Raw genomic sequence first — 57671 nt, 5'->3', positions numbered from 1 at the left:
GTGCTTCAAATAGAGGATGCTCTACACAGATTTAAAGCGTCTTCTACTTGCACACTGCAAAGCGTGATTTGAGAACGTGGCGACCTTTCCGTTAATCATGAAACGCATAATCGTAGCCAAGGCCATGGATTGGACCCGGTCTTGTCAATTTTTTTCAATGAAGGACTTTGAGCATGAAAAACACATTAGTTACGCTTCCTCTAAGCCTGATCTTTGGGCTGTTCGCCTCGTCGGTCTTTGCTACCACTGGCACCATCAACTTTCAGGGCAAGATCACCGCAGTCAGTTGCGGTATTGAAGTTGTTGATCCGGAAACCGGCGCGCCGGGCGCCGGGCGCGTGAACATGGGCAGCGTCGAAGCGAGCCGTTTTACTGCGGCGGGTCAGGAATATGGCGGTAAAGGTTTTATTCTTCGAGTCATTCCAGGTGCCGGTGGTTGCACTATTGCCCCTGACTCAACGGCCAGGGTCACCTTTACCGGTGCAGCTGATCCGAGCGGTGTTTACTACGCATTCAAGCCCACCACCGACGCAGCCAAAGGCGTGGTTGCCGTCATCAAAGACAAGAGCGGAACCAACCTGGGCAACGGCTCAGAGTCCGCGGAATACAACTTGGCCGAAAAGGATCCAACCGACATGCGCTTCGATGTCTACTACCGGTCTACCGCTGAAGCTGTGAGCCCCGGCCCCGCTGAAGCCGATGTGGCATTCGTTGTCGCTATCAACTGATACATAGCCTGTCCTGACCGGTACGCCATTCGCGTCCGGTCAGTCACACTCTTGATGTATCCGGTGCGTTTCGCGCTTCGGTCATAGGTATTTGTAGATGTTTGGCATATTCCGTTTCAGCGCCCTCGGGCCTACCCTTTTTACCTGCATGGCTACCCTGGTCATGGCCAGTTATATGCCTGCCAGCCAGGCAGCCTTGACCATCAATGGTACCCGTGTGGTATTTGAAAGCGACAAACGCAGCGTTTCATTGATTGTTACTAATCCAGGCACCTCTGTTTATGCGGTACAGACCTGGATCAATACCGCCACCGACGACACGACAACCGCAGTGCCGTTCATCTCATCGCCACCGCTGTTTCGACTCGATGGAGGGAAAGAACAACAGGTGCAGATCAACGGCTTGCCCAATGAACTTCCCAAAGACCGCGAGTCATTGTTCTATTTTAATGTGCAAGAAATTCCACACGTCGAGGCAGGTAATAACGGTAACTTTCTGAACATTGCCCTGCGCTCACGACTTAAGCTGTTCTATCGTCCCAGCGAACTAAAGGACAGTCCTGCAGCGCGTATGAAGGATCTTAAGTGGTCAATCAATACCGTGAGCGGCAACTCACTCCTGCGCGTAGATAACCCGACCCCTTTCCATGTTTCTTTTATTCGTATCGGCCTTTCCGGCGCTGGCCAACAAGAGCATCTGAGCAGCCCGGCAATGGTCGAGCCTATGTCAAGCCAGACCTACCCGTTAAGCGCCATCAAAGCGAGCAACGACCTGCGCGTAACGTTTTCAGCGATCAACGATTACGGTGCAACAACCCCTCCCTTAAGCGCATCGGTTGATTCGAAATTTTAACCCCACGAGATACATTTGCCTGGAACTTTTCCATGACGCTTTCATTCAGTGGATGGCGCCCTCCCTGTCGCCTGCGCCTGGCTCAGTGGTTCATCATCGGTAGCAGCGGTATGGTTTTGGGGAAGTCTGAAGCCATATTGGCAACCGAAATCCTTGAGTTTCAGTCCGGCTTCATGCGTCAGAACTCAGCCCACAGCGCGGACGCCGGCGCACTTTCGTTGAAAGCCCTGGCGAATGAACACAGCCTGGCGCCTGGCCGGTATCGGGTTGAAGTATCAGTCAACCAGGCCTTCCTGGAAGAGCGTGAGATCGAGTTCATGTCAAGCCCTGACGGCGCTCAGTTAGTACCTTGCCTTTCACAGGCGTTGCTGGAGCAAGCAGGCCTGCGCATTGACCGCCTGGAGGAACTCAACGGTTTGCAGATGGGCTGCATTGATCTCATCAGATTGGTACCTGGCTCCCACGTGGAGTTCGACGGCGGCCAGATGAAATTGGCATTGTCCATTCCGCACATTGCCATGCGCCGCGATAGCATCGGCTATGTCGACCCCATACGTTGGGATGCCGGCATTAACGCCGCGTTTTTCAACTATCAAGTCTCGGCCCAGCAAGGCTCGAGTCGCCGCCGTGGATCGACCCATTCCGATGACCTGCAACTTAATAGCGGGATTAATCTTGGCGGCTGGCGCTTGCGCAGCAATCAGTCCCTTCGTCAAACCTCGGACGGCAACCGCGAGTGGGTCCGCGCTTACACCTACGCGCAACGCGACGTGCCGGGGACCCATGCAAACCTGACCCTTGGCGAAACCTTCACCCCAGGCGACGTGTTTAGAAGTCTGCCAATCAAGGGCATGGTTGTCGCGACGGATCTGGGCATGCTGCCGGACTCACTCCAAGGGTACGCACCGGTTATTCGTGGTGTCGCTCAAAGCCGTGCCAAGGTTGAAGTGTTGCAAAACGGTTACCCGATTTACTCCACGTACGTCAGCGCCGGCCCGTATGAAATCGACGACCTCAGCACGGCCGGGGGCAGCGGCGAGCTGGAAGTCGTCCTGACCGAAGACGACGGTCAGGTCCGGCGCTTTACGCAACCTTACGCCTCACTCGGTAACTTGCTACGCGAAGGCGTCTGGCGCTACAGCGCTTCGCTCGGTCGATATAACCCGGCAAGCAACCTGCAAGATCCATTGCTTTGGCAGGGAACGCTGGCCATGGGCGGCATGTGGGATTCGACGTTTTACGGCGGTGTACTGGCCAGTGATTTTTACCGGGCGAGCAACCTGGGAATCGCCAAAGATCTGGGGCGCATTGGCGCCCTTGGGTTCGATGTAACACGTTCCAGCGCCGACATCGATAACCTGACGGCCCGGCGCGTGGACGGCATGAGCTACGCCATCAAATACGGCAAATCATTCCAGACCAATACCAGTTTGCGCTTCGCCGGTTATCGCTACTCGACAGAGGGCTATCGCGACTTCGACGAAGCCGTGCGTGAACGGCGCCGCGAGTCCACCTTCCGGGGCGGCCGCCGCAGTCGGCTGGAGGCAGCGGTGATGCAAAACCTGGGCGATGCAAGTTCAATCAATTTGACCTGGTCACAGGAAGACTTCTGGAGTTCCGATTACCAGCAACGGCAGTTTCAATTCAACGTCAATACCCAATACAAGGGCATAACCTACAGCCTGTTCGCCTCTCAGCCCCTGAGCGAAGGTGGATTGGGCGACGATCGACAGATGGGACTCAGCTTGTCTTTCCCTCTGGATTTCGGCCATTCGAACCGCGCAACACTGGACTTCAGGGAAAACGGCGGTCGCTATAATCAGGCGGCCCGTCTGACCGGCAGCACGGATCAAAACCGCCTGAACTACAGTGCTTCGTTGTCTAGCGACGAAAACCGCCAGCAATCCACATCACTGTCGCTCGGCTACCAAGCGTCGGTGGCCAGCGTCGGTGTTGGTATCACTCAAGGCAGCGACTCGCGCAATCTGTCGCTTAACGCCAGCGGGGCAGTGCTGCTGCATGCTGACGGCGTCGAATTGGGATCCTACATGGGTGACACCTCAGCGCTGGTGCACGTCCCGGGGATTGCCGGGGTCGGGGTGATGAATGCCACAGGGGCGCGTACCAATGAAAAGGGATACGCCCTGGTTCCGTCCTTACGTCCGTACCGTGTCAACTCGGTGGTGCTACAAACCGACCAACTGGGGCCCGAGATAGAAATCGATAACGGCTCTGCGCAGGTCGTTCCTCGACGCGGCGCGGTGGTCAAGGCGACGTTTGCTGCTCGTTCCGTGAATCGATTGGTTATCACCGGGCATAGCCCCGACGGCCGCCCTCTGCCTTTTGGCGCGCAAGTCAGCGATGCCACAGGCGCCGTATTAAGTATTGTCGGTCAGGCTGGACAGATGCTGTTGTCCACACACGCCGAACCGCAGACGTTGACCGTGCGTTGGGGCGAACTGGCCGAACATCAGTGCCAACTGCGGGTAATTCCGGCATCCATGGACCTGAAGCAGGGTTATCGGTTGCAAACCTTGATGTGCCTCAGAGCTTAACGGCGGCCCCCCTTTTCAAGGGCACCGGAGCAAGGCTCGTGCCCTGATTGCCCAGGACACCACAATGAAATCAATTTTACTTTTTACCTCAGCTCTGGCGCTCTTGGCCGGCTTGCAGGGCACAACTGCGTTTGCCGCGAGCTTTTGCGAAATCAGACCGGGGGCCAATCCGGCACCCTATACGTTTAATCTCAATATCGGCTCGGTTTACGTGCCGCGACATGCATCCATCGGAAGTGTCATTGGCCAATTGGATCGTCCGTTCGTTACTACGACAGCCGATGGCCGTTACGTGCAGTGTGAAAACCAAGTGGGCAGCGTCCTGGCATTTAGTACTGTTCAGGTGGCGCCGATCTTTCCAAACCCGCTGCCTCCTGTTGGCGGTGAAGATGTCACCGGCAAAGTATTCCAGACCGGTATTGCGGGGGTGGGGGTAAGAATTAAACTCGGCCATCCGTTTGATGGGGTTGCTCCTGACTCTTTCGTACCGGTCGCCCAAGGGCCTACCGTACCGTTCAGTGCGATATTAAGGGAGCCAACGCAGGACCCTCTGCGCATCATCACGCTGCTGGGAAATGCCACATTGATCAAGACCGGCCCCATCGCTTCCGGCCCCCAGACGGTGGACACCCAAGTGTTCAGCACGCGATTTTCACAGATCGATCCAGCGTTTTACTTCAACGTCAAGGCAACCGTGATCCAGGCGCAATGCGACATCTCGGTGGTCAGTGATAATCCGGTGGACCTCGGCGAACGGCGCTCCTCGGATTTCACCGGTCCCGGTTACGGCACAATCCCCACCCCTTTTTCAATTGCCCTGGGCAACTGTGAGAGCGATCCTAACGACGTTACCGTTGCCTGGGCAACCATTCGTCTTGACGGTGTGAATGGCTCGGTGCCTATCCCCGACGTTGAAGGCGGGTTCACCCTGACTACGGATTCTGACGCCAGGGGTGTGGCCATTCAGATTTTGCGCGGCGACGGTATCACGCCCGTAGCGCTGGGCCGTGACGTCCCCTTGATGCCGATTTCACCCGGCAATACGGTGCTGAGATTGAGCGCACGCTACTACCAGACCGGTGATGCCCAAACTATCGTTGCGGGAGAAGCCAAGGGCTCCTTGAGCTTCACCATCAGCTTTATGTAAATGCGCGATGTCTTGAGGCCACCAACGTCGCCTCCTGACCCGCTAGCCTTTGTATCCTGCCCGATACATTCACGACAATCCCACGACACCTGGACAGAACAGCCTTCCGCCCCGTCTGTATGCGCAGTAGCATGCGTGCAGCGTTGTTCTTAACCTTCAGGCGACAATCGCACCATGCAACTAGAGCCCACCCCTACTCCTGACAACGCCCCGGCCGAAGAACGTCGCTGGAACACCCGTGCACTGATCGTCGATGACGATGTGCCGATACGTGAGCTTTTGTGCGATTACCTGGCGCGTTTCAATATTCAGAGTCGTGGGGTCACCGATGGGGTTGCCATGCGCCAGGCGCTGCAAGAAGAGGCGTTCGACGTCGTAGTGCTGGACCTGATGCTGCCCGGTGAAGACGGTTTGTCGTTGTGCCGTTGGTTGCGTGGCACCTCTGACATCCCGATCCTGATGCTGACTGCACGTTGCGAACCCACCGACCGGATCATCGGCCTGGAGCTGGGCGCCGATGATTATATGGCCAAGCCGTTCGAGCCCCGTGAACTGGTAGCGCGCATTCAAACCGTGCTGCGCCGGGTGCGTGATGATCGCAGCAGCGAGCCACGGGCCATTGTGCGGTTCGATGCCTGGCGACTGAACAACGTGATGCGCCAACTGACTGCGCCCGACGGCCTGGTGGTGCCGCTGTCCAATGCCGAGTTCCGCTTGTTGTGTGTTTTTCTTGAGCGCCCGCGACGCGTACTTAACCGCGAGCAACTGCTCGACGCTGCCCGTGGCCGCACTACCGATGCCTTCGACCGCAGCATTGATCTGCTGGTATCGCGCCTGCGGCAGAAGCTGGGTGATGATCCCAAAGCGCCGCAGCTGATTAAAACCGTGCGCGGCGAAGGTTATCTCTTCGACGCCAGGGACATCGGTTGATTCGTTCGGCTGACAGCCTGTTTGCCAGGCTTTTCGGCGGTGCATTGCTGGCTATTCTGTTAGCGCATTTGTTGGCCTTTATGTGGTTCATGCACTACGGCCCGCCGCCTGCGCCACCGCCGCCGCCGTTTTCCACGGAGCACGAAGCCCCTGGTCCGCGCTTTGAACGTTTCCGACCGCCTTCGCAGCATCCGCCCGGAAGGCCGCCATTTTTTGGCGGACCAATCGTGCCCTTGGTGTTCCAGCTGATCACGTTGGTGGTCGCCGCGTGGTACGGCGCCAAGGCCCTGAGCCGGCCTATCCGGCGCATGAGCGAGGCCGCTGAACGTTTAAGCGAAAACCTCGACAGCCCGCCCTTGGAAATTAGCGGGCCTTATGAAGCGCGAAAGGCGGCCCAAACCTTCAACCTGATGCAGCAGCGCATCCGTGAACAGGTACAACAACGTGGGCGAATGCTCGCGGCCATGTCCCACGACCTGCGCACGCCACTCTCGCGTTTGAAACTGCGGGTCGAGCAGATCGAAGAGCCAAAGCTGCACGGGCAAATGTCCCAGGACCTGGACGACATGATCGGCATGCTTGATGCCACACTGACCTATCTGAACGAGCAACGCACCCGCGAGGCACCACAGCTTTTCGATCTGCAAGCACTGGTTGATTCCCTCACCGAGAACGCTCAGGACCAAGGTGATGACGTGCAATGCCACGGCCATTGCGCGCCGCTCAAGGCACAGCCAATGGCCTTGCGGTCGTGCTTGAACAACCTGATCGATAATGCCCTGCGCTATGCCGGCCACGCTCACATCGATATTCAGGACAGTGCGCAGGCGGTCCAGATCCGAGTGGTCGACCGTGGTCCCGGTATAGCCCCCGAGCAACGAGAGGCGGTGTTCGAGCCGTTTTATCGCCTGGAAAGCTCGCGCAACCGCAACTCCGGCGGGGTCGGCATGGGCATGACCATTGCCCGCGAAGCCGCACGGCGAATGGGCGGCGACCTGCAATTGCAACAAACCCTTGGCGGCGGCCTGACCGTAGTGCTTGATTTACCGCGGGGGTAAATTCCCACACCGATTGCAATCTTTCTGTGGGACCCCTGTACGCGCTTGGCAGGCAAGTCTGGCTTGCAACAACGTCGGTAAAACCCAGTAAGACCGTTGGACATTTCGTCATCTGATCCGCTTTTTATTCAAATACCTGAGTCTGTTATGCAAACAGTTGCACGCCCATAGTTCATCGGCCTGATCGAGGCTAATGAGTACCCACCATGAGCGAACGCATCCCCGTCCAGATCATTGAACCGCTTGAACCCTCACGCGCTAACGCCAAGCCCAAATCCAGCGATAACCTGATTCATTCCCGCAGTTTCACGGGGCTGTTTCGCACGTTGCGGTTGAGCGGCACTGGGGTTTTGTTTTTGCTGTTTTTTGGCACGGTATGGCTGAACTGGAGCGGACGCCAGGCGGTGCTTTGGGATCTGGCTGATAGCAAATTCCATATCTTTGGTGCAACGTTCTGGCCGCAAGATTTCATCCTGCTGTCTGCACTGCTGATCATCTGTGCCTTTGGCTTGTTTGCGATCACGGTGTTTGCCGGGCGCGTCTGGTGTGGTTATACCTGCCCGCAAAGCACCTGGACCTGGATATTCATGTGGTGCGAGAAGGTCACTGAAGGCGAACGCAATCAGCGAATAAAGCTGCAAGCCGCGCCATGGGGAATCAACAAGCTGCTGCGGCGCTCGATTAAACATACGTTATGGTTGGCTATCAGCCTGTTGACCGGCCTGACGTTTATTGGCTACTTCACCCCGATTCGGCCGCTGGCCATGGAATTGCTGACCTTACACCTCAGCGGCGTCAGTTTGTTCTGGGTACTGTTTTTCACCGCCGCCACCTATATCAATGCCGGCTGGTTACGTGAAGCCGTGTGCATGCACATGTGCCCTTACGCGCGCTTTCAAAGCGTGATGTTCGACAAAGACACGCTCACCGTTTCCTATAACGCCGCACGCGGCGAGCATCGCGGCCCGCGTAAACGTGAAGTCGAGCCTGCTTCCGTGGGACTGGGTGATTGCATCGATTGCCAAGTGTGCGTGCAGGTGTGTCCCACCGGCATCGACATCCGCGACGGTCTGCAAATGGAGTGCATTGGCTGCGCAGCCTGCATCGATGCCTGTGATTCGATCATGGACAAAATGGGCTATGCACGCGGGCTGGTCGGTTACACCTCCGAGCGCACCCTGGAAGGCGGAAAAACGCGATTAATGCGACCGCGCCTGATAGGTTACTGCGCCGTGTTGACGTTGATGATCGGCGCACTGGTCATGGCCTTGGTCCAACGACCCATGGTCTCGCTGGACGTCAGCAAAGACCGGGGTCTGTTCCGTGAAAATAGCCAGGGCCAGATCGAAAATATCTACAGCCTGAAAATCATAAACAAGACTCAGCAGTCACAGCAGTATCATCTGAAGATGGTCGCCGACGGCTTTGAATTCCACGGCAAGACCACCATCAGCCTCGCCCCCGGTGAGATTATCGACATTCCAGTGTCGGTGGCGATGCTCGCGGAGCGTCCGACCAGCAGCTCGCAACGTATCGATTTCCAAGTGGTAGACGATCATGACTCCAGCGTTCATAGCCAGGCAACCAGCCGCTTTGTAGCGCCGCTGAACCGATGATCAGGTCAAAGCGCTTCACGTACGATTCTTCACAGGTTGTTAGCCAGCGAGTACCGATGAAACGTTATGAAAAGTTTGCCGAGGATATCGCTGAACTGATCCGCTCCGGGGTGCTCGGCCCCGGCGAACGGGTGCCGTCGGTGCGCTACGCGAGCCAGACGTACGGCGTCAGTCCGTCAACGGTTTTCCAGGCGTATTACCTGTTGGAGCGTCGCGGGCTGATTCGGGCGCGACCGCGCTCCGGGTATTTCGTCACCCACAACGCGCCCTGGCAGTTTTCGGAACCCGTGGTCAGCAGCCATGTCAGCGACTCCACCGAAGTCGATGTCGATGTCAGCGAGCTGGTGTTTTCGGTGCTGGACTCTATCAAAGACCCGCAAACCGTACCCTTCGGCTCCGCTTTCCCGAGCCCGATGTTGTTTCCCCTGCCGCGCCTGGCGCGTTCGCTATCCAGCGCTGCCCGCAACATGGACCCGCGATGGGTGGTGACCGACATGTCGCCCGGTAATCCGCAGTTGCGGCGACAAATTGCCCTGAGGTACATGGTCGGCGGTTTGATGTTACCCATGGAGGAATTGATCATCACCAACGGCGCACTGGAAGCGCTGAACCTGTGTCTGCAAGCGGTCACTCAACCGGGCGACCTGGTGGCCATTGAAGCACCGGCGTTTTATGCCTGCTTGCAGACTCTGGAACGACTCAAACTCAAGGCGGTTGAAATACCGGTGCATCCACGGGACGGCATTGACCTGGGCGTACTTGCGCAGACCCTCGAACGTCATCCGATTAAAGCGTGTTGGTGCATGACCAGTTTTCAAAACCCTATGGGCGCCACCCTGCCTGAAGCCAAAAAACGTGACTTGGTCGCGTTGTTGCGGAAACACCAGGTACCGCTGATTGAAGACGACGTCTATGCCGAGCTGTATTACGGCGCCCACGCACCGAAACCGGCCAAAGCGTTCGACACCGAGGGGCTGGTGATGCATTGCGGGTCGTTCGCCAAGAGCCTTGCGCCGGGTTATCGAATCGGCTGGGTGGCGGCTGGGCGCTATGCGCAGAAAGTCGAGCGGTTGAAATTAATGACGTCGCTCTGTGCATCAATGCCGGCCCAAGCGGCGATTGCCGACTACCTGCAACACGGCGGCTACGACCGGCATTTGCGTAAGCTGCGGTACGCGCTTGAGGAACAACAAGCCGCAATGCTTAGCGCTATCGTCCGCTATTTCCCGGCACAAACCCGCGTCAGCCAGCCTGCGGGTGGTTACTTTCTTTGGCTGGAATTACCCGAACACATGAATTCGCTGAAGCTGTTTCAAATGGCGCTGGCCCAAGGCATCAGCATCGCGCCCGGGCCGATATTTTCGCCGACCCAGCGCTTTCGTAACTGCATCCGCCTTAACTACGGCAGCCCATGGAATGTAGTTGCGGAAAAAGCCATGGAAACCCTTGGGCGGATCATCCGTTCGTTTTGACTGCGCCAGACGCGACTATTTTCCGCCAGCCAAATCGATAAACGTTCCGGTGGCATAGCTGGCTTTTTCCGACAGCAGCCAGATAATCGCCTCGGCCACCTCTTCGGCGACGCCGCCACGGCCCATGGGGATGCCGGGCTCAAGCTTGCTGACCCGATGCGGATCGCCGCTCAGGGCGTGAAAATCGGTATGGATATAACCGGGACGCACTGCGTTGACTCGAATGCCCTCGCCCGCCAGTTCACGTGCAAGGCCGATGGTGAAAGAGTCGACCGCACCTTTGGACGCGGCATAATCAACGTATTCCCCAGCCGAGCCCAGACGCGAGGCGGCTGAGGACACATTAACGATACCGCCGCCCTTGCCACCGTAGCGCGGGGACATCCGCAGCAACGCATGCTTGGCACATAGAATCGCCCCGACCACGTTGGTTTTCATCATCCGCAGCAAACGAAACTCGGACATTTCCTCGACCCGGGAAGCTTGGGCTACGGTCCCCGCATTGTTAACCAGCGCAGTCACCGGGCCAAACTCGGCGTCGATTCTCGAATACATTCCAATAATCTGGTCTTCATCACTGGCGTCCGCCTGCACGAGCATTACCTGCGCGCCCAATTCGCGGACCTGCGCACATGTCCGCTCGGCCGCTTCATGGTCGGACAGGTAATTGATGCAGACTCGATAGCCCTCACGGGCGGCCAGCAAGGCAGTGGCGGCACCTATGCCGCGTGAGCCGCCGGTGATGAGAATGACTTTGTCCATGTGTGTATACCTGATGGGCGTACCTGAAGGTTGTCAGCCTGACCTAGCCGTTTTACCAAGCGCGACCGTGAAAATCAAACCTTGGATGCGTCCGTTTGTGCCCGCGCCTTCCCTTCGGCCGCACTGATGTCCGCCATGAATTTCTCAGCGGGCAACGGATGCCCCAGTAGAAAGCCTTGTAACGAATCGCAACCGAGCTCGGTCAGAAAGCTCTGCTGCTTGTCAGTCTCGACCCCTTCGGCAACGATGCGCAAACCCAATGCCTGGCCCAGGGCAACGATGGCCGAGACAATGGCAGCGTCGTCGCTGTCGTGCTCCAGATCGCGAACAAACCCCCGGTCGATTTTGATTTCATTGGCCGGTAAACGCTTGAGGTACATCAGGCTCGAATAACCCGTGCCGAAATCGTCGATAGACAAATCAACGCCCATGTCAGCCAACTGTCGCAGCACGGTCATGCTCGCGTCGGCGTCATTCATGGCAGTGGTTTCAGTGATTTCCAGGGTCAAGCTGTTGGCCGGTAGTTGGTGCATCGCCAGCGCCGAGGCAACGCTGCCGACCAACCCGTCATGGCCAAACTGCAACGCAGAAAGGTTGACCGCCATTCGCCAATGGCTATAGCCCAACTCGAACCAGACCCGCATCTGCCGACAGGCTTCATTGAGTACCCAGTCGCCAATGGGAATGATCAAGCCGGTCTTTTCTGCCAGGCCAATAAACCTGTCCGGCAACAGCAGCCCATGCTGTGGATGATGCCAGCGTAACAGTGCTTCAGCGCCGATTGGCTGCCCCGTTATGGCGTCAAATTTGGGCTGGTAGTACAGGCAAAACTGTTGTTCCTTGAGTCCGTTCCGCAAATCCTGCTGTAACTGCAGCAGATTGCGTGCATTGGTGTTCATCGACGCGTCGAAAAAACTGTAGCCGTTTTTCCCGGCGGCCTTGGCGTGATACATCGCAACGTCAGCATTCATCAACAATTCATGCTGGGTTTCGCCGTTTCCGGGGTAGAGCGCGATACCAATGCTCGCAGAGATTTGCACACTGTTCTGCGCAACGATAAAAGGCTGACTGAGCAAGGTGACCTGGCGAGCAGCAAACCCCGGAGCGTCATCGCGCTCAGCTAATTCAACCAACAGCACGAACTCATCGCCGCCGATTCGGGCCAAGGTATTGAGGCCGTTCATGTCTTCACGAAGGCGCAGCGCAACTTCGCGCAGCAATTGATCACCCATGTGGTGACCAAACGCATCGTTGACCGGTTTAAAACCGTCCAGATCCAAGAACATCAACGCGAAACAACCGTGGTGTTCTTGAGCGTTGCGCATGGCCTGTTCTATTCGGTCGGCCAACAACATGCGATTAGGCAGGCCAGTGAGCGTATCGTGCAGCGCCAGTTGCGTCAGTTCGCGGTTGGCCACGCTCAATGAGTTGGACAGCTCGGCGGTACGTGACTCCAGCCGAGCGTCGAGGATCGAGGTCAGTAACGCGATGCTCAACACTGCCAGACTCGTGACCAGCACCAGCTTGTCCAGCCCGTCGACCGCCAGTCCGGTGCCGACCGCGCCACAGAAACTGCCATCCGCGAACACTGCGGCGGACATGCCGGTGTAATGCATGCCCGCGATCGCCATGCCCATGAACACTGCTGCTCCAGCGCGAAACAGCCGCACATACGGAGTTTGCTGACGCAGGCGAAAGGCGACCCACAACGCGGCAGCCGAAGCGCTGAACGCGATCAGCAGTGACAAAGCAAGGCGTATGGGGTCGTATTCGATGGCGGGCTGCATACGCAGCGCGGCCATTCCGCAGTAATGCATACCGCTGATGCCCGCACCCATGATCAGCGCACCAAAGCCCAGCTGCAGCATCGGCAGTTGCGGCTGACTTACCAGCCATAAGGCGAAGCCGGACGCCAGAATTGCGATCAGCAGTGACAACAAGGTGATCGGCAAGTCGAAACCCAATTCGATGGGCAGATGGAATGCGAGCATGCCAATGAAGTGCATTGACCAGATGCCAATGCCCATGGCCAACGCACCACCCCCTATCCACAGATAGGCCCCTTGACCTTTAGCGGTGGCGATCCGACCCGCGAGGTCAAGCGCTGTATAAGACGCCAGCATCGCCACAAGTATGGAAATCAGGACCAGCGAGGGGGTGTAACTACCTATCGGCATGTGACTTCTCGTGAACCGGGCAGTCGACAAATTCCTGCCCGCGGGAAGTTAGCGATTGTACTGAACCTGTACAGAATGTCGCCGGCTGTTTAACGGAATCCGGTGCCATATCTCAAAAAAAGCGGGCCAACGCTATTCGTAAAGGGGTATCCCGGCCCCTTCAATCCGCTATTGAATAGCCAAGCCGTTGTCTGTACTCCAACCCCCGCCTAACGCCGCGATTAATTGCACGCTGGCAATCAGTCGACTTTGCAGCAACGTGAGAACGCTTCTTTCGTTGCTCAGCGCAGTGGTTTGTACCGTCACCACGTCAAGGTAAGCAATCAGCCCGGCTTTGTACTGGTTGTTGGTCAAGCGCAATGATTCCCGGGCGGCGTCCAGCGCTTCGGCACGCACCGCCGCCTCGTCCTGGTACACCTTGAGTTGGACCAGATAGTTTTCGACTTCCTGGAAGCCGTTCAACACCGTTTGACGGTATTGGGCCACCGTTTGGTCGTACACCGCTTCGGTGCGATCAACTTCTGCCGAGCGTTGGCCACCGTCGAACAATGTGGTCGCCAACTGCGGGCCCACCGACCAGAAGCGGTTTGGCAGACTGATCCAATTGGTGAACGTGGAACTGCTGTAGCCGCCATTCATGCTCAGGGTCAAGTCCGGGTAGTACGCCGCTTTTGCAACACCGATATTGGCATTGGCAGCCATCACCGAGCGCTCTGCTGCGGCAATGTCGGGCCGTCGCTCAAGCAATTGCGATGGCACTTCCAGTGGAATTTCCGGCAAAGCCGGGACCGTGGTGGTGGCGGCCAGACTGAAGTCGGCCGGGGCTTGGCCCATCAGCACCGCCATCGCGTTCTCGAACTGTGCTCGCTGCCAGATCAGGTCGATCAAATCCGCCTGGGTGGTTTTCAGTTGGGTCTGAGCCTGGGCCACCGCATCTTTTCCTGAAATACCGTGGCGGTACTGATTTTGTGTGGTGGTCAACGAACGCTGATAGGCCTCTACCGTTGCTTCAAGCAAGCGCTTCTGCTCATCGATGACCCGCAGTTGCAAGTAGTTCTGCACCAGTTCCGATTGCAAGCTCAAGCGCATGGACGCCAGGTCGGCAAGGCTTGCCTGGGCGCTGCCAGTGTCGGCTTCCAGCCCACGACGCAACTTACCCCAGATATCGGCTTCCCAACTGACGCCCAACTGCGCGTTGTAGGTGTCGCGGATGCCACTGCTGGAACTGCTCAAGCTGGAACTGCTGCTGCCGGTGCCTTGGCTGGAGCGGTTTTTACTGGTGGTCAGATCAATCGTTGGAAAAAAGCTGCCTCTTGCGCTACGGACCAAGGCTTGGGCTTGTCGATACTGCGCATCGTATTGGGCGACTGTCTGGTTAGACGTGTTGAGCTTTTCCACCAACCCGTTGAGCTGCGAATCGCCATAAAGCTCCCACCAGGCCCCCCGTGCCAACGCATCGTTTGGCGCCGCCTGACGCCATCCTTCAGCCTGCTTGAATTGTGCGGGGGTGGTCACCGTCGGCTTTTTGTAGTCCGGACCGACCGCGCAAGCGCTCAATAACAATGCGAACAAACCTGTGCCCAGCCACCGTGCAGGCTGCTGAAAAACAGTATGAATAGGCAGGCGGTGAGTCATAACGGAGTTTCCATTGCGGCATCGGTACGCACGCCACGCCATTTATTGACACGATGGCGTAGACGGTCGAGATACAGGTAAACCACCGGGGTGGTGTAGAGGGTCAAAATCTGGCTGAAAATCAAGCCGCCGATAATGGTCAAGCCCAAAGGATGACGCATTTCTGCGCCTTCAGCGTTGCTCAGCAGCAACGGTACGGCGCCCAAAATCGCTGCCAGCGTGGTCATCAGGATCGGGCGCAGCCGTTGCAGGCAAGCGCTGCGAATCGAATCCATGGGCGTCATGCCGAGCTCGCGCTCCAGTTGCAGCGCCAGGTCGATCATCAAAATGGCGTTTTTCTTCACCACCCCTATCAGCAGGAACAAGCCCAGCAGCGAGATCAGACTGAATTGGCCTCCCACCACATAAATGCTGAGCAAGGCGCCCACGCCGGCAGAAGGTAACGTTGAGAGAATCGTCAGCGGGTGAACATAGCTTTCGTAGAGAATACCCAGCACCAGATACACCACTACCAGGGCACCCAGGATCATGAACGGTTGAGTTTTTTGTGATGCCGCAAACGCATCGGCGGTACCGGCCATTTTTGCGATCACTTCAGAGGGCAAACCCACCTTGGCCACGGCACGTTCAACCGCTGCCGAGGCCTGTTCCAGGGTTGCGCCTTCCGCCAGATCGAAAGAAATGTCTTCAGAAGCAAATTGCCCATCATGGGTTACCCGATCATCCGCCAGGGTGCGTTCGTAGTGAGCAATGCTCGACAACGGAATCCGCGCACCCGCAGCGGTCACTACCTGCACCTGGTCGAGGGTGATTGGGTCTTGAGCATATTTTGGGTTGACCTCCATCACCACTTCATACTGATTGAGCGGGTCATAGATCGTCGATACCTGACGCTGACTATAGGCATTGTTCAGCACTGCCGTAACCGTGCTCATGTCGACGCCCAAGCGCTTGGCAGTATCGCGATCAACCACCACCGTGACTTGTTGAGCGCCGCGCCCTTCCCGACCGTCTATGGCCGTCAATTCCGGCACTGACTTTAGCGCGTCGAGGACTTTCGGATACCACAGACGCAGACTGGCCAGATCGCCGCTCTGCAAAATGTACTGGTATTGCGAGGTGGTCTGCTCACGGCCACCGCCAAATTGCAGGTCTTGGTCGGCCTGAAGGAATAACCTGCCCCCAGGAACCAGCGGCATGTTCTTGCGCAGACGCTCAATGACTTTATCAGCGGCCAGTTTGCGCTCGGCGATCGGCTTGAGCCGCACGATAATCGTGGCGTTACTGGTGCCACCGTTACCGCCAACAAAGCCCGCGACACTGTCCACCGCCGGGTCAGCCAATACAGCGCGCCGGAAGGTTTCCATTTTCGGCTGCATGACCCCGAAAGACAGGCCATCGTCGCCCCGGATGAAACCGATCAATTGCCCGGTGTCTTGCTGGGGCATGAAGGTTTTCGGCACCACCACATACAACGCGATGTTCACGCCGATGGTGACCAGCAAGCTCAGCATCGTCAGGCGCGGGTGGCGCAACACCCAGCCAAGGGAGCGGTCGTAGCCAGCCACCATGCGGTCATTGGCCTTGCGACTCCAGCGCTGCAAGGCGTTTTCATGGGCCGGGTCGTGGGGCTTGAGCCAGCGCGCACAGAGCATGGGCGTCAACGTCAGGGAAACCACCAGTGAAACAACGATGGAGGCTGCCAAGGTGATGGAAAATTCGCGAAACAGGCTGGCAATGATCCCGCCCATGAACAGGATCGACAGAAAAACCGCCACCAGCGACACGTTCATCGACAGCAAGGTAAAACCGACTTCTTTGGCGCCGAGGTAGGCTGCCTCCATCGGCGGCACGCCTTTGTCGATGTGCCGGGAGATATTTTCCAGCACCACAATGGCGTCGTCCACCACCAGCCCGGTGGCCAGGATCAACGCCATCAACGACAGGTTGTTCAAGGAGAAACCGTTCAGGTACATGATGGCAAACGTGCCCACCAGCGACACCGGGACCGCCAACGTAGGAATCAATGAAGCGCGGAAATTTCCGAGGAACAGGAATACCACCAGAATCACCAGCACCACGGCGATCAGCAGCGTGGTTTCGGCCTCATGCAGCGTCGCCTTGATCACCGGCGAGCGGTCCATGGCAAGGTCAAGCTTGACGCTGGCCGGAAGTACTGCTTGCAATGCCGGGAGCTGCGCCTTGATTTGCGCCACGGTCTCGATGATGTTGGCGCCCGCCTGACGGTTGATGACCAGCAGTACGGCCTGCTTGTCATTGAAGAAGCCGCTGTTGTAACGGTCTTCCACTGCGTCAGTGACTTTCGCCACATGGCTCAGGCGCAATGCCGCGCCATTCTGATAACGAATGATCAGTGGCGCATAATCCTTGGCTTTTTCTAACTGATCATTGGCCTGAATCTGCCAATGATGATCGGCGTCTTCCAGCGATCCTTTGGGTTTGCGCACGTTGGCGGCGACGATGGCGGTCCGCACGTCATCCAGCGACACGCCGTACTGGCTCAGCAACTGCGGCTCCAGCTCGACCCGTACCGCGGGCAGCGAACTGCCACCAATCTGCACCTCTCCCACGCCGTTCACTTGCGACAGGCTTTGGGAAAGGATCGTCGAGGCCAGATCGTAAAGCTGGCCCTTTTCCAACACGTCTGACGTCAGCGACAGCACCATGATGGGTGCCTGGGAAGGGTTGACCTTTTTATAGGTCGGCATACTACGCATGCCACTGGGCAACAGGTTGCGCGCGGCGTTAATCGCGGCCTGCACTTCCCGCGCTGCGCCGTTAATGTCGCGGTTCAGGTCGAACTGCAAAATCACCCGGGTCGAACCCAGGCTTGATCGACTGCTCATGGTGTTGATGCCAGCAATGGTGCCCAGCGAGCGTTCCAGCGGTGTGGCCACGGTCGCCGCCATGACTTCAGGACTGGCGCCTGGCAGGCTGGCCGACACCACGATCACCGGAAAGTCCATGTTTGGCAGCGGCGAGACTGGCAGCAGATTGAAAGCGACACCGCCCAGCAGCATGATTGCCAGACTCAACAGCATGGTCGCCACCGGTCGACGGATGAATGGCCCGGACAGGTTCATACCTGGGCCTGTTCCACATCGGTTGCGCTATCTGGTTTACGGCTCCAACGCCGGCCTAACCGGTCGAAGTACAAGTAGATGACCGGCGTGGTGAACAATGTCAGCACCTGACTCAGCATCAACCCGCCGACCATCACCAGACCCAACGGTTGACGCAGTTCCGCGCCGGAACCGGTTGCCAACATTAACGGCACCGCACCGAACAACGCGGCCAGGGTGGTCATCAGAATGGGCCGGAAACGCAACAGCGCCGCCTCGTAGATCGCAGTTTCAGGGTCTATGCCGCGGTTGCGTTCGGCGTCCAGGGCGAAGTCGATCATCATGATCGCGTTTTTCTTGACGATACCGATCAACAGGATGATACCGATGATGGCGATCATCCCCAGATCGTTACCGCTGATGAGCAACGCCAGCAGCGCACCCACCGCCGCTGACGGTAACGTCGAAAGAATGGTAATGGGGTGGATGTAGCTTTCGTACAGCACGCCCAGCACGATGTACATCGTCACCACTGCGGCCAGGATCAACAGCAAAGTGCTCGACAGCGAGGCCTCGAACGCCTGCGCTGCGCCCTGGAACTCAGTTTGCACGCCAATCGGCATGCCGATGTCCATCTGTACCTGATGAATCACTTCCACCGCTTTGCCCAACGCAACGCCCGGCGCCAGGTTGAATGACATCATGACGGCCGGAAACTGGTCGATATGCGCAATGGCCAATTGGCCCTGGCGCTGTTCCAGGCGTGCCAGGCTCGACAGCTTGACTTGAGTGCCTGCGGTGGTTTTGACGTGAATCTGCTCCAGCGCCTGGGGGCCAATGTCATTACTCGACGCCGCCTGCAACACCACACGGTACTGGCTGGCTTGAGTATAGATAGTGGAAATCTGCCGTTGACCAAAGGCGTCGTACAGCGCATCGGTAATGTTTGCCACCGTAACACCGACACGACTGGCGGCATCGCGATCGATCACGAGATAGACCTGCAAACCTTTGTCTTGCAGATCACTGGCGACATCGGTCAGCTCTGGACGTTGGCCCAGGGCGTCTACCAACTTGCCACTCCACAGCGACAACAGTGCAGCATCGGGGGAGGACATACTGAATTGGTACTGCGTGCGACTGACCCGGTCCTCGACCGTCAAGTCCTGCACCGGTTGCAGGAACAGTCGGATGTCCGACAGTGTTGCAAGCTGCGGCTGCAGGCGCTGGATGATTTGCATCGCGGTCACACTGCGTTGGTTGCGCGGCTTCAAATTGATCAGCATGCGACCGCTGTTAAGCGTGGCGTTGTCGCCATCAACGCCGATGTAGGACGAAAGGCTTTCTACCGAAGGATCTTGCAGAATAATTTTTGCCAATGACTGCTGACGCTCGCTCATCGCTGCAAACGACACCGATTGTGGAGCCTCGGAGATACCTTGAATGACCCCGGTGTCCTGCACGGGAAAGAAACCCTTGGGCACGATCATGTACAGATACACGGTCAGGGCCAAGGTGGCGATGGCCACCAACAGGGTCAACGGTTGGTGTTTCAATACCCAGCGCAACTTGCGCCCGTAGGCGGCAATCAGCCAATCGATCCAGGCGCCGCTGGTGCGATAAAAACGGCTCTGCTCCTCAGGTTTCGGCTCACGCTTGAGCAGTCGCGCGCACATCATCGGCGTCAGCGTCAGCGAAACAAACAGCGAAATAAGAATCGCCACAGCCAAGGTAATGGCGAACTCACGGAACAGCCGGCCCACCACATCGGCCATGAACAGCAACGGAATCAGCACCGCAATCAGCGAGATGGTCAGCGAAACCAGGGTAAAACCAATTTGTCGCGCACCTTTGAGGGCGGCTTGAAACGGCGTGTCGCCCTCTTCGATGTGCCGGGAAATGTTCTCCAGCATAACGATGGCGTCATCGACCACAAATCCGGTGGCGATGGTCATGGCCATCAGTGTCAGGTTGTTGACCGAGAAGCCGGCGAGGTACATCACGCCGAAGGTACCGACCAGTGACAGCGGCACGGCAATCGACGGAATAATCGTGGCGCTGACCCTTCGCAGGAACAGAAACGTTACCAACACCACCAGAATGATGGAAATCAGCAGTTCATGCTGCACGTCACTGACCGAAGCACGAATGGTTTGCGTGCGGTCGGTCAGTACGGCGACGTCCAGCCCGGCGGGTAAATTATCGGTGATGCTCGGCAGCAACGCCTTGATCCGGTCAACCACCTGGATCACGTTTGCGCCAGGCTGACGCTGGATATTAAGCAGCACCGCCTGATTTTCGTTGGCCCAGGCCGCCAGACGATCGTTCTCCGCGCCGTCGACGATCTCGGCCACGTCTTTGAGACGCAAAGGAGCGCCGTTTGCGTAGGCAACAATCAGGTCGGCGTATTCCTGCGCGGACTGCAACTGATCATTGGTATCCAGGGTTGACACGCGGGTCGGCCCGTCGAAACTGCCGGTGGGCTGGTTGACGTTGGACGCTGCGATCAAGGTGCGCACGTCGGCCAGGTTCAACCCGTTGGCCGCCAGCGCCTCGGGGTTGACCTTGATCCGCACCGCCTGGCGTTGGCCACCGGCAATGCTGACCAGGCCTACACCGCTGATCTGCGATATTTTCTGCGCCATGCGCGTGTCCACCAGATCGTGGAGTTTGGGCAGCAACATGGTTTTGGAAGTGATCGCCAAGGTCAATACCGGGGTATCGGCCGGATTGACCTTGTTGTAAACGGGTGGCGCAGGCAGATCCGTCGGCAGCAGGTTGGTCGCGCCATTGATTGCCGCTTGTACTTCCTGTTCGGCAACGTCCATGTTCAGGTCGAGGCTGAAGCGCAGGGTAATGACTGACGCGCCGCCGGAGCTGGTCGAGGCCATTTGCGTCAGCCCAGGCATCTGCCCAAACTGCCGCTCCAGCGGTGCAGTGACCGCACTGGTCATGACTTCAGGGCTGGCGCCGGGGTACAGCGTCAATACCCGAATAGTCGGGTAATCCACTTGCGGCAGGGCCGAAACCGGTAACAAGGTATATGCAATCAAGCCGGCCAGAACGATCGCAAGCATACTCAGCGTGGTCGCTACCGGGCGCAGGATGAACAGCCGGGAGATGTTCATACGCCGCCTTTTTCCGCCTTTCCAGCCTTGGCGGATTCGGTGGAATCCTTGGTTGGCTTACCGTGTAAATCCTGTGACGGCGTTACTGGCACCTCTTTGCTGTCGTTCACCACTTCTACTTCGCTACCCTCTTTCAGGCGGTCGGTGCCTTCCAGCACCACGCGTTCGCCTTCAGCCAACCCGCTGGTGATCACGGTAGAGGACTCGTCACTCGCCCCGGCTACCAATTGACGAATCTTGACCTTTTTGTCGCCGTCCATTACGTAGACGAACGTGCCATTGGTGCCAAACTGGACCGCAGCTGAAGGCACCAATACCGCATGCTTAAGGGTATCGGCACGCAAACGTACGTTAACGAACTGGTTCGGAAACAGCACTTCGTCCTGATTTTCAAAGCGTGCCTTGAATTTTAGCGTGCCGGTGGTGACGTCAATCTGGTTGTCCAGACTGGCTAGCACACCCGTGGCCTGGAGCTTGATGTCGCCACGGTCCCAGGCTTCTACCGGCAGCTTATCGCCGCTGTGATAACGAGCAATAACCGCCGACAGGTCTTTTTCCGGCAAGGTAAAGACCACGGTAATCGGCTTGGTCTGGGTGATGACCAACAGCGCGGTGGTGTCGTTGGCGGCGACGAGGTTGCCGACATCCAGTTGTTTCAACCCTACCCGGCCGGTAATTGGTGCGCGGATCTTGGTGAATTCGAGATTGAGCTTGGCATCGCTAACGGACGCCTGATTGGTCTTGATGGTGCCCACGTATTGGTTGACCAGCGAAGCCGCTGTGTCGAGGGTCTGCTTGGCGATGCTGTCTTCTGCATACAAGCCGCGATAACGTTCGAGGTCGACCTGAGCATTTTTCAACAATGCCTGATTGGTCAGCAGCGTGCCCTGCGCCTGATCCAAAATGACCTGATAGCTGCGTGGATCAATTTCCGCGAGCAAGTCGCCGGCCTTGACCATCTGCCCTTCCTGGAAGTTGAGCTTGACCAACTCTCCCGCCACTCGGCTGCGCACGTTGATGGTGTTCATCGCCGTCACGGTGCCCAAGGCTTTATACAGAATCGGGAAATCACCTACGGTGGCAGCGCCCACACGTACAGGGATCGGCCCGGTGGCGCCGCCAAACCCCGGCCTTGGCGCAGTGCCCTTGGCTGCTGAGCCGCCACCTTTATGGCGACCGGCTGTGGCGGTGCCTGAATCGGCGGTGCCGGTGCGCAATCCACCAGCAGGCCAGAATTTCCAACACAGGCCAATAATGACCAACAGCACTAACAGGCTAATCAGCCAGCGACGGGAACTACGGGGGCCAGACGATTGCATGAATAATCAACCATTGTGCGCGGGGGCTTCATTGAGAGGCTGAACAATAAGCACTGTGAGTAGAGAAGCAAAGGGCCTTTACCGGCTATTTACTTAGCGCTTACTTTCGATAAGGCCCTGAAGCACAAATAAAAACGGCCCGGACAAGTCCAGACCGTTAGTGTTTTACACGATGTTACTTTAGAACAGCCAAGGCGGCATCGTAGTCGGGTTCTTGACCGATTTCCGGCACCAGCTCGCTGTGCAGGACTACGTCGTTTTCGTCGAGGACAACCACTGCACGGGCAGTAAGGCCAGCCAAAGGGCCTTCAACGATGGCAACGCCGTAATTTTCAATGAAGTCACGGCCACGCATGGTCGACAGATTCTGAACGTTTTCAAGACCTTCAGCGCCGCAAAAACGGGCTTGGGCGAAAGGCAAATCAGCAGAAATACACAGCACGACCGCGTTGGTCAGGTCGTTGGCCTGGGCATTGAATTTGCGCACGGACGTGGCACAGGTCGGGGTGTCGATGCTTGGGAAAATATTCAGCACTTTGCGCTTGCCGGCAAAGGTAGCCAAGGTCACGTCAGCCAGATTACCGGCCACCAGAGAAAACGCAGGGGCTGCGCTTCCAACGGCTGGCAATATGCCTTTAACTTGAATAGGGTTGCCTCTATGCGTCACTTGAGCCATGAACTGAGTCCTTTTTTGAAGGGTTTTGGAAGAGCCGGAAGTTAAACACGAAAGTGCTTACTGACCTATGGGCCTCATCATTTTTTGTCTGACAAATTATGCCTGGCACAAAGTTCCACCAGCCAGTCAATAAACACGCGTACCCGCCGTGACATTTGTCGATGGGGTGGGTACAGCGCCATCAGCGTCATGGCGGGCGGTTTGAACTCAGGTAGCACTTCTAACAATTTACCGCTGCGCAGTTGCTCGACAATCTGATAATACGGGGTTTGCATCAAGCCGTACCCCGCCTCGCAAGCGGCGAGATAACCGTCCGCGCTGTTGATTGACAGCGCCCTCGGCAGGCTCACCTCATGGACCTCCGCCCCCCGCTGAAATTCCAGTCCGTAACGCTTGCCGGAGCTGGCAGAAAAGTATTCGATCACTTGATGACCTTGTAGTTCATCCAGGGTTTTCGGCATGCCTCTGCGCTGTAAATACGCTCGGCTGCCACAGGTGACTTGGGGGATCTGCGCCAGCAACCGGGCCACCAGGGAGTCATCCAGCGAAGGGCCGATCCGCACCACGCAATCCACACCTTCGCGAATGAGTTTGATCGGGCGATCGCTCATGCCGACTTCCAGCTCAAGTTGCGGATAACGCGCACTGAATTCCGGCAGGGCCGGGATGAGGATAAAACGTCCAAACCCCACGGGAATATCAATCCGTAGCGTGCCTTTGGGCTCGACCCGGTTGGCGGAAAACACCGCCTCAGTGTCTTCAAGGTCGGCCAACAAACTGACACAACGCAGGTAATAAGCACGTCCGTCCAGTGTAGGACTGACCTGACGCGTTGTGCGCTGCAGCAATTGCACGCCCAGATGCGCTTCCAGTTGCTTAACCAGAATCGTGGCTGAAGCCCGAGGCAGGTGCAGGCTGTCGGCTGCTTTGGCAAACCCTCCCAGCTCGACAATACGAGTGAATACGCGCATCGCGTTAAATCGGTCCATGGATGCCTGCTAGTGAGTCAACAGTGACTATTTAGATTTTCTAAACAGTAAAAGCGTTTTTAGCCTGTTTATCCCTGTTCTGTCGAGCGTGACAATGGGCGCCTCTTTTCAATCAGACGGAGCTCTTCATGCAAACTCGTCAACTCGGAACAAACGGCCCCCACGTTTCCGCCCTCGGCCTTGGCTGCATGGGCATGACCGACTTCTATACCACCGGCACAGACACAAAAGAAGCTGTGGCTACCCTGCACCGCGCGCTGGAACTGGGAGTCAATTTGCTGGACACCGCTGACATGTACGGTCCGTTCACCAACGAAGAGCTGATCGGCAAAGCGATTCGCGGTAAACGTGATCAAGTCTTTCTCGCCAGTAAGTTTGGTTTTGTTCGCGACCTGAACGACCCCACCGCTCGCGGCGTGAACGGCAGCCCTGAATACATCCGCAGTGCCATCGATGCGACCCTTAGACGCCTAAACGTCGAAAGCCTGGATTTGTATTACCAACACCGGATCGACCCACAAATCTCCGTGGAAGAGTCCGTTGGTGCCATGGCTGAGTTGGTCAAAGCGGGCAAGGTACGCTTCCTCGGTTTGAGCGAGGCCTCTGCCAGCACGTTGGAGCGGGCGCATAAGGTTCATCCGATCAGCGCGTTGCAGACCGAGTACTCGCTGTGGAGCCGCGACCCCGAAGAAAATGGCAGCCTTGAAGCGTGCCGCCGTCTGGGCATCGCGTTTGTACCCTACAGCCCCCTGGGCCGTGGTTTTCTGACGGGCACGCTAAAAAGCCCTGACGATTTTGCCGCTGATGATTATCGTCGCTCCAGCCCGCGCTTTCAGGGGGAAAACTTCACGAAAAATCTGCTGTTGGTGAAGAAGGTTCAGCAACTGGCAGCGGATAAAGGCGTGACTGCGGGCCAACTCGCCTTGGCATGGGTGTTGGCGCAAGGTAACGACATCGTGCCTATTCCGGGCACAAAACAGCGCAAGTATCTGGAAGAAAACGTCGCGTCTCTGGAGATCAAACTGAGTCAAAGTGAGTTGCAAGCGCTTAAAGATTTGTTTCCGGTCGAGGCGATTGCTGGCAAGCGGTATACCGACGCTTCGTTGAAGTTGGTGAATCAGTAATTCCTGAAGTTTACAGGCCCTTTGTAGGAGCCAACGTGTTGGCGAGGCAGTCAAAGCGGTTCATCTAAACGGCTGCGGTGCTGCTGATGTCGCCAACACGTTGGCTCTTATCAAACAACGCATAACTTGTTGACTTAAAAATAATCTGTAGGTTTTGTGTTTGCTGCGCGACAGCGCGGCGTCGGCGACGTGGCGGAACCTCCTATAGAATTCAGGCCTCAAAAATCCCGCTTGTAGAAAATATCCAGCGAGCTGGCGACGCCGCTCGCCGCTTCCAGGTACACCTTTTTGCTTAAGGTATAACGCAGCGCGATGGAATTGGCCGGGTCGAATACGCCGATGCCGTAACGCAGACTCAGTTTTTCGGTGATTTTGCCACTGGCGACCACGCTGGTGGTCGAGCCGCTGCCTGCGGTGTCGAGTTCGAAATCCTTGATACCGAGGTTTTTCGCCAACGTGCCAGTCGCCGACGAACTTCCGGCCAACCCCAACGCCAGCGCGGCTTGCGCCATGACGTTACTGTCTTCGCCGGTGGTGGTCAGCGGACGACCCAACACCAAATAGGAAAGCGCCTCTTCCTGACTCATGGCCGGCTCGGAGAACACCACCGTGGTGGGCTGTTCGGCGCTGCCGGTGAGACGAATACCGGCAGTCACATCATCGACCTGGCGAACCGCTTCGATGTCCAGATACGGCTGATCGATAGGCCCGGCAAATAACAGCCGCGCTTTACGAATCGTCAACCGCTGGCCGTACGCCCGATAACGGCCGTCGTTGAGATTCAACTCGCCGCGCGTGTCGAGGTTATCGCCGATGTGTACGTGCCCTGCCAGATTAGCCGTGAGCCCGAAACCGGTAAAACTGAGGGTGTCTTTTCCGACTTCCACATCGATGTCCATGGCCATCGCCAGTGACGGCGGTTTGTTTGTGTTCGGATCGTTGGCTTGCTGGCCGATGATGACCGTGTCTCCCGACAACTTGACCGTCGACGGTGGCAATTCACGGACGGTGATTGCCCCCTTGGGAACCAGCACTTTGCCAGAGATTGCCAGCTTGTCGCCCTTCATTGATATCTTCAGGTCGGGTGCCACATCAAGTTCGGCATACGGCTCCACCGTCACCGGCAGGTGAGTGCCTTTGAGATTGACGTCCACGGCCAGCGCGTCAGCCCAGGCCACTTGGCCATTGAGCGTACCGCGTCCGGTCTCGCCGCTGCTCCAATTGCCGTCCAGTCTTACGCCTTCCCCAGCAATAAGCGCCTGGAGTTTAAGGTCATGCACGTTCAGCGGCAGTTCCGGCCCGGACGCTTCACCGTCACTAAGGGTGATATTGCCATTGACCTGCGGCGCCAAGAGCCCGCCAGACAGGTGTCCAGCGCCATTGAGGCGGCCTGTCAGTTTTTCGACCATAGGTATGAACGGTCTGGCGATGGAGATATCCAGCCCACTGAGATTAAAATCTCCCGCCAGCGGTTTGTTTTTCGCCAACGGATCGAGTTGCGCCGTCACCCACAAAGTACCCAGTTTGCCGCCCCGAAAGTCGAGCCTTGAGTCAATGCGCTTGGGCGTTAAGGTGCTGGTGAGCTTGAGGCTTTCATAAGGAAAATCCAGCCATTGATTTTTCTCCAGAAGACGCAACGTACCGCCGCTGGCGTCTACCAGAATTTGTCCATTGGGGCCTGATGCAGGCAGATCGAGTTGCACGTCGGCATTCAACGAACCTTTCCAGGCAAAGTCCTTGGGTAACCATTGCGCCAAGCTTTCAATGGGAAACTGCTTAAGGTGGTAACGCAGACGCGGCTCTGGCATTAGCCGTTGATCTTCGCCGCATAAACTCGACTGCCCGGAGATCCAGCAATGTGCCCCGAAATTGATTTTCCCGTCCGCCAGACGCTCCAGTTTGGCTGGTTGTTGCAAGCGCCAATCCTGACCGCCTGTCTGCACATCGCCACTGACCAAACGACCCCGCCAGTTACCTTTGTCCAGGCCGCCATCCGCTCCCAGCGCCAATTTCAGTAAAGGGCCTTGCAGGTCCAATTTCATTTGCTGGCGCTTGATGTCACCCAGACCGGTGACCAATAACGTACCCAACTGCGTGTCGCCCAACTGTATTCCCGCAACCTTGAGATCCAGATTTGCACGTTGGGCATTATCGAGTTTGGCGGCCAGGGTCAGGGTTTTCAGCTGGTTTTTGGCCATGGCCAACTGGCCCCCCTGCAATGCCAATTGACCTTGGGGCGCTTGCACGCTGCCCGCAACGTCCAGCCGACCTTTGAGCTGACCTTGCAATTGGGGCCAGAGTTGGCCCAGGCGCGGCAGATTGATGTCCAGTTGGCCCAGCAGCTTTTGTTGCAAGCTGCCGCTGCCTTGAATGCGGTTATCGCCGAGGCGAATATCCAGCGTGCTGACGGTCCACTTGTCGCCTGCGCCGTCCGCTTTAGCTGCAAGCGTCGCCGGCTGGCCGCGCAACCGGCCTTTCACGTCAAGATCGGCGTTAAGGGTCAATTTCTGATTCTTGAATTCGCCCTTGCTGCGCAACGGTCCGGCAAGGTTGCCCGGCAACTCAGCCAACCAATACGCAGGGTTGACCGAGTTCAAGTCCAGCGCGGTATCCCAACCGATGCCATCGGCGAATTGCAGATTCAAATGCCCGCTGGCCTTCCCCTGCCCTGCGGCCAATTCAAGCTGCGGCAAGAACACTTGCTTGAGATCACCACTAAATGGGCTGCTCAAGGTGAATGCACCCGCAGGACCGCCGAGCGCTGCATTGAAGTTTCCCAGGTATTTGCCGTCGCTGTAGGAGACTTCACCTTGGAATGTACGCAATGACACTTGCGGCTCATCGATAACCGGGTACAGGCGATGCCACGGAAAATCGCGCCAATCAATTTTCGCGTCGGCACTAAAACCTTGGCGCCAGTCCAGCTTGCCGCTGAGTTTCAGCGATTGTTCGGCACTGGCTGTCAGGTTAAGGGCGGTAACATCTGCACCTTGAGCATCGACACGGCCCTGCAATGCCAGTGCAACCGGCCCTTTTTCCCCAGGCAGGCTAGCATTGCCAGTGACCTGATAACCGCTTTGCAGATCACCTTGGGCCACCATTACAAGCTGATTAAGTTGCAGCGTGTCGGGTAAGTCAGCAGAAGCCTTGAAACTGTCAGCGGTGATCCTTACCTGTGCGGGCAGGTTTTCCACCAAGGGTTGCAGTTGCCCGGTCAGTTGGCCTTGAAGGTAGCCCGTACTGTCAGCCTTGAGCTGTAGGGTTTTCAACAGTTCGCCTTGAATGTCCAGGGCCAGCGCCCACGGCACGTTACCCGGCCCGGGCAGTTGCAGTTGGCCTTGAGCGGTAACCGGCCAATCGCCGTTCGGCTGTAGCAAACCCGACAAATCCAGAACTAAATCACCGCTCTGCAGATGCGCGGCGTTGATCTGCAAGCCATCGGCGGTCCATTCAGTTGCCAATCGCAGGTCTTTTAATTGTTCGCTGCCGTTGAGTATCACGCTGTCGATGCGCACATCCGCTAAGCGAATCGCCAGTGGCAGCTTCAGATTCGGCAACGTCAGAGGCTCACTGCTCGTATCAGTGGGCTGAGGCGCAATCTGCACGCTGACGCGCCGGGCGTGAAGTTGATCGATACACAGGGTCATCTTCATCAGGCACGACGGCGACCACACAAACAGCGGAGCATCGATTTCAACCTGCTTATCACCCTGAACCCAACGCAGTTGATCCGCCTGCCACTCCCCGGCCAACCGCCCGCTGAAGTTATCGACCTGTAAGCCTGGCACTAACCCCAGCGCCCAGCGACTGCCTGCCTGAGTACTGAGTACGGTGTACAACCCAAGCGCCAACATTGCCAGCAGCGCCACAATGGCTATCAGGCTGATGCCGGTAATTTTGCTTGCCCGCCTCACAGCTCAGGCCCCATGGAAAAGTGCAGACGAATCCCGCCGTCATCATCCAGCGCGTGGGCGACATCAAGACGTATCGGCCCTACCGGCGACACCCAGCGAATGCCAATCCCCACGCCGGTTTTCAAACTGGGCAGTTGTAAAGAATTAAACGCGTTGCCCTGATCGACAAAGGTTGCGATTCGCCACTTCTCAGCGATGGAGTACTGGTATTCAACGCTACCCGCCACCATGTACCGACCGCCTACCCGATCGCCGTCGGAGTTGGTTGGCGAGAGGGTTTGATAGTCGTAACCGCGCACGCTTTGATCGCCGCCAGCAAAAAAGCGTAGCGAAGGCGGAATGGATTTATAGCCATTGGTGGCGCTGCCGCCCACTTGAATGCGGCCTAACAGACGATGATTCTGGAACACAGTGGTCAAACCTTTCAGCAGAACGTTGCCATGCAGCAAATTGGTGTCCGAGCCCAAACCTTCCTTGGCCACTTCAGCATCGAACTGTAAGCGATAGCCATTTTGCGGGTCGATTCGATTGTCGCTGCGTAGAAATGAGTAACTGACCCCTGGCATCAACAGCGTACTGAGCCCGGCGTCATCACCGAGACGATAGTCTTCGCGCTGCCACTTCAATGACAGCACCCGCTCCCAGCCGCTGGGCAATTTGCTGTGCCATTCAGGCCCGATGGTCAGCAGCTTGCTCACACTGTCGCTATCAGCGATTTCTTCGTATTGATACCCGCCAGCGAAACGTAGTTTGTCAGTCAAGGGCGGGTCCAGCGGAATGTCGTACCACAGACCAATGTTTTGCTTGGGCGCTGACAGCTCCATGTCGGCGCCATAACTGTCGCCCTGGGCGTTCACCCAATGCCGAGTCCAGTTGGCTTTGCCGCGTACCCCCACATCGGTGGAAAAACCAATCCCCAGGCCCACCGTGCGGGGTTTGCGTGTCTCCAGTTGCACCGATACCGGAATCACCTGGGCAACCGCAGCCGTGGGCGCAGCATCGACGCGTACGCCTTCGAAATAACCGCTTGATTGCAGATTTTGATTCAGCTCGGCGATCAGCTCGGAGTCATAAGGCGTGCCCGCTTTAAAGGGCACCATGCGTTGCATCAGGTCGTCATCGAACGGCGCGTCGCCGGTGAAACTGACCTTGCCAAACACGTAGCGCGGACCGCTGTCGTAGACCAATTCTATGTCGGCAACCCCTGCCTTTGGATCAATGGCCAAGCGCTGCCGGGTAAAATGTCCATCGAAGAATCCGTAGCGCGAGGCCTGATTCTGGATCAGACGCTTAGCGTCTTCGTAATGACCGTGATTCAGTACGGCGCCGGTCTTCAGGGCCTCGCTGGCGGGTACGCGGAACTCCTTGAGCGTCGATGCCGGCCCCTCTACTTTTACCGTGACATTGCGCAAATGCACGGGTTCGCCGGGCTCGATGTCCATAACCAGACGCAGGTCTTTACCCTTTTCATGCTGCACATCGCTGTTAATACGTGCCTGGTAATAGCCCAACGCTTGCGCGGCTTTCAGCGCCTGTTCTTCGGCACCTACGCTAAAACGACGCAGCGTTTGTTCATCGCGCTCGCCGAGACTACCCACATATCCTTCGACGTTGGCTTTGAGTTCTGCATTGGCGGGCCTGATCCTGACATCCAGTTGAGTGTCGGCGAATGCCGAAAAACTGCTGAGCTGGACGGTAAACAACAGGATAAAACCGCGGGTAGATTTTTTGTGAAACTTCATAGACGCGGATGCTAACACGAGCTGCAGATGCCACTAGAACGCGCCAACACTCCCTTAGTTTCAACCTGTTACGCCTGGGCGTTGAGCAAAACCTGTGGATTAGGGTGGAAAAACACATGCTCTCGGATCGGTCCTACAGCGACCTCTCCAATTTCTTCATAACCTTGTCGCTTATAGAACTCCAGATAGCGTGGATTTCCGGTATCGAGAACGATCCCTTCCGACTTTTCGTCCACTGCGCACCATTGATGCAGCGCCTCAAGCAACTGTTCGCCGAAGTGTTGGCCCTGGAATTGCGGGTGAATGCCCAACAGCGGTAACAGGTGAACAGCGTCCGAGGGCAAGCACGCCAGAACGGCTTGGTGGTACGCCAGGTAACGCTGGGTACAGCGAAATCCAGTACTGAGAACCATGCGTAAGCGCCAGGCCCAGCTTTCAGTGATACCCAAACGCCGTTGCGGCGGCGCAATCAATGCAATACCGATCATCCGATCGTCGATAAACAACCCCAATGCCGGCAATTCCTGAAAAAAGTGTTGTTTGATCAACTCTCGCACAGTCGCCCTCACCCGATGTTCATAGCCTGGCCGCTCTGATTCGAACAAATAGCCATAACTCGGCTCATGGCGATACGCGTGATAAAGCAGCGAACGCGCTTCGCGGGAATAACCGCTGTCCAGCAAGCGGACTTCGGCCACAGCAGTGGATGTGTCAGGCATTCGGAAGACCCCGTAAATACAGCGCTGCTCGACCGATAGCGGTCCAGGTGCGAAAGCTTCGAGTGAGCAACAAGGCGCACAGTTCCGTGTACGCTTATCGGACCCTAGCAGTCGATTGTTCAAACCGCCACGCTGGCCGAGAGTCGACAGGTCAGCTAGCATCGCCTTTTGTTCTGCCAGGATTGCCGCCCATGAAAATCGTTTCATTCAATATCAACGGCCTGCGCGCCAGACCTCATCAGTTGGCGGCGCTGATTGAAAAGCATCAGCCAGACGTCATCGGTCTGCAAGAAACTAAAGTATCGGACGAGCAATTCCCCTACGCCGAGATCGAGGCCTTGGGCTATCACGTGCATTTCCATGGCCAGAAAGGCCATTACGGTGTTGCGCTGCTGTCTCGCCAGGCGCCGTTGACCCTGCACAAGGGCTTTCATACCGATGATGAAGAGTCCCAAAAACGCTTCATCTGGGGTACGTTTGCAGATCGCAACGGCGATCCCGTGACCATCATGAACGGCTATTTTCCACAAGGCGAAAGCCGCGATCACCCCACCAAATTCCCGGCCAAAGCGCGCTTCTACAACGATTTGCAATCGTTATTGGAAAGCCAATTCCAGAACCATCAGCCGGTTGTGGTCATGGGCGATATCAATATTTCACCGGAAGACAGCGACATTGGCATTGGCGCGGACAATGCCAAGCGCTGGCTGAAAACCGGAAAATGCAGCTTCCTGCCCGAAGAGCGGGAATGGTTGGCGCGCCTTAAAAGCTGGGGACTGGTCGACAGCTTCCGTCACCTGAACCCGGATGTGATCGACCGTTTCAGTTGGTTCGATTACCGCAGCCGTGGTTTTGAAGACGAGCCAAAACGCGGGCTGCGTATTGATTTGATCATGACCTCTCACGGACTGCAGCCGCGGATCAAGGATGTGGGTGTGGATTACGACTTGCGCGCCATGGAAAAGCCGTCAGATCACGCACCCATTTGGCTGGAACTGAATTAAGCCGTAGAGCTTTTCAAGGCTGTGAGTCGCCTTGTCATATTTCAGCAACCATCCTGACTTAATCTCCCGGCACTTTCCGTCTATATAAGGTGCCGCGCATGCTGTGCGCTCTGTTCACCAATCAAACGCGTAATCATTTCTCAGGCCTGGTGTTTGGCCTGCTATGCACCGCCCTGCCCGGCCTGGCTTTGGCGGGTACCTCTTTAACATTGCCTGACGATGGCGTACCGGCTTTGCGCATTCATGGCTCGAACACCATCGGGGAAACCCTGGGCCCCGCACTGGTTGAAGGTTTTTTGCAGAGTATGGGGATCAGGGACGTACGCATTGAACCCGGCGCTCATGAGAACGAGCAAAGGGTCATTGGGCAAACGGCTGACGGCCACCGAGTACTGATTGAAGTAGCGGCCCACGGTTCCGGTACCGGCTTCAGCGCCTTGAAAGCCGGAACCGCTGATCTGGCTGCCTCTTCTCGACGCATCAAAGACAGCGAGCTGACAGACCTTGCTGCCTTTGGAGACCTGAAAAGCCCCAGCGCCGAGCAAATTATTGCGATTGATGGCGTAGCGGTCATCTTGCACCCCGGCAACCCCCTGCATCAGTTGAACATCGAGCAGCTGGCGCGTATTTTTTCCGGTGAAATTCGCAACTGGGCACAGCTGGGAGGCACGGGCGGCGCGATCCATCTGTACGCCCGCGATGACCAATCCGGCACCTTCGATACGTTCAACGAACTGGTGCTGGTCAGGAACGGCAAAACACTGGCCAATAGCGCCAAACGCTTCGAGTCCAGCGAGCAATTGTCTGATGCGGTCAGTCAGGACTGGGGAGGCATCGGTTTCATCGGGCTGCCTTATGTCCGCAAAGCCCAAGCTGTGGCAGTTGTCGACGGCAGTTCGAAACCGATGTTGCCCACCGTCAGCCTGATAGCAACCGAAGATTACCCACTGTCGCGACGCTTGTACTTTTACCTGCCGCCCCTGAGCCGTCAACCTTGGGCGGAGGCACTGGTGCGCTTTGCGCAAAGTGCCAAAGGACAGGCAATCGTCGCCGACAGTGGGTTCATTTCCCAGACCGTGCAGGCAGTCAAGGTGCAGACTTCCGCCGAAATGCCGGCCGATTACCTGGCCATCGTCAAACAAGCGCAACGTTTGTCGGTCAATTTTCGCTTCGCCCAAGGCAGCGCCGTTCTGGACAACAAGGCGCAGCGCGATTTGAGGCGAGTGCTGGCGTACCTGAAAAGCCACGACAAGCTAAACAGAGACGTCACGTTGGTGGGTTTCGGTGATGCCAAGAGCGACCCCGCCCGGGCCGCATTGCTGTCAAAGCTGCGGGCCATGGCTGTGCGTCGTGAGCTGGTTAAAAGCGGGGTCAGCTTCCGCGATATTCGCGGTTTCGGCGATGAAATGCCCGTAGCGACAAACGACGTAGACGAAGGCCGGATCAAAAACCGGCGGGTAGAGGTTTGGGTGTATTGATAACGGCGCCCCTGGTGCCAACTGGTTGGCGAAGGTACTAGCGACATGGCGTGTCTGAAATTCCGCGCCGCCTGCTTCGCCAACCTATTGGCTCCAACAGATTTTTGTAGCACCCGAGTCTGACTTACCCCCGTCTTTCGCTGCGCAACATTTCTGTTGGCACGTATTTACCGATCTCGAATTTGCCAATCGCCGCACGGTGTACTTCGTCCGGGCCGTCGGCCAGGCGCAGGGTGCGCTGCATGGCATACATGTAGGCCAACGGGAAATCATTGGAAACCCCGGCGCCGCCGTGCATTTGGATCGCCCGGTCGATGACCCGTAACGCTACGTTGGGTGCGACCACTTTGATTTGGGCAATTTCGCTTTTCGCGACTTTATTGCCCGCAGTGTCCATCATGAACGCGGCCTTAAGGGTCAGCAGGCGTGCCATGTCGATCTCCATCCGCGAGTCGGCAATGATATCGATGTTGCCACCCAGTCGCGCCAGCGGTTTGCCGAACGCGGTTCGGCTGATGGCGCGTCTGCACATCAATTCCAGTGCACGCTCTGCCATGCCGATGGAACGCATGCAATGGTGAATACGGCCAGGCCCGAGGCGACCTTGGGCGATCTCGAAACCACGGCCTTCACCCAACAGCACGTTTTCGTAGGGCACTCGAACGTTTTCAAACAGCACTTCGGCATGGCCGTGGGGCGCATCGTCATAACCGAACACCGGCAATGAACGGACGATGGTCACGCCCGGCGTGTCGGTGGGAACCAGAATCATCGAATGTTGCTGATGACGCGGACCGTCCGGGTTGCTCAGGCCCATGAACACCATGATCTTGCAGCGCGGGTCGCAGGCGCCAGAGGTCCACCATTTACGGCCGTTGATCACCCATTCATCGCCCACCCGCTCAGCGCGTGCAGCCATATTGGTCGCATCGGAAGACGCTACGTCGGGCTCGGTCATGGCGAAGGCCGAACGTATTTCACCGCGCAACAGCGGCTCAAGCCATTGCACCTTTTGTGCGTCATTGGCGTAGCGCACCAGCACTTCCATGTTGCCGGTGTCCGGCGCGGAGCAATTGAATGGCTCCGGTCCCAATAACGAGCGGCCCATGATCTCGGCCAGCGGCGCGTATTCCAGGTTAGTCAGGCCAGCACCCAGTTCCGACTCAGGCAAGAACAGGTTCCACAAACCTTCGGCTTTGGCCTTGAGCTTGAGTTCTTCCATGATCGCGGTGGGCTGCCAACGGTCACCTTCGCTGACCTGCCGTTCAAATACCGGTTCGGCCGGGTATACATAGGCGTCCATGAACGCAGTGACACGCTCACGCAGTTCCTGAACCTTAGGGGAGTAAGCGAAATCCATGGGCAGCTACCTTCGGAAATGAGGTGGTTGATGTCATGAATCGGATGCTAGATCAGCGACAAACATTTATCTAACCTATTCTCAGCGTGTATAAACATTCATAACCGATATATGATCCACCTACGCAAGTCACAACAAAAACAACATGAGAGCGCAATGGAATGAACCTGAGCAAAGTCGACCTCAACCTCTTTATTGTGTTTGATGCCATCTATACCGAAGCAAATCTGACTCGTGCAGGGCAAATAGTCGGCATTACCCAACCCGCCGTTTCCAACGCCCTGGCGCGCTTGCGCGAAACGTTCAACGACCCGTTGTTCGTCAGGACCGCTCAAGGCATGGTGCCTACGCCCATGGCGCAGAATATTATCGGGCCGGTGCGCAATGCCCTGTCGCTGCTGCGGGTGTCGGTGCAGGAAAGTCGTATTTTCAACCCGCTGCAGGCCAACAAAACCTACCGCATCAGCATGACCGACCTGACCGAAGCGGTAATCCTGCCGACGCTGTTTCAACGTTTGCGTCGCTTGGCTCCTGCCGTGATCATCGAAAGCTTTCTGTCCAAGCGACGGGAGACAACTAAAGAGTTGGCTGCTGGCCGTCTTGATTTCGCCGTCGATGCACCGCTCAACACCGACCCCCAGGTCCGTCACGTCAAGTTGATGGAAGACAAATACGTGTGTGCCATGCGCAAAGGGCACCCGTCCGCCAGCAAAGAAAGGTTCGCTCTCGATGACTATCTGTCGCTGACCCACATCCACATCTCCAGCCGCCGCAGTGGCCTGGGTCATGTGGACCTGGCACTGGGGAAAATGGGCATCCAACGCAAGATCGCCCTGCGCTCGCAGCATTACCTGATGGCGTCGCAAGTGTTGCAGCAAACCGACATGGTGATGACCGTTCCGGAACGCTTCGCCAGGCGTCACGAATTGCACTATTTCAACGTGCCGGTCAATGACGTGCCATTGGTGGAAACCCACCTTTACTGGCACGAAAGCACCGATCAGGACCCGGCAAACCGCTGGATGCGTGAACAAATGATTGAGCTATGCCAACAGGTCACGGCGCAGGACAAGAAGCTCGATAAGGCATTAGAAACAGCCGGTAAGTAAATGAATATTAAAGTAATTTAGCTTATTACTTAATCTCGATTCCAGATTATATTCCAGGTTTTCCACGCTCCGCAGGAACGGAACCTGTCTTGAGTCCTGGGCGCGCTGCTTGACGTATACGTCAAGCTCGCCGTAGGTTAACCCTTACGTTAACCCCGAGCGCCCTCATGAGCAGCCAGACTTACAGCATCTCCGACCTCGCTCGCGAGCTCGACATCACCACTCGCGCTATTCGTTTTTATGAAGAACAAGGCCTGCTCGCCCCCGAGCGCCGCGGTCTTGAGCGTATCTACTCGACCCGTGACAAGGTCAGTCTGAAACTCATTTTGCGCGGTAAACGCATCGGTTTTTCCCTGGCGGAATGCCGGGAACTGATCGAGTTATATGATCCCCGCGGCGACAATCAAAAGCAGCTGAACACTATGCTCAACAAGATCAGTGAGCGTCGCAACCAGTTGGTGCAGCAATTGTTGGACATCCAGCAGATGCAGCTCGAACTGGACACTGCGGAGGAGCGCTGCCTGTCGGCGCTGGATCGATCTATTAAAAATCAAAGCATTACAGACTAAACCTCAAACAATAAAAGGAGATCCTATGCCCTTGCCTCAGCGTGTACGTCTGGTGGAAGTCGGTCCCCGTGACGGACTGCAGAACGAAGCTCAACCCGTCAGCGTTATCGACAAGGTAAGACTGGTCGATGACCTGACTGCCGCAGGATTGAATTACATCGAAGTCGGCAGTTTCGTCTCGCCCAAGTGGGTGCCGCAGATGGCAGGTTCCAGCGAGGTATTCGCTCAAATAAAGCGCAAGGAAGATGTCGCCTACGCCGCATTGGCGCCCAACCTCAGAGGGTTCGAAGACGCTCTCGCCGCGGGCGTGACTGAGATCGCGATCTTTGCCGCCGCGTCTGAGTCGTTCTCGCAACGCAACATCAACTGCTCCATCAGCGAAAGCCTCGAGCGCTTTGCGCCGATCATGGAAGCCGCGCGCTTGCATGGGATGCAAGTGCGTGGCTATGTCTCTTGCGTCCTCGGTTGCCCCTACGAAGGCCAGGTTGCGCCGGAACAGGTCGCCGCAGTGGCCAACGAGCTGTTCGCGATGGGCTGCTATGAAATCTCCCTGGGCGACACCATCGGCACCGGCACGCCGGGGGCAACCCGGACATTGTTCGAAACCGTCGCCGGGAAAATCCCTCGAGGCAAACTGGCCGGTCATTTTCATGACACTTATGGGCAAGCGCTGGCCAATATCTACGCCAGTCTGCTCGAAGGCATTCAAGTATTCGACAGTTCTATCGGAGGGCTCGGCGGCTGCCCTTATGCCAAGGGCGCCAGCGGCAACGTTGCCACCGAGGACGTGCTGTATATGCTCAATGGTTTAGGAATAGAGACTGGGGTCGATTTGGACGGACTGATTGACGCCGGTCAACGGATTTGCGACGTGCTGGGCCGCCCGACCGGGTCACGGGTGGCCAAGGCTCGATTGGCAGGCTGAGTGTTACCGTAACGACGAGCGGTTGGCGTAAACGGGTAACACGGAAACAATTTCTGGTCATTCTCCATGAGTCGAATATATCGCCGCTTATCAAATCGTTGATTTTAAACGAATTATTAAAACTGGCACGGCTCATGCTATATCTCTTGCACAACAAAAATAAAAAAACGAAGCAGTAACCCAATAAAAACAATACGTATCGGCTCTGACATAACAAGAACAACACGGACAGAGACGCAGCTAACAGATCTTTTTGGAGTGGATGGCTTTTCAGGGACTCAGGTTCCGCAACCGGACAGAGAATAATAAAACTACCTCAGGTAGCTCCAGAACTGGTTGGATCGATTGATAAAAGTAGCATCAGCGCTCAAAAAAATACGTTTGCTCTTGATCCTGAATGGGATCGATAAAAAGCAGTGAAAGGGACTGGTCGCCAAAAACAAAAACAGGCCGCCCTCGAATAATAAAAAGAGCATACAAAAACCTTGAAGGGGAGCCCAGGCTCCCCTTCGTGCTATCTGGCGTTCCAGTCCAGGAAAATCCCCCCTTCCTCCAGTCTCCCGTTGACATACAAAGCCTTGCAGGTTTACGTTAACGTAAAGGTTAACCACCGAACTTCAAACAATAATAGGAAAGGCGTCCCATGAGCTACCCGAGCCTGAATTTCGCCCTTGGCGAAACCATCGACATGTTGCGCGACCAGGTTCAATCCTTCGTCGCCGCAGAGATATCCCCCCGCGCCGCGCAGATAGACCGGGACAATCTGTTTCCCGCAGACCTGTGGCGCAAGTTTGGTGACATGGGCCTGCTGGGCATTACCGTTGACGAAGAATACGGCGGTGCAGGGATGGGCTACCTGGCTCACGTGGTGGCCATGGAAGAAATCAGCCGAGGCTCGGCGTCTGTCGCTCTTTCCTACGGAGCGCATTCCAATCTCTGTGTTAACCAGATCAACCGCAACGGCAATCCCGAGCAGAAAGCCAAGTACTTGCCCAAGCTCATCAGCGGCGAGCACGTAGGCGCTCTGGCCATGAGCGAGCCCAATGCCGGTTCCGACGTGGTATCGATGAAGCTTCGCGCGGACAAACGTGGCGACCGGTACGTGCTAAATGGCAGCAAAACCTGGATCACCAACGGACCAGACGCCAATACCTACGTAATTTACGCCAAGACCGACCTGGAAAAAGGTGCCCACGGCATTAGCGCGTTCATTGTTGAGCGCGATTGGAAGGGGTTTTCCCGCAGTCCAAAATTCGACAAGCTCGGCATGCGCGGCTCCAACACGTGCGAGCTGTTCTTCGACGACGTCGAAGTGCCGGAAGAAAACCTGCTGGGCGTACTGAACAGCGGCGTCAAGGTGCTGATGAGTGGCCTGGATTACGAGCGTGTCGTGCTTTCTGGCGGCCCGACCGGGATCATGCAAGCCTGCATGGACGTGGTAGTGCCCTACATTCACGACCGTAAGCAGTTCGGCCAAAGCATCGGCGAGTTCCAGCTGATTCAAGGCAAAGTGGCCGACATGTACACCCAACTCAATGCCAGCCGCGCCTATTTGTACGCAGTGGCTCAAGCGTGCGAACGCGGCGAAACCACCCGCAAGGACGCCGCCGGGGTGATTTTGTACAGCGCCGAACGTGCCACCCAGATGGCCCTCGACGCCATTCAGATTCTTGGCGGCAACGGCTACATCAATGAGTTTCCGGCGGGCCGACTGTTGCGTGACGCCAAGCTGTACGAAATCGGCGCAGGCACCAGCGAGATCCGCCGCATGTTGATCGGTCGCGAACTGTTCAACGAAACCAAATAAGGCGCTCCCGGCAGGAGTGAACTTGTTCGCGAAGCGGTGCATCTGACACACCGCTCGCCAACAAGTTGGTTCCTACAGGAGACCGACGGAGTAGCCCATGGCCATTTTGCATACCCAGATCAACACCCGTTCGCCGGAGTTTTCAGCCAATAGCGCGGCGATGCTGCTTTACGTGGAAGGCTTGCGTCAGTTGCTGGCTCAGGTCCATGAAGGTGGCGGGCCCAAGGCTCAGGAACGTCATGTTTCACGGGGCAAGCTATTGCCACGAGAACGCATCAATCGTCTGTTGGATATCGGCTCCCCCTTTCTGGAAATCGGACAACTGACGGCTTACCAAGTGTATGGCGAGGACGTTCCTGCGGCCGGCTTGATTGTTGGCATCGGCCGCGTTGAAGGCGTTGAGTGCATGATTGTCGCCAACGACGCGACGGTTAAAGGCGGCTCGTATTACCCGTTGACGGTGAAAAAGCACCTGCGTGCGCAGACCATTGCTCAGCAGAACCGTCTGCCTTGTATCTACTTGGTAGATTCCGGCGGCGCCAACTTGCCCCGTCAAGATGAAGTGTTCCCGGACCGCGAGCATTTCGGCAGGATTTTCTTTAACCAGGCGAACATGAGCGCCGTGGGCATCCCGCAAATCGCAGTGGTTATGGGGTCGTGCACGGCTGGCGGCGCTTACGTTCCGGCCATGGCCGACGAAGCGATCATGGTTCGCCAGCAGGCGACGATTTTTCTCGCCGGGCCACCTTTGGTCAAAGCCGCCACCGGCGAAGTGGTTAGCGCCGAAGACTTGGGCGGTGCCGATGTGCATTGCAAGATTTCCGGGGTTGCCGACCATTACGCCGACAGCGATGAGCATGCACTGGCCATCGCTCGCCGCAGCATCGCCAATCTCAATTGGCGCAAGCAAGGCCAACTCAACGCCCTCCTGCCCATCGCGCCGCTGTATGGCGCCGAGGAGCTGTATGGGGTAATTCCGGCTGACGCGAAACAACCGTTTGATGTCCGCGAAGTGATTGCGCGGCTGGTGGATGGTTCGGTGTTCGATGAGTTCAAGGCACTGTTCGGCACCACGCTGGTGTGCGGCTTCGGCCATTTGCACGGCTACCCCATTGCTATCCTGGCCAATAACGGCGTGCTGTTTGCCGAGTCGGCGCAGAAAGGCGCGCACTTCATCGAGCTGGCCTGTCAGCGCGGTATTCCCTTGTTGTTCCTGCAGAACATCACGGGGTTCATGGTCGGGCAGAAGTATGAAGCAGGCGGCATTGCCAAACACGGCGCCAAGCTGGTGACGGCGGTGGCCTGTGCCAAGGTGCCGAAGTACACGGTAATCATTGGTGGCAGCTTTGGGGCCGGTAATTATGGCATGTGCGGCCGCGCCTACGACCCGCGATTCCTGTGGATGTGGCCTAACGCGCGAATCGGCGTGATGGGCGGCGAACAGGCAGCCGGGGTGTTGGTGCAAGTCAAGCGCGAACAGGCCGAGCGCAGCGGCCAGGTGTTCAGTGCCGAGCAGGAAGCCGACCTCAAGCGGCCGATTCTCGAGCAGTACGAACATCAGGGGCATCCGTATTACTCCAGCGCCCGCTTGTGGGACGACGGCGTGATCGACCCTGCACAAACCCGAGACATCCTTGCGCTGGCGTTGTCGGCATCGCTTAACGCGCCCATTGAGCCCAGCACATTTGGTGTGTTCCGGATGTAACCGGGCCTCGCCAACGGAGTGAACATGTCTGATTTTAAGACCTTGGAATTGCACACTGATCCACGAGGGTTCGCCACGCTGTGGCTTAACCGTCCGGACAAGAACAACGCTTTCGACGCGCAGATGATTCGCGAGTTGATTCTGGCCCTGGATGAGGTTCAAACCGACGCCAGCCTGCGCTTCATGCTGATTCGCGGCCGAGGCAGGCATTTCAGCGCCGGCGCCGATCTGGCCTGGATGCAGCAATCGGCGCAGCTGGACTACAACGCCAACCTTGGCGATGCCCGCGAACTGGCCGAGCTGATGTACAACCTGGCCAAATTGAAAATTCCGACTCTTGCAGTGGTTCAAGGCGCTGCGTTTGGCGGCGCATTAGGCCTGATCAGCTGCTGTGACATGGCGATCGGCACCGATGATGCGCAGTTCTGCCTGTCGGAAGTGCGAATTGGCTTGGCTCCGGCGGTCATCAGTCCATTCGTGGTGCAAGCCATCGGCGAACGCGCGGCCCGGCGCTACGCGCTGACTGCCGAACGCTTCAGCGGCGTTCGCGCCCGAGAGATTGGTTTACTCGCCGAGTGCTATCCAGCTGCGGCGTTTGAACAGCACATCGAACAGTGGATCGACACGTTGTTACTCAACAGTCCACAAGCGATGCGCGCCAGCAAAGACCTGATGCGAGAAGTTGGAAACGGTACGCTGACCCCTGCCCTGCGCCGCTACTGTGAAAACGCTATCGCCCGAATCCGGGTCAGCCCGGAAGGCCAGGAAGGCTTGCGCGCCTTTCTGGAAAAGCGCCCGCCTGCCTGGCAGCCTGAACTGAATAAGGAGCCGCGCCCATGAGCGCATCGCAAACGCCTGTGCCTTTAAGCCCTGCACCGAGCCCCGCGCCGCTGTTGACGCGGATTCTGGTGGCCAACCGTGGCGAAATCGCCTGCCGCATCATGCGCACCGCCAAAGCGCTGGGCCTGACCACCGTCGCGGTGCACAGCGCCACGGACCGGGACGCCCGCCATGCCCGCGAGGCTGATATTCGAGTCGACCTGGGCGGCAGTAAAGCAGCCGACAGCTATTTGCTAATCGATAAATTGATCGCAGCGGCCAAAGCCAGCGGCGCTCAGGCAATCCATCCAGGCTACGGATTTTTGTCTGAAAACGCCGGCTTTGCCCGCGCGATAGAAAATGCCGGGCTGATATTTCTCGGGCCGCCCGCCTCTGCCATCGATGCCATGGGCAGCAAATCCGCTGCCAAAGCCTTGATGGAAGACGCCGGTGTGCCGCTGGTGCCGGGTTACCACGGTGCCGCGCAAGACCTCGATACATTCCGTGCTGCGGCCGAGCGTATCGGTTATCCCGTGCTGCTCAAAGCCACAGCAGGCGGTGGCGGCAAAGGCATGAAGGTCGTCGAACAGGTCAGTGAACTGGCTGAAGCACTGGCTTCTGCCCAGCGTGAAGCCCAGTCATCGTTCGGTGATTCGCGAATGTTGGTAGAGAAATACCTGCTCAAGCCTCGGCATGTGGAAATCCAGGTGTTCGCCGATCAACAGGGTAATTGCCTGTACCTCAATGAACGGGACTGCTCGATCCAGCGTCGTCATCAAAAAGTCGTGGAAGAAGCGCCAGCGCCGGGCCTAAGCCCGCAATTGCGCCAGGCCATGGGCGAAGCTGCCGTGCGCGCGGCGCAGACCATCGGCTATGTAGGTGCCGGCACGGTGGAGTTTTTGCTCGACTCCCGGGGCGAGTTCTTCTTTATGGAGATGAACACTCGTCTACAGGTCGAGCACCCGGTAACCGAAGCGATCACCGGCCTGGATCTGGTGGCGTGGCAAATTCGCGTGGCCCAGGGTGAGCCGCTGCCGATCACTCAAGCCCAGGTGCCATTGACCGGCCACGCGATTGAAGTGCGGCTGTACGCCGAAGACCCAAGTAATGACTTTTTGCCCGCCACCGGCACCCTGGCTGTTTATCGGGAGTCATCACCCGGTCCAGGTCGCCGCGTGGACAGCGGCGTGGCTGAAGGCGACAGCGTCTCGCCATTCTATGACCCCATGCTCGGCAAGCTGATCGCTTGGGGTGAAAACCGCGAGCAGGCACGCTTGCGGTTGCTGGCGATGCTGGACGAATGTGCTATCGGCGGGCTGAGAACTAACCTGGCGTTTTTGCGCCGCATCGTTGCACACCCCGCGTTCGCCGCAGCGGAGCTGGATACCGATTTCATTCCCCGTTATCAGGATCAGCTGTTGCCCGCCTCGGGGGAATTGTCAGCAGAGTTCTGGCGGGCAGCAGGTGAAGCCTTCAGTCAAAGCCAGGCCAATACGATTCGCCAGGATGATCCGCATTCACCCTGGTCGAGCAATCGTGGCCTGCGCGCTGGCCTGCCAGGTGAAATCAACCTGCATTTGAGCTGCAACGGGCAGAAACAGGTGATCCAACTGCGTAACAGCACGGCCTCGCTGGCCATGTTGCAGGGTGAACAGCTTGTGCTTGAACACGAGGGTGTGCGCCGCCAGCACCTTGCGATCCGCAGAGGCGACACGCTTTATCTGCAGTGGTACGGCGAACTGCATACGATCAAGCGCCTGGACCCTATCGCCGAGGTTGAAGCCACTCACACCCAACAAGGCGGCCTGACGGCACCCATGAACGGCAGCATCGTCCGGGTACTGATCGAGGTCGGGCAAACGGTCGACATCGGTACGCAACTGGTGGTGCTCGAAGCCATGAAAATGGAACACAGCATCCGCGCGCCCCACGCTGGCGTGGTCAAGGCGGTGTATTGCAGCGAGGGCGAAATGGTCAGCGAAGGGACGGTGTTGGTGGAACTGGCCCTCCCCGATTCCGAGACTCTGTAGCGCCAGCTTGTTGGCAAGAGGCATTACTCGGCGAGCCAGGTAATAGCCTCGCCAACACGTTGGCTACAGGAGGTCTGATGTCTGCCATTCGACGGCTTATCAATTTAAAAAAGAAAAAGCTTTTGTCTGCGAATGATAACGATTAGTATTACCGAACTGGCCGCAAGGCTGGTCTGGTAATCAAGAGTCTCAGGTCGGCTCTTGGATTATCTCCTCATCAGGCTAATCACGGTTTTGACCCGGCTTTTTGCCGGGTCTTTTTTTTGCGTTTGTTTTCTTTGGTGTACAGTACCGGCCTTATTTGGCACCACCGTCTCCAGGAAACAACCGTGACCCAAACCTCTCTCAAAATCAGCGCCGATTTCGATAGCGGCAACATCGAAGTGATCGACGCCAGTAATCCAGGCTTGACCAAACTGGCCATTCGCCCGGATACCCACAGCCCGCACTTTCAGTGGTTCCACTTTAAAGTCGAAAACCTCAACGTTGGCCAGAAGCACGCGTTCAGCCTGGTTAATGCCGGTAAGTCCAGTTACAACAGCGCCTGGAGCGGCTACAACGTTGTCGCCTCTTACGATCATGAAAGCTGGTTTCGGGTGCCCACCACCTACGACGGCGCCAGCCTGGACTTCAGCCTCGCACCGAGTGAGCCGCAGGTTTATTTCGCCTATTTCGAGCCCTACAGCCGCGCACGCCATGACACGCTGATCGATCAGGCCACTAATAAAGCTGGCATGGAACTGATTGCGACCGGCAACAGCGTCGAAGGTCGTGAGATTCAGTTACTGCGCAAAGGCGATGGCGCGGCAGGCAAGCGCAACATCTGGATCATTGCCCAGCAGCACCCCGGCGAGCACATGGCCGAATGGTTCATGGAAGGGTTGGTTGAGCGCCTGCAGGACAACGCTGATCCGGTAATGCAGCAACTGCTGTCGACCGCAACCCTGTACCTGGTGCCGCACATGAACCCGGACGGTTCGTTCCATGGACATTTACGCACTAACGCTAAGGGCAAAGACTTGAATCGTGCCTGGCAGAGTTCCAGCGAAGAGTTGAGCCCGGAAGTGTTTTTCGTTCAACAGCAGATGGAAAAATACGGGGTCGATATGTTCCTCGATGCCCACGGTGATGAGGAAATTCCCTATATTTTCGCCGCTGCCTGCGAAGGCAACCCGGGCTACACGCCACTTCAGCAACAACTGGAAGAACATTTCCGCCGCCGCTTGAGCGAGATCACCCGCGATTTCCAGTCCCGCTATGGCTACCCCCGCAGTCGTCCCGGGCAAGCGAACATGAACCTGGCAGCCAACAGCGTCGGCGAGCGTTATAAATGCTTGTCGCTGACGCTGGAAATGCCCTTCAAAGACAACAACGATGCGCCGGATACGCTGACTGGCTGGTCAGGGAGTCGTTCAAAGCAACTGGCCAAGGATGTGTTGACCATGATCACCGAATTGGTCCCGGTTTTGCGCTGAGCCGCGACAGGTGTCTCGCATGTGCATGCTGGCGAGTACGATTCATTCCATCGACTAAAATTAATTTCTTTTTCGTTGGAATAAGTCTGTTTGACAGGCGTCTCTCTGGTCACACGATCTAAATGATCATAGTTGCTGACTTGGAACCGCAGGCCCATGAACGAACTTGACGATCAACTCCGAGAGTTATTGCCGCGAATGCGTCGCTTCGCGGTGTGGCTGACACGCGATCCCAGCAGCGCTGATGATCTGGTGCAATCGAGTCTTGAAAAGGCCTTGTCGCGCTGGGCGGATAAGCGTCCGGAAGGCGATTTGCGCGCCTGGTTATTTTCCATTCTGTACCGACAGTTTCTCGACGCGCACCGCCGCTCTCGACGTTACAGCCGTATGCTGGAACTGTTCACGGGGGGCAGTGACGATCACTATGAACCGTCTGTCGAACGTACCGTAGTCGCGCAGTCGACGCTTGAAGCATTCGGGTTGTTAAACACCGAGCAACGGGCCTTGTTGCTGTGGGTGTCGGTGGAAGGCCTCAGTTATAAAGAGGTCGCCGAAATCCTTGATGTTCCGGTTGGCACCGTCATGTCGCGATTGTCCCGTGCTCGCCAGGCCCTGCGCCAGCTCAGCGACGGCGAAATTACACTTCCTTCTCTGCGGATATTGAAATGATTACTCTGCCCCCCAGCGAACGTGACTTACACGCCTACGTCGATCATCAACTCAGCGATGCTGATCGCTTGACCCTGGAAACATGGTTGGCGGCCCACCCGGAACAGGCTGAACAAATAGCGGCCTGGCAGTTGGATGCGCAGCATTTGCGAGCCGCGTTAAGTGGTGGCCTACGCATGCCCGTGAACCCTGAGCTGGACCCGGCGTTTATTCGCCAACGCATGCGCCGCACGTCCTATCGGCATTACGCCACCGCAGCGGTGTTGCTAATCGCCGTCAGCGTCGGCGGCTTAAGTGGTTGGCAGGCGCGGGAAATGACCTTCGCCAACAACGTCCTGCCAATGGCAGATGCGGTGCAGGCGTATCGGATGTTCGCAGTGAACGACAACGTCGCCTCGGACTGGAGCGCGGAAAAGACCAGCAATGCACAGGGCTGGCTGGACAAGAACTTCTCCCAGGCTAATCGACTTCCGGATCTTGAGGCAGCAGGTTTCAAACCGGTCAGCGGACGTCTGACCAGCACTGAGCAAGGCGCCGCAGCAATGGTCGTCTACCAAGACGGCACCGGGCGCAAAGTCAGCTTCTACATTCGTCCACCAGGGCCGCAAAATCATCTGCTGCCCCGTGGCAGCCGTCGCGACGGTGAATTGCAGGCGGATTACTGGTCCGGTGGCGGGTACAACTACGCCATGGTCAGCCCGGCCGATGACCCGGCGGCGCAAATGGCCCGGCAGGCGATTCGGCAGCCGATATAGGGTTGAATCGGGGTTCTTCAGGCTGTTTGGAACCCTGTAGGAACCAACGTGTTGGCAATATCTGCAGCACCACCGATATTCAAATGAACCGCGTCGCCTGCCTCGCCAACACGGTGGCTCCTACAGAGAGTTGCAAAATGCCTGTAGATCAGACGTGGCGCATGCTGCGCAGCTCCATCAGGCCGGCCAAGGGAAAGTCACCCTCCAGCTCGGCGAGGCTGGCGGTGCTCATGGGCTGCGCATTACGGTAATGACCGTGCACCAGGCCACCCACCAACGACCCCACCAGCGGTTGATGGCTGACCAGCAACACATCCTCTGCCGAATAACCCTCCAGTTGACTCAGCACTGTGCGCGGGTCGCTGTCCGGCGTCAGCCAGTTAGCGGTGATGACCGGTTCACTGAGCCCGAGAACCTGATGGACGAGCTGTGCGGTCTGCTGCGCACGTAGATACGGACTGGCAATGATCCGAGTCAGCGGTTTGCCCAACAGGTGCGCCGCGCTGTTCAACACTTCGTCGCGGCCCTGGGCGGTCAATTCCCGCTCAGCATCACTTCGCGCCTGCGAATGGGCCTCGCCGTGGCGCAGAATCCACAGCTTCATAGCTTCGGTTCCTCATCTCGAACCGGATGCGCAGCTGGCGCGACGCTGTGCGGCGCTTCGCCCTCGGGTGCGCGAGGCGTAGGCCAGTCGGCGAACGGCCACGGTTTTTGGTCACTGTGGAACGTGCCGAATCGGCCAATTTGCGCCAGGTACTGGCTGACGCTGTCACCAAAGTTCATCAGGCTGCCACTGGGCGCACCATAGGCCAGCCGGTAGCCCAACTGCACCAGGACCACACAGCCCAGCACGACTTCCGCCAGTTGCCAGATCAATACGAACAACAGCATCCACAAAATACGCAGCAAGACTGATTCATGCTGCTTGAGTTTAGATTCGTTCAAGACCTTCCCCTGCTTGCGTGGCTTCCATGATCAGCGGTTCAGTTAGAACCCACTGGTAGAAATAAAATCGACATCGGTTTTCGGCTCGGCGCGCATCAGCACTTCAATTACCTGGTTAAGCGTACGACCTTCGAAAAGAATCGCGTGCAACCCTGCAACCAACGGCATGTACACATTGAGTTCATCGGCTTTGACCTTGAGCACCTTCAGTGTGTTCACCCCTTCGGCCACTTCCCCTAGACGAGTAACGGCGTCTTCAAGCGTCAACCCCTGTCCGAGGGCGAAACCGACCTGATAGTTGCGGCTTTTCGGCGATGAACAAGTCACGATCAAGTCGCCGACTCCGGCCAATCCGAGAAAGGTCATCGGGTTCGCACCCTGGCTGACGGCGAATCGGGTCATTTCCGCCAATGCACGGGTAATCAGCATACTCTTGGTGTTTTCACCCATGCCTAACGCCACGGCCATTCCGGCAATAATTGCGTAGACGTTCTTTAACGCTCCACCCAGTTCGACACCAAACCGATCGGCGCTGGCATAGACACGGAAGGTGCGACCGTGGAGCACTTCTTGCACCTGTTGGCAGAGGTCTTCGTCCGCGCTGGCGACCACGGTTGCGGTCAACGCGTGCTCGGCGATTTCCCGAGCCAGATTGGGTCCGGACAACACACCGATGCGCGATTGCGGCGCAATTTCTTCGAGAATCTCGCTCATCAACTTGAACGTGTGGGCCTCGATGCCCTTGGTCAGGCTGACCAGCATTTTGGCAGTCAACAGACCGGCGTGTTCCGCCAGCACAGCGCGTAACGCACTGGAGGGCAAGGCGACAAAAATCAGCTCGCTGTCAGTAAGGGTTGTCAGCAAGTCGGTCAAAGGCTCAACCGTTGGGTGAACCTTGATGCCTTTGAGATAACGTGGGTTTTCACGGTTGACCCGGATCGCTTCGGCTTGGGCCGCATCACGCATCCAATGTCGGACTGGATAGCCGTTCTCCGCCAGCAGGTTCGCCACTGCAGTACCGAAGCTGCCGCCTCCAAGAACCGCGATAGGTTGCTGTTGAGTCATAACCAATCCATTTAGAGCCATCATTCTGGCGATGGCAGGCATTATACGGGGCCGTGCGGTCGCGACCAGCCCTGGCAACAGCTCAATTGAGGCTGATCAATACCGCGCAAGTTCCATGGCATTTGCTTCTACGTCGGTTAACATGCAGGACCGATACCATCAGAGGTTGAACATGTGTTTGTCGATGACAGGGACCTCCCGGCAACGCAACGGCGCCCTATGCCGCAGCGCTTCATTCGGCGACCAATAAGCCAATGACATTTCAGCGCAGCTGGGGGATCAACACCCGTACGCAAATCATCAGCCTGGGCCCGGCACTGCTGTTGACTCTGTTACTCATCAGCTTTTTTACCTTTGTACGTCTTCAGGACCTGCGCCAGGAACTGAATTCCACTGGCCAACTCATCGCGAACCAACTGGCTCCAGCGTCAGAGTACGGCGTTATCGTGGGCAATTATGAAGTGCTCGAAGGCTTGATGCGGGCGACGCTTGCAACCCCCCATGTACGTTTTCTGGAGGTCCAGGACAACAATAATCACGTTTTGGTGTATGTCGAGCAACCGGACCTGAACGGTACGCGCCCGACCCAGGTAGAAATGTTTCAAGCCCCGATACGCCTGCAAAGCAGCAATCCGGACGCGTATCTACTGGACGGTTCAAACGGCCCCGCGCCCCGTACGAACGACTACATCGGACGAGTATTGGTAGGAATGTCCAACGATGCGTTCAGCCAACGGCAGCAAGAAATCCTGTTCAAGGCGGTCATTCTCGCTCTTTTTGCGCTGTTGTTTACGTACATCCTGGCGCGGCGCCTGGCATTGAGTCTGTCGCAGCCCATCAGCGACATGGTCGAAGCGGTCAAGGCGATCCAACAAGGCGATTACCGCATGCCGCTCCCAGTGCCCGACGATGGCGAACTGGGCGACCTGGCGCGCCATATCAACCACCTCGCTTCGGGCCTGGAAACAGCCAGCGGCGAGCAACAGCAAGCCATCGCGCAACTGATTCAGACACGGGAAGAAGCGGAGCGCGCCAACAGCGCCAAATCCGATTTCCTGGCGATGATGAGTCACGAGCTTCGTACGCCCATGAACGGCGTCCTGGGCATGTTGCAGTTATTGGAAACCACGCGCATGACCGAGGAGCAGGCCGAATATTCAACCCTGGCCACCGAATCCACCGAACACCTGTTGCGGGTAATCAACGATATTCTGGACTTCTCACGCATTGAGCGCGACGCCCTCGAGCTAGAAAGCATTCCGTTTAACCTGGCGGAGCTGATCAGCACCTCCGCCCAAGCGTTCCACCACAGCGCCCAGCAGCGCGGTTTGCTGCTGGAGTTGAAATCCCCGCCCGGACTCGACGTGCTGGAAGTGCAAGGCGATCCCACCCGAATTCGCCAGATATTGGTCAATCTGATTGGCAACGCAATGAAATTCACTGAGCTGGGCAGCGTCCAGGTTGAAACCCAGTGGCAGCCGCTGGACCATAATTTGATCTGGTTCACCTGCATTGTTCGTGACAGTGGCATTGGTATTTCTGCCGAGCGCCTTGAGCTCATGTTCAATGCTTTCCAGCAAGCCGACAGTTCCATTTCCCGGCGCTATGGCGGTACCGGACTGGGCCTGCCCATCGCGCGCACGCTGGCTGAGCGCATGGGCGGGACATTGCGGGCCAAAAGCGAAGAAGGCATGGGTTCGGTCTTCACCCTGGAAATTCCTCTGACGCTGTACCATCACAAAAAGCCCGAAAAAATAGCCCCCGCCGTTGAAGCCAGTGACGACGGCAGGAGCCTGCAGGTACTGCTGGTCGAAGATAACCCGGTCAACCAGACCGTTATCGAGGCCATGCTGCGCAGTCTGGGCTTCAAGGTCAGCGTGGCGAATGACGGCGCCCAGGCTGTGCAGGCGGTTGCTGTCAACGAGTTCGCGGCCATTTTGATGGATTGTCGGCTGCCTATACTCGACGGTTACGAAGCCACGCGCCAAATACGTCAATTACCCGCCCGTGGGCAGGTGCCAATCATTGCCCTGACCGCCAATGCCTTGCACGGTGACCGGGAGCGCTGTTTGCAGGCAGGCATGAATGATTATTTGGCCAAGCCCTTCAAACGAGCTGACTTACAACAAGTTCTTCAGCATTGGCTGCCCCTTCCAGCACCTGCGACTGGCGATAAATGATAAATTACGGCAGTCTTGATGGCCCAATCAGCGAGTAAAAGCGGGTTGGATTATGATTTCAGTGCACAAGTGTGCTTTCATTCCGCTTGTGCTGTGACTTTCACTACAACGCAATAGTCTATGAGTAGGCTGACGGCTGAGATCTGGCGCGTCATCCGGCCAGGACTTGTTATTCGGGGCACGTAACGCCCCACCCTGCCGCACAGGATTATTGAGGAGCTCGCATGACCCAACAAAACGCCTATACCCGGGAAGACCTGCTGCGCTGCAGTCGCGGCGAGCTGTTCGGCCCAGGTAATGCGCAACTGCCCGCCCCTAACATGTTGATGGTGGATCGCATCACCCATATCAGCAAAGAGGGTGGCAAGTACGGCAAAGGTGAATTGGTCGCCGAGTTGGATATTAATCCCGACCTATGGTTCTTCGCCTGTCACTTCGAAGGTGACCCAGTCATGCCGGGCTGCCTGGGCCTCGACGCCATGTGGCAACTCGTAGGCTTCTACCTCGGCTGGCAGGGTAACCCTGGCCGTGGCCGTGCATTGGGCTCTGGCGAAGTGAAGTTCTTCGGTCAGGTACTGCCTACTGCAAAGAAGATCACCTATAACATTCAGATCAAACGCACCATGAAAGGCAAACTGGTCCTGGCAATTGCCGACGGCACCGTGAGCGTTGATGGTCGCGAAATCTACAGCGCCGAAAGCCTTCGGGTCGGCCTGTTCACTTCCACTGAAAATTTCTAAGGGTATTCGCATGCGCCGCGTCGTTATCACTGGTCTGGGCATTGTTTCCTGCTTGGGCAATGACAAAGACACCGTTTCCGCCAACTTGCGTGCAAGCCGCCCTGGCATCCGTTTTAATCCGGAATATGCCGAAATGGGTCTGCGCAGCCAGGTTTCCGGCTCCATTGACCTCAACCTCGAAGAACTGATTGATCGCAAGATCTATCGCTTCGTGGGCCATGCCGCTGCTTACGCGTACCTGGCCATGAAAGACGCCATCGCCGATTCGGGCCTGAGCGAAGATCAAGTGTCCAACCCCCGCACTGGCCTGGTGGCTGGTAGCGGTGGCGCGTCGACGCTGAACCAGATGGAAGCGTTGGATATCCTGCGCGAAAAAGGCGTCAAACGTGTAGGCCCATACCGCGTAACGCGGACCATGAGCAGCACGGTTTCCGCCTGCCTGGCCACCCCGTTCAAGATCAAAGGCCTGAACTACTCCATCGCTTCTGCCTGTGCCACCAGTGCTCACTGCATCGGCACCGCCATGGAACAGATCCAGATGGGTAAACAGGACATCGTTTTCGCCGGTGGCGGTGAAGAAGAACATTGGAGCCAGTCGTTCCTGTTCGATGCCATGGGCGCGCTGTCTACCCAGTACAACGAAACCCCGGAAAAAGCCTCCCGTGCCTACGATGCCAAGCGTGACGGTTTCGTCATCGCGGGTGGCGGCGGTATGGTCGTGGTTGAAGAGCTGGAACATGCTCTGGCCCGTGGCGCAAAAATCTACGCTGAAGTGGTCGGCTACGGTGCGACTTCCGATGGCTACGACATGGTTGCGCCAAGCGGCGAAGGCGCCATCCGCTGCATGCAGATGGCGCTGTCTACCGTTGAGGGACCGATTGATTACATCAACACCCACGGTACTTCCACCCCGGTAGGCGACGCGAAAGAGATGGAAGGCGTGCGTGAAGTCTTCGGCACCAACGCACCGGCTATCAGCTCGACCAAAAGTTTGTCCGGTCACTCCCTGGGCGCCGCTGGCGTTCACGAAGCGATCTACTGCATGTTGATGATGGAAGGCAACTTCATTGCCGGCTCCGCTAACATCGACGAGCTGGACCCGGTTGTCGCTGACATGCCGATCCTGACCAAAACCCGTGAAAACGCCAAGATCGACCAGGTCATGAGCAACAGCTTTGGTTTCGGCGGCACTAACGCCACGCTGGTGCTCAAACGCTGGCAGGGTAAGTAATAGGCTATTGTAAAACCGCGATAAAAAACGGTGCCTCAGGGCGCCGTTTTTTTGCCATTTTTTCCGCTCAGCCTATGTTGCATGGCGGCTGATATCGTTGGCGGCGTCGAAACAAAAGCACAACAGTGATTCCTGCGCGCTAACGGTTGTGATGAAATGCCAAGCTACTGGCTCAATGACCCAATCCGCCGCGGTTTCTGACAATGCGCGATTACTGATATCCCATTCAGGTCCAGCTGACGCCGCGCGGGGCCCCTAGCGATGCTCAACGCACCTTGCTGCACCGAGTTGCCGATCACTGCCCGGTCCACACGTTGATGACCAGCACTGAAGTGACCATCGAAACCCACCTGGCTGAAGGTGCTTTCAGTCAATAGCATTGCCGAGAGCCCCAATGATCGTAATCAAGCCACGCGCCGAAGATGTTGAAGGCCAGCCGATACTGCGCCCACTGCCCTCCGCCAAATGCCGCAGTGTCGGCCCCTTCGTGTTCTTTGATCACCTGCTGGAAACCGATTATCCGGCCGGTCATGGCATGAATATTCGTCAGCATCCGCACATCGGCTTGTCGACCCTCACCTACTTGTTTGAGGGCGAACTGCTGCACAAGGACAGCTTGGGTAGCGACCAAAGGGTCCAACCCGGCGAGGTCAGTTGGATGACCGCTGGCAGCGCGATTGCGCACATCGAGCGTACCCCTGAAGCGTTGCGTATTGCGGGTTCGCGCATGCACGGGTTGCAAGTCTGGTTGGCTACGCCCAAGGAGCATGAGCAAGGGCCTGGGCATTACAGTCATCATCCGGCGCCGACCCTTCCGCTCAGTGACAACCTGGGTATTCGTATTCGCATGATCGCTGGCAGCGGCTTTTGCCTGGTGTCTCCGGTTCCGGTGCAGTCGCCGACGGTGTATGCCGAGATCAATCTGCAAACCGCCACCACCTTGTTGATTCCGGCAGAGCATGAAGAGCGCGCGCTGTACCTGCTGTCCGGGGACGCTCAGTTGGATGGCGAGCCCGTGGAGGTGCGAACACTGGTGGTTTTGCCCATGGGCGAAGCCATGACGTTAGGCGCCGCCAGTGAATGCCATGGGGTGCTGATCGGGGGCGCGCCGTTGGACGGGCCGCGCCGGATGAACTGGAACTTTGTTGCCAGCGATCCGGCCATGATCGACCAGGCCCGCGCGCGCTGGGCCGCAGGAGACTGGCCAACGGTGCCTGGGGAAATAGAAAGGATCGAGTTGCCGAGATAGCGTATCTGTAGGAGGGTCCGCCACGTCTTCGACGCCGTGCTGTCGCGCAGCAAACACAAAACCTGTAGGAGCTGCCGAAGGCTGCGATAGGCCGGGGTGGCGGGCGACCGGCGCACCCCTTCAGCGGTATAACGAGGGCGACCGGTTCCCGGTCGAATCGCAGCCTTCGGCAGCTCCTACAGATTATTTTTAAGTCAATAAGTTATGCGTTGACTCCTACAAATTGGGGAGTGTTAAAGCATTAGCCCTTGAACACTTCGTCCAGCAAGTTGTGCATTGACGTAAACGCACGTTTTGAGGTTTTGGCGTCGTACATTTGTTTGCCCGGGGTGTTGGCATGCGGATCGGTAAACGAGTGCACCGCGCCGCCGTAGCTGAGCAATTGCCAGTCCACGCCTGCCGCGTTCATTTCGTCTTCGAACGCAGGCAACTGTTCTTTCGGGACCAGAGGATCGGAAGCGCCGTGCATGACCAACACCGGGCCCTTGATGTTATTGGCATCAGCCGGGTTCGGTGTGTCCAGACTGCCGTGAAAGGTGACGGTGGCCTTCAGATCAGCACCGCTACGGGCCAGTTCCAGGGAGCAGCAACCGCCAAAGCAGAAACCGAAGGTTGCCAGCTTGCCGGTGTCCACCGGCGCGTCAGTCTGTGACTTAAGCGCGTCCAGGGCCGCTTGCATACGCTTACGCGTCAAACCCCGATCATTCTTCAGCGGCATCATGGCTGCGGCTGCCTCATCACCGTTTTGCGGACGGACCGCCTGACCATACAAGTCAGCCAGCAATACTACGTAACCCTGTTCGGCGACCGATTGCGCGATCGTTTCCGCGCCTTCGCTCACGCCCATCCAGTTCGGCGCCATCACCAGACCTGGACGCGACGAGGCATCGCTGGAATCAAACACCAGACGGCTTTCATACGATTGGCCATCAATTTGGTAAACCACGGAACGAACGGTAACGTTGCTCATTTGTTGCCCTCGTAAAAAATTATTAAAAAAAACCCGCCGAAGCGGGTTTTTCGCTGGTCGTTTAAACCGACAACTCTACCAAGAGCTTGTTCAGACGGCGCACATACGCGGCCGGGTCTTTCAGGCTGTCGCCTGCTGCCAGAGCGGCCTGGTCAAACAAGATGTGCGACAGATCACCGAAACGCTCTTCGCTTTGCTCTGCATCAAGCTTGGCGATCAACGGGTGAGCCGGGTTGAACTCGAAGATCGGCTTGGAATCCGGAACCTTCTGGCCGCTGGCCTCAAGAATCTGACGCATTTGCAGCCCCAGGTCTTGCTCGCCAATGGCCAGGATCGCCGGCGAATCGGTCAGGCGGTGGGAAACCCGCACTTCGCTGACAGCCTCGCCCAGAGCGGCTTTAAGGCGCTCAATCAAGCCTTCCTTGTCTTTGGCAACTTCTTCCTGGGCCTTCTTGTCCTCTTCGGAGTCAAGTTTGCCCAAGTCCAGATCGCCACGTGCAACGTCAACAAAACCTTTGCCGTCGAAGTCGCTGAGGTAGCTCATCAACCATTCGTCGATACGGTCGGTCAACAGCAACACTTCGATGCCTTTCTTGCGGAAGACTTCCAGGTGCGGGCTGTTTTTGACCTGAGCGTAGGTTTCGCCGGTCAGGTAGTAAATCTTGTCCTGACCTTCCTTGGCACGGGCCAGGTATTCACTCAGCGCGACGGTTTGTTCGCCGCCATCTTCGTGGGTCGATGCGAAACGCAGCAAGCCGGCAATTTTTTCCTTGTTGGCGAAGTCTTCAGCCGGGCCTTCTTTCATGACCTGACCAAAGTTTTTCCAGAAGCCTTTGTATTGCTCAGGCTCGTTCTTCGCCAGTTTTTCCAGCATGTCCAGCACGCGCTTGGTCAGCGCCGACTTCATCGAGTCGATGATCGGGTCTTTCTGCAGAATTTCACGCGATACGTTCAACGACAGGTCGTTGGAGTCGACCACGCCTTTGACGAAGCGCAGGTATAACGGCAAGAACGACTCAGCCTGGTCCATGACGAACACGCGCTGTACGTACAGCTTGAGCCCACGGGCGGCTTCGCGCTGGTACAAATCGAACGGCGCGCGAGCTGGCACATAAAGCAGCGAGCTGTATTCCAGCTTGCCTTCCACCTTGTTGTGGCTCCAGCTCAGCGGATTTTCGAAATCATGGGCGACGTGCTTGTAGAACTCTTGGTATTCCTCGTCCTTCACCTCGCCCCGTGGACGGGTCCACAGCGCACTGGCGCGGTTAACGGTTTCCCACTCCAGCTCAGGCGCGGCTTCGCCTTCGGCAGCGTTCTGCTCTTTCGGCAGTTCGATGGGCAGAGCGATGTGATCAGAGTATTTTTTGATGATGTTGCGCAGACGGTAGCCGTCGGCGAATTCATCTTCAGCGCTTTTCAGGTGCAGGACAATTCGCGTACCGCGATCAGCTTTCTCGACGGTAGCGATTTCAAACTCGCCCTCGCCTTTTGAAGACCAATGCACGCCTTCGCTGGCAGGCAAGCCTGCACGACGGCTGAACACTTCAACCTGGTCGGCAACAATAAATGCCGAGTAGAAGCCCACACCGAACTGGCCGATGAGGTGCGAATCTTTTTTCTGGTCGCCCGACAGGTTCTTCATGAAGTCCGCAGTACCCGACTTGGCGATAGTGCCCAAGTGAGTGATGGCGTCTTCACGGCTCATGCCGATGCCGTTGTCTTCGAGGGTGACGGTTTTCGCGTCCTTGTCGAAACTCACACGGATTTTCAGCTCAGCGCCGCCTTCGAGCAGGTCCGGCCTGGACAATGCTTCGAAGCGTAATTTATCAACAGCGTCAGAGGCGTTCGAGATCAATTCGCGAAGGAAAATTTCCTTGTTGGAATACAGCGAATGGATCATGAGGTGCAGCAGCTGCTTTACCTCGGTCTGGAAGCCCAGGGTTTCCTTTTGAGTTTCCA

Annotated in this window: 42 protein-coding genes and 1 pseudogene; 26 read left to right on the top strand and 17 right to left on the bottom strand. The window is 57.1% G+C overall.

Annotated features, from left to right (window positions below; all coding sequences use genetic code 11):
- The first annotated feature begins 173 nt into the window (after positions 1-173).
- The 8 genes from JWR17_RS22825 to mapR all read left to right on the top strand — a co-directional run bounded on the left by JWR17_RS22825 (position 174) and on the right by mapR (position 10359).
- The gene (locus tag JWR17_RS22825; protein WP_299835071.1) at positions 174-728 is read left to right on the top strand and encodes a fimbrial protein; all 555 of its coding nucleotides are present in this window, start codon (positions 174-176) and stop codon (positions 726-728) included.
- A 97-nt stretch (positions 729-825) separates the two neighbouring features.
- Positions 826-1581, top strand: coding sequence for a molecular chaperone (locus tag JWR17_RS22820; protein WP_299835069.1), 756 nt, complete (start codon positions 826-828; stop codon positions 1579-1581).
- A 110-nt stretch (positions 1582-1691) separates the two neighbouring features.
- A complete protein-coding gene (locus JWR17_RS22815) occupies positions 1692-4136 on the top strand; it encodes a fimbria/pilus outer membrane usher protein (RefSeq protein WP_299835338.1) in 2445 nt (814 codons plus the stop codon).
- 64 nt (positions 4137-4200) lie between these two features.
- Positions 4201-5283, top strand: a complete 1083-nt coding sequence (locus JWR17_RS22810; protein ID WP_299835067.1) for a fimbrial protein — start codon at positions 4201-4203, stop codon at positions 5281-5283.
- Positions 5284-5457: 174 nt separating this feature from the next.
- Positions 5458-6213 carry a response regulator gene (locus tag JWR17_RS22805; RefSeq protein WP_299835065.1) on the top strand — a complete coding sequence of 252 codons (756 nt, stop codon included), beginning with the start codon at positions 5458-5460 and terminating at the stop codon, positions 6211-6213.
- A complete protein-coding gene (locus tag JWR17_RS22800; RefSeq protein ID WP_299835063.1) occupies positions 6210-7271 on the top strand; it encodes a HAMP domain-containing sensor histidine kinase in 1062 nt (353 codons plus the stop codon). The genes JWR17_RS22805 and JWR17_RS22800 overlap by 4 nt, the downstream gene beginning before the upstream one ends.
- A gap of 206 nt (positions 7272-7477) precedes the next feature.
- On the top strand, positions 7478-8887 hold the full coding sequence (gene ccoG / locus JWR17_RS22795; protein WP_299835062.1) for a cytochrome c oxidase accessory protein CcoG: 1410 nt from the start codon (positions 7478-7480) through the stop codon (positions 8885-8887).
- Between the two features lie 56 nt (positions 8888-8943).
- Entirely contained in the window at positions 8944-10359 is a 1416-nt protein-coding gene (gene mapR, locus JWR17_RS22790; RefSeq protein WP_299835060.1) for a GntR family transcriptional regulator MpaR, read from the top strand.
- A gap of 15 nt (positions 10360-10374) precedes the next feature.
- Here mapR and JWR17_RS22785 read toward each other — a convergent pair whose 3' ends face one another.
- The 8 genes from JWR17_RS22785 to JWR17_RS22750 form a co-directional block, all read right to left on the bottom strand.
- Entirely contained in the window at positions 10375-11121 is a 747-nt protein-coding gene (locus tag JWR17_RS22785; RefSeq protein WP_299835058.1) for an SDR family oxidoreductase, read from the bottom strand.
- Positions 11122-11195: 74 nt separating this feature from the next.
- Positions 11196-13298, bottom strand: coding sequence for an EAL domain-containing protein (locus JWR17_RS22780; RefSeq protein WP_299835056.1), 2103 nt, complete (start codon positions 13296-13298; stop codon positions 11196-11198).
- A gap of 168 nt (positions 13299-13466) precedes the next feature.
- Positions 13467-14933: an efflux transporter outer membrane subunit gene (locus JWR17_RS22775; protein ID WP_299835055.1), complete on the bottom strand. Its 1467-nt coding sequence runs from the start codon at positions 14931-14933 to the stop codon at positions 13467-13469.
- Positions 14930-18037, bottom strand: a complete 3108-nt coding sequence (locus tag JWR17_RS22770; protein ID WP_299835053.1) for an efflux RND transporter permease subunit — start codon at positions 18035-18037, stop codon at positions 14930-14932. The genes JWR17_RS22775 and JWR17_RS22770 overlap by 4 nt, the downstream gene beginning before the upstream one ends.
- A complete protein-coding gene (locus JWR17_RS22765; protein WP_299835051.1) occupies positions 18034-21144 on the bottom strand; it encodes an MdtB/MuxB family multidrug efflux RND transporter permease subunit in 3111 nt (1036 codons plus the stop codon). The genes JWR17_RS22770 and JWR17_RS22765 overlap by 4 nt, the downstream gene beginning before the upstream one ends.
- The gene (locus tag JWR17_RS22760) at positions 21141-22463 is read right to left on the bottom strand and encodes an MdtA/MuxA family multidrug efflux RND transporter periplasmic adaptor subunit (RefSeq protein ID WP_299835049.1); all 1323 of its coding nucleotides are present in this window, start codon (positions 22461-22463) and stop codon (positions 21141-21143) included. The genes JWR17_RS22765 and JWR17_RS22760 overlap by 4 nt, the downstream gene beginning before the upstream one ends.
- A 175-nt stretch (positions 22464-22638) precedes the next feature.
- Entirely contained in the window at positions 22639-23139 is a 501-nt protein-coding gene (tpx, locus tag JWR17_RS22755) for a thiol peroxidase (RefSeq protein WP_299835047.1), read from the bottom strand.
- Between the two features lie 77 nt (positions 23140-23216).
- Positions 23217-24128, bottom strand: coding sequence for a LysR family transcriptional regulator (locus JWR17_RS22750; protein WP_299835046.1), 912 nt, complete (start codon positions 24126-24128; stop codon positions 23217-23219).
- A 128-nt stretch (positions 24129-24256) separates the two neighbouring features.
- Between JWR17_RS22750 and JWR17_RS22745 the strand changes: the two genes are divergently transcribed.
- Positions 24257-25252 (top strand): aldo/keto reductase, encoded by a 996-nt coding sequence (locus tag JWR17_RS22745; RefSeq protein WP_299835044.1) that lies wholly within the window; start codon positions 24257-24259, stop codon positions 25250-25252.
- Between the two features lie 218 nt (positions 25253-25470).
- On the opposite strand, the gene JWR17_RS22740 is transcribed toward JWR17_RS22745, so the two are convergent.
- The 3 genes from JWR17_RS22740 to JWR17_RS22730 form a co-directional block, all read right to left on the bottom strand.
- On the bottom strand, positions 25471-29166 hold the full coding sequence (locus tag JWR17_RS22740; protein ID WP_299835043.1) for a translocation/assembly module TamB domain-containing protein: 3696 nt from the start codon (positions 29164-29166) through the stop codon (positions 25471-25473).
- Positions 29163-30908 carry an autotransporter assembly complex family protein gene (locus JWR17_RS22735; RefSeq protein WP_299835042.1) on the bottom strand — a complete coding sequence of 582 codons (1746 nt, stop codon included), beginning with the start codon at positions 30906-30908 and terminating at the stop codon, positions 29163-29165. Before JWR17_RS22735 ends, JWR17_RS22740 begins: the two co-directional genes overlap by 4 nt.
- Positions 30909-30976: 68 nt before the next feature.
- On the bottom strand, positions 30977-31627 hold the full coding sequence (locus JWR17_RS22730) for an N-acetyltransferase (protein ID WP_299835040.1): 651 nt from the start codon (positions 31625-31627) through the stop codon (positions 30977-30979).
- Between the two features lie 191 nt (positions 31628-31818).
- On the opposite strand from JWR17_RS22730, the gene xthA reads away from it, so the two are divergent.
- Together xthA and JWR17_RS22720 are read left to right on the top strand one after the other, a co-directional pair.
- The gene (gene xthA / locus JWR17_RS22725) at positions 31819-32631 is read left to right on the top strand and encodes an exodeoxyribonuclease III (RefSeq protein ID WP_299835038.1); all 813 of its coding nucleotides are present in this window, start codon (positions 31819-31821) and stop codon (positions 32629-32631) included.
- Positions 32632-32729: 98 nt separating this feature from the next.
- On the top strand, positions 32730-34109 hold the full coding sequence (locus tag JWR17_RS22720) for a phosphate ABC transporter substrate-binding/OmpA family protein (RefSeq protein WP_299835037.1): 1380 nt from the start codon (positions 32730-32732) through the stop codon (positions 34107-34109).
- Positions 34110-34233: 124 nt separating this feature from the next.
- Here JWR17_RS22720 and JWR17_RS22715 read toward each other — a convergent pair whose 3' ends face one another.
- On the bottom strand, positions 34234-35469 hold the full coding sequence (locus tag JWR17_RS22715) for an acyl-CoA dehydrogenase (RefSeq protein ID WP_299835035.1): 1236 nt from the start codon (positions 35467-35469) through the stop codon (positions 34234-34236).
- A 161-nt stretch (positions 35470-35630) separates the two neighbouring features.
- Between JWR17_RS22715 and JWR17_RS22710 the strand changes: the two genes are divergently transcribed.
- The 10 genes from JWR17_RS22710 to JWR17_RS22665 all read left to right on the top strand — a co-directional run bounded on the left by JWR17_RS22710 (position 35631) and on the right by JWR17_RS22665 (position 47332).
- Positions 35631-36578 (top strand): LysR family transcriptional regulator, encoded by a 948-nt coding sequence (locus JWR17_RS22710; protein ID WP_299835033.1) that lies wholly within the window; start codon positions 35631-35633, stop codon positions 36576-36578.
- 167 nt (positions 36579-36745) lie between these two features.
- Positions 36746-37147 carry a MerR family DNA-binding transcriptional regulator gene (locus tag JWR17_RS22705; RefSeq protein WP_299835031.1) on the top strand — a complete coding sequence of 134 codons (402 nt, stop codon included), beginning with the start codon at positions 36746-36748 and terminating at the stop codon, positions 37145-37147.
- Between the two features lie 25 nt (positions 37148-37172).
- Positions 37173-38072 carry a hydroxymethylglutaryl-CoA lyase gene (locus tag JWR17_RS22700; protein WP_299835030.1) on the top strand — a complete coding sequence of 300 codons (900 nt, stop codon included), beginning with the start codon at positions 37173-37175 and terminating at the stop codon, positions 38070-38072.
- A gap of 643 nt (positions 38073-38715) precedes the next feature.
- Positions 38716-39879, top strand: a complete 1164-nt coding sequence (locus JWR17_RS22695) for an isovaleryl-CoA dehydrogenase (RefSeq protein WP_299835028.1) — start codon at positions 38716-38718, stop codon at positions 39877-39879.
- Positions 39880-39976: 97 nt separating this feature from the next.
- Positions 39977-41584 carry a carboxyl transferase domain-containing protein gene (locus tag JWR17_RS22690; RefSeq protein WP_299835027.1) on the top strand — a complete coding sequence of 536 codons (1608 nt, stop codon included), beginning with the start codon at positions 39977-39979 and terminating at the stop codon, positions 41582-41584.
- A 24-nt stretch (positions 41585-41608) separates the two neighbouring features.
- Complete coding sequence (locus JWR17_RS22685; RefSeq protein WP_299835025.1) at positions 41609-42424, top strand: gamma-carboxygeranoyl-CoA hydratase; 816 nt, start codon at positions 41609-41611, stop codon at positions 42422-42424.
- The gene (locus tag JWR17_RS22680) at positions 42421-44433 is read left to right on the top strand and encodes an acetyl/propionyl/methylcrotonyl-CoA carboxylase subunit alpha (protein WP_299835023.1); all 2013 of its coding nucleotides are present in this window, start codon (positions 42421-42423) and stop codon (positions 44431-44433) included. The genes JWR17_RS22685 and JWR17_RS22680 overlap by 4 nt, the downstream gene beginning before the upstream one ends.
- Before the next feature lie 329 nt (positions 44434-44762).
- On the top strand, positions 44763-45908 hold the full coding sequence (locus JWR17_RS22675; protein ID WP_299835021.1) for a M14-type cytosolic carboxypeptidase: 1146 nt from the start codon (positions 44763-44765) through the stop codon (positions 45906-45908).
- A gap of 156 nt (positions 45909-46064) precedes the next feature.
- A complete protein-coding gene (locus JWR17_RS22670; RefSeq protein WP_299835020.1) occupies positions 46065-46577 on the top strand; it encodes a sigma-70 family RNA polymerase sigma factor in 513 nt (170 codons plus the stop codon).
- Positions 46574-47332, top strand: coding sequence for an anti-sigma factor (locus JWR17_RS22665; protein WP_299835019.1), 759 nt, complete (start codon positions 46574-46576; stop codon positions 47330-47332). The genes JWR17_RS22670 and JWR17_RS22665 overlap by 4 nt, the downstream gene beginning before the upstream one ends.
- A 148-nt stretch (positions 47333-47480) precedes the next feature.
- On the opposite strand, the gene sixA is transcribed toward JWR17_RS22665, so the two are convergent.
- From sixA to JWR17_RS22650, 3 genes are read right to left on the bottom strand one after another with little or no spacing between them, the layout of a single operon-like run.
- On the bottom strand, positions 47481-47936 hold the full coding sequence (gene sixA / locus JWR17_RS22660; protein ID WP_299835017.1) for a phosphohistidine phosphatase SixA: 456 nt from the start codon (positions 47934-47936) through the stop codon (positions 47481-47483).
- Complete coding sequence (locus JWR17_RS22655) at positions 47933-48277, bottom strand: DUF4389 domain-containing protein (protein ID WP_299835015.1); 345 nt, start codon at positions 48275-48277, stop codon at positions 47933-47935. The genes sixA and JWR17_RS22655 overlap by 4 nt, the downstream gene beginning before the upstream one ends.
- Before the next feature lie 42 nt (positions 48278-48319).
- Positions 48320-49342 (bottom strand): NAD(P)H-dependent glycerol-3-phosphate dehydrogenase, encoded by a 1023-nt coding sequence (locus tag JWR17_RS22650; RefSeq protein WP_299835013.1) that lies wholly within the window; start codon positions 49340-49342, stop codon positions 48320-48322.
- A 254-nt stretch (positions 49343-49596) separates the two neighbouring features.
- Here JWR17_RS22650 and JWR17_RS22645 point away from each other — a divergent pair, with 254 nt between their 5' ends.
- The 5 genes and pseudogenes from JWR17_RS22645 (at position 49597) to JWR17_RS22625 (ending at position 54742) form a co-directional block, all read left to right on the top strand.
- The gene (locus tag JWR17_RS22645) at positions 49597-51522 is read left to right on the top strand and encodes a response regulator (protein WP_299835011.1); all 1926 of its coding nucleotides are present in this window, start codon (positions 49597-49599) and stop codon (positions 51520-51522) included.
- A gap of 224 nt (positions 51523-51746) precedes the next feature.
- Complete coding sequence (gene fabA, locus JWR17_RS22640; RefSeq protein WP_299835009.1) at positions 51747-52262, top strand: 3-hydroxyacyl-[acyl-carrier-protein] dehydratase FabA; 516 nt, start codon at positions 51747-51749, stop codon at positions 52260-52262.
- A gap of 10 nt (positions 52263-52272) precedes the next feature.
- Positions 52273-53493: a beta-ketoacyl-ACP synthase I gene (gene fabB / locus JWR17_RS22635; protein WP_299835007.1), complete on the top strand. Its 1221-nt coding sequence runs from the start codon at positions 52273-52275 to the stop codon at positions 53491-53493.
- A gap of 218 nt (positions 53494-53711) precedes the next feature.
- A pseudogene (locus JWR17_RS22630) lies at positions 53712-53870 on the top strand (OsmC family peroxiredoxin); the annotation flags it as partial.
- 17 nt (positions 53871-53887) lie between these two features.
- On the top strand, positions 53888-54742 hold the full coding sequence (locus JWR17_RS22625) for a pirin family protein (protein WP_299835005.1): 855 nt from the start codon (positions 53888-53890) through the stop codon (positions 54740-54742).
- A 241-nt stretch (positions 54743-54983) separates the two neighbouring features.
- On the opposite strand, the gene JWR17_RS22620 is transcribed toward JWR17_RS22625, so the two are convergent.
- Positions 54984-55712, bottom strand: a complete 729-nt coding sequence (locus tag JWR17_RS22620) for a dienelactone hydrolase family protein (protein WP_299835003.1) — start codon at positions 55710-55712, stop codon at positions 54984-54986.
- 61 nt (positions 55713-55773) lie between these two features.
- The coding region (htpG, locus tag JWR17_RS22615; protein ID WP_299835002.1) for a molecular chaperone HtpG at positions 55774-57671 on the bottom strand (1898 nt) is incomplete at its 5' end.

Origin of the sequence: Pseudomonas sp. (assembly GCF_028293835.1) — a bacterium.
In the GTDB taxonomy this organism is placed as follows: domain Bacteria; phylum Pseudomonadota; class Gammaproteobacteria; order Pseudomonadales; family Pseudomonadaceae; genus Aquipseudomonas.
Note: the sequence above shows the minus strand (reverse complement) of the source record. Positions and strands in the feature narration are given on the sequence as shown.

Bases quoted from the DNA above. Each gene is read 5' to 3' on its own strand.
- JWR17_RS22825 (WP_299835071.1), top strand. From the start codon at position 174: ATGAAAAACACATTAGTTACGCTTCCTCTAAGCCTGATCTTTGGGCTG.
- JWR17_RS22820 (WP_299835069.1), top strand. From the start codon at position 826: ATGTTTGGCATATTCCGTTTCAGCGCCCTCGGGCCTACCCTTTTTACC.
- JWR17_RS22815 (WP_299835338.1), top strand. From the start codon at position 1,692: ATGGTTTTGGGGAAGTCTGAAGCCATATTGGCAACCGAAATCCTTGAG.
- JWR17_RS22810 (WP_299835067.1), top strand. From the start codon at position 4,201: ATGAAATCAATTTTACTTTTTACCTCAGCTCTGGCGCTCTTGGCCGGC.
- JWR17_RS22805 (WP_299835065.1), top strand. From the start codon at position 5,458: ATGCAACTAGAGCCCACCCCTACTCCTGACAACGCCCCGGCCGAAGAA.
- ccoG (WP_299835062.1), top strand. From the start codon at position 7,478: ATGAGCGAACGCATCCCCGTCCAGATCATTGAACCGCTTGAACCCTCA.
- mapR (WP_299835060.1), top strand. From the start codon at position 8,944: ATGAAACGTTATGAAAAGTTTGCCGAGGATATCGCTGAACTGATCCGC.
- JWR17_RS22785 (WP_299835058.1), bottom strand. From the start codon at position 11,121: ATGGACAAAGTCATTCTCATCACCGGCGGCTCACGCGGCATAGGTGCC.
- JWR17_RS22780 (WP_299835056.1), bottom strand. From the start codon at position 13,298: ATGCCGATAGGTAGTTACACCCCCTCGCTGGTCCTGATTTCCATACTT.
- JWR17_RS22775 (WP_299835055.1), bottom strand. From the start codon at position 14,933: ATGACTCACCGCCTGCCTATTCATACTGTTTTTCAGCAGCCTGCACGG.
- JWR17_RS22770 (WP_299835053.1), bottom strand. From the start codon at position 18,037: ATGAACCTGTCCGGGCCATTCATCCGTCGACCGGTGGCGACCATGCTG.
- JWR17_RS22765 (WP_299835051.1), bottom strand. From the start codon at position 21,144: ATGAACATCTCCCGGCTGTTCATCCTGCGCCCGGTAGCGACCACGCTG.
- JWR17_RS22760 (WP_299835049.1), bottom strand. From the start codon at position 22,463: ATGCAATCGTCTGGCCCCCGTAGTTCCCGTCGCTGGCTGATTAGCCTG.
- tpx (WP_299835047.1), bottom strand. From the start codon at position 23,139: ATGGCTCAAGTGACGCATAGAGGCAACCCTATTCAAGTTAAAGGCATA.
- JWR17_RS22750 (WP_299835046.1), bottom strand. From the start codon at position 24,128: ATGGACCGATTTAACGCGATGCGCGTATTCACTCGTATTGTCGAGCTG.
- JWR17_RS22745 (WP_299835044.1), top strand. From the start codon at position 24,257: ATGCAAACTCGTCAACTCGGAACAAACGGCCCCCACGTTTCCGCCCTC.
- JWR17_RS22735 (WP_299835042.1), bottom strand. From the start codon at position 30,908: ATGAAGTTTCACAAAAAATCTACCCGCGGTTTTATCCTGTTGTTTACC.
- JWR17_RS22730 (WP_299835040.1), bottom strand. From the start codon at position 31,627: ATGCCTGACACATCCACTGCTGTGGCCGAAGTCCGCTTGCTGGACAGC.
- xthA (WP_299835038.1), top strand. From the start codon at position 31,819: ATGAAAATCGTTTCATTCAATATCAACGGCCTGCGCGCCAGACCTCAT.
- JWR17_RS22720 (WP_299835037.1), top strand. From the start codon at position 32,730: ATGCTGTGCGCTCTGTTCACCAATCAAACGCGTAATCATTTCTCAGGC.
- JWR17_RS22715 (WP_299835035.1), bottom strand. From the start codon at position 35,469: ATGGATTTCGCTTACTCCCCTAAGGTTCAGGAACTGCGTGAGCGTGTC.
- JWR17_RS22710 (WP_299835033.1), top strand. From the start codon at position 35,631: ATGAACCTGAGCAAAGTCGACCTCAACCTCTTTATTGTGTTTGATGCC.
- JWR17_RS22705 (WP_299835031.1), top strand. From the start codon at position 36,746: ATGAGCAGCCAGACTTACAGCATCTCCGACCTCGCTCGCGAGCTCGAC.
- JWR17_RS22700 (WP_299835030.1), top strand. From the start codon at position 37,173: ATGCCCTTGCCTCAGCGTGTACGTCTGGTGGAAGTCGGTCCCCGTGAC.
- JWR17_RS22695 (WP_299835028.1), top strand. From the start codon at position 38,716: ATGAGCTACCCGAGCCTGAATTTCGCCCTTGGCGAAACCATCGACATG.
- JWR17_RS22690 (WP_299835027.1), top strand. From the start codon at position 39,977: ATGGCCATTTTGCATACCCAGATCAACACCCGTTCGCCGGAGTTTTCA.
- JWR17_RS22685 (WP_299835025.1), top strand. From the start codon at position 41,609: ATGTCTGATTTTAAGACCTTGGAATTGCACACTGATCCACGAGGGTTC.
- JWR17_RS22680 (WP_299835023.1), top strand. From the start codon at position 42,421: ATGAGCGCATCGCAAACGCCTGTGCCTTTAAGCCCTGCACCGAGCCCC.
- JWR17_RS22670 (WP_299835020.1), top strand. From the start codon at position 46,065: ATGAACGAACTTGACGATCAACTCCGAGAGTTATTGCCGCGAATGCGT.
- JWR17_RS22665 (WP_299835019.1), top strand. From the start codon at position 46,574: ATGATTACTCTGCCCCCCAGCGAACGTGACTTACACGCCTACGTCGAT.
- sixA (WP_299835017.1), bottom strand. From the start codon at position 47,936: ATGAAGCTGTGGATTCTGCGCCACGGCGAGGCCCATTCGCAGGCGCGA.
- JWR17_RS22650 (WP_299835013.1), bottom strand. From the start codon at position 49,342: ATGACTCAACAGCAACCTATCGCGGTTCTTGGAGGCGGCAGCTTCGGT.
- JWR17_RS22645 (WP_299835011.1), top strand. From the start codon at position 49,597: ATGACATTTCAGCGCAGCTGGGGGATCAACACCCGTACGCAAATCATC.
- fabA (WP_299835009.1), top strand. From the start codon at position 51,747: ATGACCCAACAAAACGCCTATACCCGGGAAGACCTGCTGCGCTGCAGT.
- fabB (WP_299835007.1), top strand. From the start codon at position 52,273: ATGCGCCGCGTCGTTATCACTGGTCTGGGCATTGTTTCCTGCTTGGGC.
- JWR17_RS22625 (WP_299835005.1), top strand. From the start codon at position 53,888: ATGATCGTAATCAAGCCACGCGCCGAAGATGTTGAAGGCCAGCCGATA.
- JWR17_RS22620 (WP_299835003.1), bottom strand. From the start codon at position 55,712: ATGAGCAACGTTACCGTTCGTTCCGTGGTTTACCAAATTGATGGCCAA.